Origin of the sequence: uncultured Virgibacillus sp. (genome assembly GCF_947495635.1) — a bacterium.
Lineage (GTDB): Bacteria > Bacillota > Bacilli > Bacillales > Amphibacillaceae > Virgibacillus > Virgibacillus salarius.
Window position 1 is genome coordinate 1 of the sequence record NZ_CANMAB010000020.1, and the last position, 48,630, is coordinate 48,630.

Annotated in this window: 46 protein-coding genes, 1 riboswitch and 1 other annotated feature; of the genes, 15 read left to right on the top strand and 31 right to left on the bottom strand. The window is 37.5% G+C overall.

What is annotated here, in order from left to right:
* Positions 1-202 precede the first annotated feature (202 nt).
* Positions 203-805, bottom strand: coding sequence for a hypothetical protein (locus Q1A47_RS06555; RefSeq protein ID WP_299631180.1), 603 nt, complete (start codon positions 803-805; stop codon positions 203-205).
* Between the two features lie 300 nt (positions 806-1,105).
* Here Q1A47_RS06555 and Q1A47_RS06560 point away from each other — a divergent pair, with 300 nt between their 5' ends.
* On the top strand, positions 1,106-1,297 hold the full coding sequence (locus tag Q1A47_RS06560) for a hypothetical protein (protein ID WP_299631181.1): 192 nt from the start codon (positions 1,106-1,108) through the stop codon (positions 1,295-1,297).
* 16 nt (positions 1,298-1,313) lie between these two features.
* Here Q1A47_RS06560 and helD read toward each other — a convergent pair whose 3' ends face one another.
* Positions 1,314-3,608 (bottom strand): RNA polymerase recycling motor HelD, encoded by a 2,295-nt coding sequence (gene helD / locus Q1A47_RS06565; protein WP_121604385.1) that lies wholly within the window; start codon positions 3,606-3,608, stop codon positions 1,314-1,316.
* Positions 3,609-3,910: 302 nt separating this feature from the next.
* On the opposite strand from helD, the gene Q1A47_RS06570 reads away from it, so the two are divergent.
* Both Q1A47_RS06570 and Q1A47_RS06575 read left to right on the top strand, forming a co-directional pair.
* A complete protein-coding gene (locus Q1A47_RS06570; protein ID WP_026683058.1) occupies positions 3,911-4,573 on the top strand; it encodes an RNA polymerase sigma factor in 663 nt (220 codons plus the stop codon).
* A 74-nt stretch (positions 4,574-4,647) separates the two neighbouring features.
* Positions 4,648-5,229: an ATP-dependent Clp protease proteolytic subunit gene (locus Q1A47_RS06575; RefSeq protein WP_121604384.1), complete on the top strand. Its 582-nt coding sequence runs from the start codon at positions 4,648-4,650 to the stop codon at positions 5,227-5,229.
* 370 nt (positions 5,230-5,599) lie between these two features.
* Here Q1A47_RS06575 and Q1A47_RS06580 read toward each other — a convergent pair whose 3' ends face one another.
* The 4 genes from Q1A47_RS06580 to Q1A47_RS06595 form a co-directional block, all read right to left on the bottom strand.
* Positions 5,600-7,585 (bottom strand): heavy metal translocating P-type ATPase, encoded by a 1,986-nt coding sequence (locus Q1A47_RS06580; protein WP_246484519.1) that lies wholly within the window; start codon positions 7,583-7,585, stop codon positions 5,600-5,602.
* Between the two features lie 217 nt (positions 7,586-7,802).
* Complete coding sequence (locus Q1A47_RS06585; protein WP_166529834.1) at positions 7,803-9,314, bottom strand: FAD-dependent monooxygenase; 1,512 nt, start codon at positions 9,312-9,314, stop codon at positions 7,803-7,805.
* A 622-nt stretch (positions 9,315-9,936) separates the two neighbouring features.
* Complete coding sequence (locus Q1A47_RS06590) at positions 9,937-10,188, bottom strand: hypothetical protein (protein ID WP_026683054.1); 252 nt, start codon at positions 10,186-10,188, stop codon at positions 9,937-9,939.
* Between the two features lie 81 nt (positions 10,189-10,269).
* Positions 10,270-10,887, bottom strand: a complete 618-nt coding sequence (locus Q1A47_RS06595; RefSeq protein ID WP_166529835.1) for an NUDIX hydrolase — start codon at positions 10,885-10,887, stop codon at positions 10,270-10,272.
* A 190-nt stretch (positions 10,888-11,077) separates the two neighbouring features.
* Here Q1A47_RS06595 and Q1A47_RS06600 point away from each other — a divergent pair, with 190 nt between their 5' ends.
* Complete coding sequence (locus tag Q1A47_RS06600; RefSeq protein WP_026680076.1) at positions 11,078-11,401, top strand: four-helix bundle copper-binding protein; 324 nt, start codon at positions 11,078-11,080, stop codon at positions 11,399-11,401.
* A 311-nt stretch (positions 11,402-11,712) separates the two neighbouring features.
* On the opposite strand, the gene Q1A47_RS06605 is transcribed toward Q1A47_RS06600, so the two are convergent.
* Positions 11,713-12,387, bottom strand: a complete 675-nt coding sequence (locus tag Q1A47_RS06605; protein ID WP_026680075.1) for a response regulator transcription factor — start codon at positions 12,385-12,387, stop codon at positions 11,713-11,715.
* The gene (locus tag Q1A47_RS06610) at positions 12,362-13,768 is read right to left on the bottom strand and encodes an ATP-binding protein (RefSeq protein ID WP_166529836.1); all 1,407 of its coding nucleotides are present in this window, start codon (positions 13,766-13,768) and stop codon (positions 12,362-12,364) included. The genes Q1A47_RS06605 and Q1A47_RS06610 overlap by 26 nt, the downstream gene beginning before the upstream one ends.
* Before the next feature lie 274 nt (positions 13,769-14,042).
* On the opposite strand from Q1A47_RS06610, the gene Q1A47_RS06615 reads away from it, so the two are divergent.
* Positions 14,043-14,627, top strand: a complete 585-nt coding sequence (locus Q1A47_RS06615; protein ID WP_026680073.1) for a YdhK family protein — start codon at positions 14,043-14,045, stop codon at positions 14,625-14,627.
* An 86-nt stretch (positions 14,628-14,713) separates the two neighbouring features.
* On the opposite strand, the gene Q1A47_RS06620 is transcribed toward Q1A47_RS06615, so the two are convergent.
* From Q1A47_RS06620 to Q1A47_RS06645, 6 genes are all read right to left on the bottom strand, one after another.
* The gene (locus Q1A47_RS06620; protein WP_026680072.1) at positions 14,714-14,923 is read right to left on the bottom strand and encodes a hypothetical protein; all 210 of its coding nucleotides are present in this window, start codon (positions 14,921-14,923) and stop codon (positions 14,714-14,716) included.
* Positions 14,924-15,044: 121 nt separating this feature from the next.
* Complete coding sequence (locus tag Q1A47_RS06625; protein ID WP_026680071.1) at positions 15,045-16,277, bottom strand: MFS transporter; 1,233 nt, start codon at positions 16,275-16,277, stop codon at positions 15,045-15,047.
* 142 nt (positions 16,278-16,419) lie between these two features.
* Positions 16,420-16,710, bottom strand: a binding site (T-box leader).
* Positions 16,711-16,902: 192 nt separating this feature from the next.
* Positions 16,903-18,258, bottom strand: a complete 1,356-nt coding sequence (locus Q1A47_RS06630; protein ID WP_166529837.1) for a TrkH family potassium uptake protein — start codon at positions 18,256-18,258, stop codon at positions 16,903-16,905.
* A 3-nt stretch (positions 18,259-18,261) separates the two neighbouring features.
* Complete coding sequence (locus Q1A47_RS06635) at positions 18,262-18,924, bottom strand: TrkA family potassium uptake protein (protein WP_166529838.1); 663 nt, start codon at positions 18,922-18,924, stop codon at positions 18,262-18,264.
* Positions 18,925-19,154: 230 nt separating this feature from the next.
* Positions 19,155-19,299, bottom strand: a riboswitch (cyclic di-AMP (ydaO/yuaA leader).
* Positions 19,300-19,460: 161 nt separating this feature from the next.
* Positions 19,461-21,578: a heavy metal translocating P-type ATPase gene (locus Q1A47_RS06640; RefSeq protein WP_121605837.1), complete on the bottom strand. Its 2,118-nt coding sequence runs from the start codon at positions 21,576-21,578 to the stop codon at positions 19,461-19,463.
* Complete coding sequence (locus Q1A47_RS06645; RefSeq protein ID WP_121604379.1) at positions 21,547-21,933, bottom strand: metalloregulator ArsR/SmtB family transcription factor; 387 nt, start codon at positions 21,931-21,933, stop codon at positions 21,547-21,549. Before Q1A47_RS06645 ends, Q1A47_RS06640 begins: the two co-directional genes overlap by 32 nt.
* 156 nt (positions 21,934-22,089) lie before the next feature.
* Here Q1A47_RS06645 and Q1A47_RS06650 point away from each other — a divergent pair, with 156 nt between their 5' ends.
* Positions 22,090-22,335: a hypothetical protein gene (locus Q1A47_RS06650; RefSeq protein WP_026680066.1), complete on the top strand. Its 246-nt coding sequence runs from the start codon at positions 22,090-22,092 to the stop codon at positions 22,333-22,335.
* A 96-nt stretch (positions 22,336-22,431) separates the two neighbouring features.
* Here the strand turns inward: Q1A47_RS06650 and qoxD are convergent, their stop codons facing one another.
* From qoxD to qoxA, 4 genes are read right to left on the bottom strand one after another with little or no spacing between them, the layout of a single operon-like run.
* Positions 22,432-22,716, bottom strand: a complete 285-nt coding sequence (gene qoxD, locus Q1A47_RS06655) for a cytochrome aa3 quinol oxidase subunit IV (protein WP_026680065.1) — start codon at positions 22,714-22,716, stop codon at positions 22,432-22,434.
* Positions 22,717-23,313, bottom strand: coding sequence for a cytochrome aa3 quinol oxidase subunit III (qoxC, locus tag Q1A47_RS06660; protein ID WP_166529839.1), 597 nt, complete (start codon positions 23,311-23,313; stop codon positions 22,717-22,719). It abuts the gene before it with no gap.
* The gene (gene qoxB / locus Q1A47_RS06665; protein ID WP_026680063.1) at positions 23,306-25,258 is read right to left on the bottom strand and encodes a cytochrome aa3 quinol oxidase subunit I; all 1,953 of its coding nucleotides are present in this window, start codon (positions 25,256-25,258) and stop codon (positions 23,306-23,308) included. The genes qoxC and qoxB overlap by 8 nt, the downstream gene beginning before the upstream one ends.
* 39 nt (positions 25,259-25,297) lie before the next feature.
* On the bottom strand, positions 25,298-26,272 hold the full coding sequence (gene qoxA / locus Q1A47_RS06670; protein ID WP_034678523.1) for a cytochrome aa3 quinol oxidase subunit II: 975 nt from the start codon (positions 26,270-26,272) through the stop codon (positions 25,298-25,300).
* A gap of 331 nt (positions 26,273-26,603) precedes the next feature.
* Between qoxA and Q1A47_RS06675 the strand changes: the two genes are divergently transcribed.
* The 3 genes from Q1A47_RS06675 to Q1A47_RS06685 are packed head-to-tail and all read left to right on the top strand — an operon-like array spanning position 26,604 to position 29,055.
* The gene (locus tag Q1A47_RS06675; RefSeq protein WP_026680062.1) at positions 26,604-27,413 is read left to right on the top strand and encodes a helix-turn-helix transcriptional regulator; all 810 of its coding nucleotides are present in this window, start codon (positions 26,604-26,606) and stop codon (positions 27,411-27,413) included.
* Between the two features lie 43 nt (positions 27,414-27,456).
* Positions 27,457-28,599 (top strand): hypothetical protein, encoded by a 1,143-nt coding sequence (locus Q1A47_RS06680; RefSeq protein WP_226983604.1) that lies wholly within the window; start codon positions 27,457-27,459, stop codon positions 28,597-28,599.
* Positions 28,600-28,620: 21 nt separating this feature from the next.
* A complete protein-coding gene (locus Q1A47_RS06685) occupies positions 28,621-29,055 on the top strand; it encodes a VOC family protein (RefSeq protein WP_026680060.1) in 435 nt (144 codons plus the stop codon).
* A 76-nt stretch (positions 29,056-29,131) separates the two neighbouring features.
* Here the strand turns inward: Q1A47_RS06685 and Q1A47_RS06690 are convergent, their stop codons facing one another.
* Entirely contained in the window at positions 29,132-29,998 is an 867-nt protein-coding gene (locus Q1A47_RS06690; RefSeq protein WP_026680059.1) for an aminoglycoside 6-adenylyltransferase, read from the bottom strand.
* A gap of 139 nt (positions 29,999-30,137) precedes the next feature.
* Between Q1A47_RS06690 and Q1A47_RS06695 the strand changes: the two genes are divergently transcribed.
* The 3 genes from Q1A47_RS06695 to Q1A47_RS06705 are packed head-to-tail and all read left to right on the top strand — an operon-like array spanning position 30,138 to position 33,503.
* A complete protein-coding gene (locus tag Q1A47_RS06695; protein ID WP_166529840.1) occupies positions 30,138-31,079 on the top strand; it encodes a MoxR family ATPase in 942 nt (313 codons plus the stop codon).
* A 2-nt stretch (positions 31,080-31,081) separates the two neighbouring features.
* Entirely contained in the window at positions 31,082-32,281 is a 1,200-nt protein-coding gene (locus Q1A47_RS06700; RefSeq protein ID WP_026680057.1) for a DUF58 domain-containing protein, read from the top strand.
* Positions 32,282-32,294: 13 nt separating this feature from the next.
* Positions 32,295-33,503, top strand: coding sequence for a DUF4129 domain-containing protein (locus Q1A47_RS06705; protein ID WP_166529841.1), 1,209 nt, complete (start codon positions 32,295-32,297; stop codon positions 33,501-33,503).
* Positions 33,504-33,946: 443 nt separating this feature from the next.
* On the opposite strand, the gene Q1A47_RS06710 is transcribed toward Q1A47_RS06705, so the two are convergent.
* From Q1A47_RS06710 to Q1A47_RS06720, 3 genes are all read right to left on the bottom strand, one after another.
* Positions 33,947-35,002, bottom strand: a complete 1,056-nt coding sequence (locus Q1A47_RS06710) for a saccharopine dehydrogenase family protein (RefSeq protein WP_166529842.1) — start codon at positions 35,000-35,002, stop codon at positions 33,947-33,949.
* Between the two features lie 31 nt (positions 35,003-35,033).
* On the bottom strand, positions 35,034-35,942 hold the full coding sequence (locus Q1A47_RS06715; protein ID WP_026680054.1) for a DMT family transporter: 909 nt from the start codon (positions 35,940-35,942) through the stop codon (positions 35,034-35,036).
* A gap of 149 nt (positions 35,943-36,091) precedes the next feature.
* Positions 36,092-36,553 carry a MarR family winged helix-turn-helix transcriptional regulator gene (locus tag Q1A47_RS06720; RefSeq protein WP_026680053.1) on the bottom strand — a complete coding sequence of 154 codons (462 nt, stop codon included), beginning with the start codon at positions 36,551-36,553 and terminating at the stop codon, positions 36,092-36,094.
* Positions 36,554-37,037: 484 nt separating this feature from the next.
* Between Q1A47_RS06720 and Q1A47_RS06725 the strand changes: the two genes are divergently transcribed.
* Positions 37,038-38,582: an ABC-F family ATP-binding cassette domain-containing protein gene (locus Q1A47_RS06725; RefSeq protein WP_026680052.1), complete on the top strand. Its 1,545-nt coding sequence runs from the start codon at positions 37,038-37,040 to the stop codon at positions 38,580-38,582.
* A gap of 313 nt (positions 38,583-38,895) precedes the next feature.
* Here the strand turns inward: Q1A47_RS06725 and Q1A47_RS06730 are convergent, their stop codons facing one another.
* Together Q1A47_RS06730 and Q1A47_RS06735 are read right to left on the bottom strand one after the other, a co-directional pair.
* Entirely contained in the window at positions 38,896-39,435 is a 540-nt protein-coding gene (locus tag Q1A47_RS06730; RefSeq protein ID WP_166529843.1) for a short-chain dehydrogenase, read from the bottom strand.
* 19 nt (positions 39,436-39,454) lie between these two features.
* Positions 39,455-40,222, bottom strand: coding sequence for a GNAT family N-acetyltransferase (locus tag Q1A47_RS06735; protein WP_026680050.1), 768 nt, complete (start codon positions 40,220-40,222; stop codon positions 39,455-39,457).
* An 85-nt stretch (positions 40,223-40,307) separates the two neighbouring features.
* Here Q1A47_RS06735 and Q1A47_RS06740 point away from each other — a divergent pair, with 85 nt between their 5' ends.
* A complete protein-coding gene (locus tag Q1A47_RS06740) occupies positions 40,308-40,511 on the top strand; it encodes a hypothetical protein (protein WP_162986345.1) in 204 nt (67 codons plus the stop codon).
* Positions 40,512-40,595: 84 nt separating this feature from the next.
* Positions 40,596-40,748, top strand: coding sequence for a hypothetical protein (locus Q1A47_RS06745; protein WP_162986344.1), 153 nt, complete (start codon positions 40,596-40,598; stop codon positions 40,746-40,748).
* Between the two features lie 175 nt (positions 40,749-40,923).
* Here the strand turns inward: Q1A47_RS06745 and Q1A47_RS06750 are convergent, their stop codons facing one another.
* From Q1A47_RS06750 to Q1A47_RS06780, 7 genes are all read right to left on the bottom strand, one after another.
* Entirely contained in the window at positions 40,924-42,357 is a 1,434-nt protein-coding gene (locus Q1A47_RS06750) for an NAD(P)/FAD-dependent oxidoreductase (protein WP_166529844.1), read from the bottom strand.
* Positions 42,358-43,569, bottom strand: a complete 1,212-nt coding sequence (locus Q1A47_RS06755; RefSeq protein ID WP_026680048.1) for a dihydrolipoamide acetyltransferase family protein — start codon at positions 43,567-43,569, stop codon at positions 42,358-42,360.
* Between the two features lie 11 nt (positions 43,570-43,580).
* Positions 43,581-44,600, bottom strand: coding sequence for an alpha-ketoacid dehydrogenase subunit beta (locus Q1A47_RS06760; RefSeq protein WP_026680047.1), 1,020 nt, complete (start codon positions 44,598-44,600; stop codon positions 43,581-43,583).
* Between the two features lie 2 nt (positions 44,601-44,602).
* Positions 44,603-45,664, bottom strand: coding sequence for a pyruvate dehydrogenase (acetyl-transferring) E1 component subunit alpha (gene pdhA, locus Q1A47_RS06765; protein WP_299631204.1), 1,062 nt, complete (start codon positions 45,662-45,664; stop codon positions 44,603-44,605).
* 56 nt (positions 45,665-45,720) lie between these two features.
* Positions 45,721-46,860 carry a Glu/Leu/Phe/Val dehydrogenase gene (locus Q1A47_RS06770; RefSeq protein WP_026680045.1) on the bottom strand — a complete coding sequence of 380 codons (1,140 nt, stop codon included), beginning with the start codon at positions 46,858-46,860 and terminating at the stop codon, positions 45,721-45,723.
* A 29-nt stretch (positions 46,861-46,889) separates the two neighbouring features.
* Positions 46,890-47,282: a thioesterase family protein gene (locus Q1A47_RS06775; protein WP_121604373.1), complete on the bottom strand. Its 393-nt coding sequence runs from the start codon at positions 47,280-47,282 to the stop codon at positions 46,890-46,892.
* A 386-nt stretch (positions 47,283-47,668) separates the two neighbouring features.
* Complete coding sequence (locus tag Q1A47_RS06780; RefSeq protein WP_034678521.1) at positions 47,669-48,319, bottom strand: GntR family transcriptional regulator; 651 nt, start codon at positions 48,317-48,319, stop codon at positions 47,669-47,671.
* Positions 48,320-48,630: the final 311 nt, after the last annotated feature.

Consider the following 48,630-nt stretch of genomic DNA (forward strand, 5'->3'; position numbering starts at 1 on the left):
TGCCAATATACATCTAACATTCAAAATAACTACTTGGCTTAACGCAGTCATTGCACTGATTTTATACTTTCTTAACTTATAAAAAAGGATGAAGGTTTATACCCTTTCATCCGCAGTCCGTTGAGATACTTTTCCCGTTCTTTTTATTCAAGGAGCGAAAAGCAATATAGAATCTTCACCTTCCGCGAAGCAACACGTCAGCTTAACGTCTTTGCATATGTACTGAACGATTCTCCTTTTTCCAAATTGCAAATATACGTGTACAGGCTTTTAAGTAATACATCATTTTACCTGTATATAAAATAATATTCGTAGAATGATAGATCGCAAGCGTTTTACAAATTGCCTTTCCCCCTACTGTAAAAGCAGCGATAATACTTGTTAATACAACAGATATAATAATAAACCATATGGAACCTTCGGAAGTTTGAACCAGTTTAGCCAGTTGGAATACGACAGCCGTAGAAGCTGCCCCACTAACGATTCCTGAAATATCACCGACAACATCATTAAAAAGACTTGAAAATAAAGGGGCTTTCTTTGCAATAAATGCTGCTTCCTTTGCTTCCTTTGCTCCCTTGACTTTCTTAGCAGCCATAGCATGAAAATGATTCTCTTGTGAAGTTGCTGCAGCTAAGCCAATCGTATCGCCAATAATTCCTATCATAATAAAGACAAACACAATGAGTAGACTAAGAAATAATCCTGAACCTTCTTGAAATAATGTTGAAATCAACGCAAACAAAAAAGCCATTCCAAATGTTAAAAAGCTAATATTACTACTCCATTGCAGTGATTCACGCATAAGCCTGAACATCTCAAATTTGCTCCTTTTTCTAATAAATTGCGGCAAAGGGGGCGCTCTTCCGGCTACCACCCCGGAAGAGCAATTTGAAATACCTGAACTACCAATCATTAATTTGTCTCTAAGACAAATTAATTAACCTAAGAAACAAATATTTTATACAACTAATAATGTTGCATATATGAAACTTATACTATTTTCAGAAAAAAAGCAAGCGTTTTAGCTCCTTTATTAAGAAAAAATCTTTCCACCTCTTTAAATAGAAACTTCAATTAGTGAATTTTGTTTACCCCCCACTAATTGGTAGTACCACAAGGATATGACCTAAAAGCCCTAGAACCAACCGGACATTTACTGGCAGTTGATGGCATACTTACCAATATTGATTTCACTATATTGCTTGATGTGGGGGGCTTACTGCCAGTTATATGTGGGGAAAATTTCGTATTCCTCGGATTGCAGTTCGGAGTATCTTCATTTTTTATCTTTTAGACTAAGGCAACAACTCTTATCCATTGGCCACTACATACGTATCCGTTTTAGCTTCATGGATAAACAAACACGGCTCAGCCGCTGTTACCATAACTAGCTCATGCATCGCACGTGTACAGGCTGTGTAAAATACTGTTCGGTCTGATTCCGTATAGTGATTCGTTGATGCATCTGGGATAATAACCGCATCAAATTCAATCCCCTTCGCTAGATAAACAGGTATAATAAGTATTCCTTTCTTAAAGGAATATGTCTCCTCATCCACTCGAGTAACAGAAATAGATGGGCTGAGTAAGTTATAGATAGCCACACATTCATTTTTTGTTTTACAAATAAAAGCAATCGTTTCGTACCCAATTTTTAAAAGTTCATTTACTGAGGTAAGTAGGACCTCTTTTTCTGTCTTGTTAAGATACAGCAGCTTAGGTTTATTTCCTTGCCTTTCAAATGGTTCAATTACTTCTTTTCCTGGAGCAAAACACGTTGTAAATTCAACAATCTGCTTGGTAGAACGATAACTTTTTGTTAATGTTATCCGTTCAGTATTATCCTCGCCCATTGCTTGTAGCGGATTATCCCTTGATGTATGGACATTAATTGCTTGATTGATATCCCCTAATAAAGTCATCCTCGTATAAGGGAACATATGCTTTATATAAGCAAATTGAAACTCGGAAAGGTCCTGTGCTTCATCCACGAATAAATGGCGAACAGCACGGTCTGTCTCATCACCAAGGAGTTGACTTTTGAAGTAAGCGTATGGAGCAGCATCCTCCCAAGTCAAAAAGTTTTTTGATAAATTACTTGCCGTTTGGGAGGAAAATGACGTCCAGTCTTCTGGTAGCTCATCTGACTCCCAGCACGTGTAGAACCTCTTATAAGTAGCTAAAACGTTTACGAAGGCTAACTGTTTTATTTGCCTTTTTAATGAATCGAACATCTTGGCTACTACAACCTTCCTTAATATTAACTCTTCATCAACTGCACTATCCCCATCCTGCTCCTGAGCTTCATAATACGCTTTCACATATGCGGCTTTATCTAGCAGTCCTATTTTCTCTTCAACCCAATCTTTATTCAGTTCTTCTTTTTGAAATTGATAAAGCTCTTTCAATAGCCACTTAACGGTTAACTCTATTCGATTTGGCAAGGATATATTTGGATCCATCGTATAGAAATATTCCTTCACCTTCTCCTTCGGTATTAAAATACGTTTACGAAATGAAATATTTTTAAATTGTACTCCTTCCGCATGAAGGTCAGCTATATATGCGTCAAGTAGATGCTTATATGCTATTGTTGATTTATATTTAATATTGTTTAATCGAAAATGACGGTTAGCATCTTCTTGATAAGTGAGCAAATATTCCATTTGTGCAAAAGGAGATTCAATACTCATTGCCTCCCCAACCTTATCTTGTAAATAATCAAAAAAAGTTAATTGCTTCACATTAGTCTCTCCTAGTTCAGGAAGCACATTATTTATATAGCTCGTAAATAGTGGATTAGGTGAAAATAAAACCACATTCTCAGGGGTTAATTCACTACGATAACGATACATTAAGTATGCAATACGCTGTAGCGCTGCTGATGTTTTACCACTTCCAGCTACTCCCTGTACAAGTAAAAGCTTGCTCTTTTCATTGCGAATAATTTTATTTTGTTCTTTCTGTATAGTAGCAACTATACTTTTCATTGTAGAGCTAGCATTATTTCCCAACGCCTCCTGAAGCAGCTGATCTCCAATAGTCAATCCGGTATCGAACATTCCCTTTATTTCACCATTTCGTATAATAAATTGCCTTTTTAATGATATATTCCCCATCACCATACCATCCAACGTTTGATAGGCAGCTTTACCTAAGGTGTAATCATAATATAGGCTTGATATGGGTGCGCGCCAATCATAGATTAAGAAATCTTTCTCCTCTCTGTCCATAAGAGAGGAAATACCAATATATAGCTGTTCTGCTGTCTTTTCATCATCTTCTTTAAAGTCAATTCTTCCAAAATATGGGCTATTTTTTAATTGTTTTAGCGTTTGAAGTTCTTTAGCCATGCTTCCATGAATTTTTTCCTTTTGAGCTAATAGCTCAGCTTGTTGTTTGATGCTAGCTTCTGTTTCAATTACATCATCTGGTTCATCCAAGTTAACTGTCACATCGTCCCAAAATGTTTTACGAAGGTCGATAACACTATCTTTCAATTCCGAAGTCTTTGAAAGTAGTTTTTCTTCCTTTTTATAAATTTCTTCCATCACCTTTTCTACTCTTTGTTGCTCAACCACCCAATCACCATGTTTCGAACTCATTTAACCAACCCCATTCAACTATTTTACTCATTTGTGTTGACTTCACAAAAAATAATTGATACAATATAATTGGATAAAAATATTATATCAATTATTTTTTTGCATAGCCTGTTAAGCATATCATGTTCTATTCATAGATGCAACAGGTGTTTTTGAATTACGTATTTCCCCATATTATCCTATTCATTGTAATACTACATAGATAGTATTCTTTTTTTTATTTTTTTAAACTATCCGTATCCTTTTATGCCGTTTTTTCGTTAATACATGTGAAAGGGGAGATTGAAAAAGGAGTGTTTTCCATGGATAACGATTTTCAACAAGCTTGGAATAAGTGTGTAGCTTCTATTTGGAAGGCTTGTTTGCACTTCACACAGAACACCCATGATGCAGAAGATCTCATGCAAACAACTTGGGTAAAATCCTATGTGAATTGGAAGAAACATCAACCTACATCACTAAAAAAAGCTTATTTTTCTACAATTGCCAGAAACACATGGATTGATGAGCTACGTAAAAAAAAGCTACCAATAATCCCATACGAGGATTACGAAAAACAAATTGCCGATTCGACAAGTGATATACTTTCGCAAAATCTTGTGCATCTATTAAATCAGTTAGTATCCAAATTGACTATAAACCAACAAATCTTTTTCTTACTCGCAGATGTTTGTAAATGCAGTCTCAAAGAAATTGCTCAATTGACAAATGTAAGCATTGGAGCCGTTAAGGCAAATCTTTTTCGAGCACGACAAAAAGTAAAGGATGAGGTTCGAAAAAGTTTAGATTTTGATTCACCAATAGATGAAGATCAGGTGCTACGTATCCAATTATACACCTATGCATTACAAAACGATGATGTTCAACTACTAGCAAACTTACTGACAGATAACGCTTCTGTTCGCGCCTTATATGCTCAACGACAACATACACCAAATACCATGGAAAGTAAAATGGCTGCTTAACATATTTCTGAATAAGGAACAGCCTTTACCTCATTCAATTACTCCTCTTAAACGATAAAGGCAGGTGTTAACGTATGAACGTACCAATTCCTTATGTTGTAGAACAATCAGATCACGGAGAACGGAGCTATGATATTTATTCACGGTTATTAAAAGATCGTATTGTATTTATCGGTTCTGAAATTGATGATACACTCGCTAACGCAGTAACTGCACAATTACTATTTTTAGCATCTCAAGATCCAAAAAAAGATATTTCAATGTACATTAACAGCCCAGGCGGTTCTGTATCAGCCGGTTTTTCGATTTTAGATACGATGAACCATATTAAACCTGATGTTCAAACTATTTGTACAGGTATGGCAGCATCTTTTGGCGCCGTGCTACTTATAGGAGGAACAAAAGGGAAAAGAATTGCACTCCCTCACTCAGAGGTTATGATACACCAACCGCACGGTGGGATGAAGGGCCAAGCCAGTGATATGAATATCTATGCTAATCGCATTATTAAGCAACGGCGAGAAATCAATCAATTAATTGCCGATCGTTCCGGCCAGCCATATGAAAAAATAGCACATGATACAGAACGTGATTTCTTCATGAGCGCTAAGGAAGCAAAAGAATACGGTATTGTCGATACTATATTAGGAGCTTAATTTGGAAAACACTTTTCGATGGGGAACACATTCCTATGAAACGGTATTACGGATCATTATATATTAACATTACTCAAAAGGGTGCGAGTGAACGAAGCTCCAAACGATATGAATCGGAAGATACGAAGTTATTTCCAGAAAGTCGTTCGAACCTTTATCGTTCATTTTTTTGAAATGGTGATGATTCTCATCCTATGGAAAACACGTTAATAACGTAGAGGCATACGGGGTGACTCCTGCGAAAATACAACACGAGTCATCCCTCTGCTATTTCCTTTTACGATGAAAGAATAACATGATTACTAGGCTTTATATATACTAGTTTTTTTATCCCTCAGCTTGGGAGGAACCTTAAGCCGCTTTATTACATTTATGCTTTTAATAATTTCGCATTAATTGCTACGATTATAGTACTTAAACTCATTAGCACTGCACCAACCGCTGGACTAAGAACAATTCCAATCGGCGCGAGCACGCCAGCAGCTAGCGGAATAGAAAATATATTATAACCTGTTGCCCACCATAGATTTTGCACCATTTTTCGGTACGTTTTCCGTGATAAATCCACTAGTTCTACCACATCATTTGGATTACTTTTTACAAGAACAACATCAGCAGTCTCCATAGCTACGTCTGTTCCTGCACCAATTGCAATTCCTAAATCCGCAGTTGCTAATGCAGGTGCATCGTTGACACCATCTCCAGTCATAGCAACTTTCCAACCCTTTTCCTTAATTTTTTTCACTTGATTCGCTTTATCATCTGGCAATACTTCAGCATAAACCTCTTCTATTCCTAATTGTTTAGCAACCCAATCTGCCACCTTCTGATTATCTCCAGTTAGCATAATAGAATGAATACCCTGTTTCTTCAACGATCTAACCGCCTCTTTTGCTGTATCCCTTACCATATCAGCAAGCGCAATCATACCGATTAATTCCTCTTCAACCAGCACAAATACTACGGTCTTACCTTCTTCCGACATTTTACTAAACAGCTTCCGATCAAATGTTAGATAATTATCAAGTACATATTTGGGACTGACAACGTTAATCGTTTTGCCATCTACTTTTCCCTGAATCCCTTTGCCAGTAATCGATTCAAAATCATTTACCTTGTTTAATGAGATAGCTTTATCTTTGGCTGCTCCAATAATTCCGGCTGCAATTGGATGCTCTGAATTCTGCTCAACACTCGCAGCATAAGCAAGTACCTCATCTTTTTGATACCCTTTATCTGCAATAATATCTGTAACGCCAAATTCTCCCTTGGTTAACGTACCAGTCTTATCAAAGACAACCGCATTTAAATTCCTTGCACCTTCAAAGTTAGCTTGATTACGAATGAGTAGCCCCTTTTTTGCAGAGATGGATGTTGAAACTGCAACGACTAAAGGTGCAGCTAGCCCTAAAGCATGTGGACAAGTAATAACCATAACCGTAACCATTCGCTCAATGGCTATATCATAAGAGTACCCAAGCAGCAGCCAAATAACTAATGTAGCTAACCCTGCAAATAAGGCAAGATAAAATAACCATTTGGCAGCTCGATTAGTGAGATCCTGCGTTTTCGATTTTGATTCCTGCGCTTCTTTCACCATCGTAACAACTTGAGATAAAAATGACGCTTCTCCCGTCTTCTCCACTTGAATAGTTAGCGACCCTTCTTTATTTACAGAACCACCTATTACTTCGTCACCTTTTACTTTTTCAACGGGTACTGACTCACCAGTAAGCATGGATTCATCTACTGCAGATTTTCCATCAAGGATGGTACCGTCTACGGGTATCTTTTCTCCAGGCTTAACAAGTACACGATCACGACTTGCCAATTCAGACAATGGTACATCTTCTATTTCATCATTTTCATCTAGTTTATGTGCTTCATTAGGCATTAACTTGACTAATTGCTCAAGAGCATTGGACGCGCCCATCACCGAACGCATTTCTACCCAATGACCAAGTAGCATGATATCAATTAATGTTGCTAACTCCCAAAAGAAGTCTTTACCTTCCCAACCAAAGACCGTTAGAGAGCTATACCCGTAAGCAACTAAAATGGCTAAGCCAATAAGCATCATCATTCCAGGATTACGATCTTTTAATTCACGGATGCCACCTGTGATAAACGGCCAACCGCCATAGAAGAAAATAACTGTTGCTAGCGCAAATAGAATATATTGATCAGATGGAAATCGCCAATTCACACCAATAAATCCCTGAATCATTGGAGATAACACTAGAATTGGAATAGTGATAATCAATGATATAAAAAATCGTTTCTTAAAATCATTTACCATGTCACCGTGGTCATGATGACCGTGATGGCTGTGCTCTTCATGATGATGCTTGTGCATGTGCTTATCTTGATTGCTTTCTCGATCTACATGTGTATGATGATGCTCATGATTATGGTGTTGATGTTTTTGTTTCATAAAATACCCTCCTCACTCTTATCATTTGCTTAGTTATTATTTCCAATACAAATATACTATACCCCCCTATAGTAATTGTAAAACCATAAAAATAATCCCGCTAAAAAAGCGGGATAACCATGTTTCAAATTATCTTTTGTTACTGCTTGACATGGACCGGAGTAATACCCCAGTTATCAAGGTATTCCTGTAATTGTTGTATATCCTGATAGGAATGAACGAGACCAATATGACCATCCGGACGAAGCAAATACATCGCTTCTTTCTGTAATCCTTTTTGCTCCGCAATTGAATCAAAACTAAAAGTATGAAGAGGTAATCCACGCTTCTTACAAAAATTCAATAATTGAGCAGAAGCTGACCCGTATACGTGAACCTGCCAATCCATGGTTTGTAATGTTTGATAGTTATCTCCAGTAAATGGAAGCCGTTGTCCTGACTCTACTCCCATATACTTGCCACTACTTAGTGGACTTTGAGTGTATTCAATTTGCGTTTGTGAAATAATTTTAAATAGCTGCTCTTTAATACGCATGGAATGATCTACAAGGGGTATAAGCCTTGGGACAATTTGTTTTCGTAATAATCGATTGATAAAACTGCCAGAAACCACACTTGTAAAAGCACGATCCGTGGTATTTACCAAGCGTTCGGCAAAAGCCCTCCGCTCTACTTCATACGAATGAAGTAACTCTTCCTTCGCCTTTCCGTGTACGACAGAAGCAAGCTTCCAGCCGAGATTAACCGCATCGCCAATTCCAGTATTCATTCCCTGACCACCAGCAGGAGAGTGAATATGTGCAGCATCACCGACAAGAAATGCTCTACACTTAGTAAAATGACTAGCGACCCTATGATGAACGTTATATGTAGAAAACCAATTAACCTGTTTTATGTCCAACTGATAAGCCTCTTCCATGAAGGATACTAGCTTATCAACATCGTCACGACTATTAACAAGCTGTTTTGGAAATATACCAATCGCCCTCGTTGTATTCTTACTACGAACAGGTAAAAGTACAACAAATTCCTCTCCTCTAAAACAAAGCGATATTCGTTGCGAGTCTATCGGTCTACCTGTAGCTTTAATATCCATGACGTAAAATAGCTGTTCGTAAGTTCCCCCAGGAAAATCTGCGTTGATTTGATGCCGAACTGCACTTCCAGCACCGTCACAACCACAGATATAAGCAAATTCTTCTTCCAAAGCATGACCAGCCTGAAGCATTTTTGCTTTTACACATTTTTGATCTTCTTGAAAAGAAAGAAGCTCTGTGTTCCAGTCGACAGTTATACCAAATTCGTTTAGTTTTTCAAGAAGTAGTTTTTCATGCTCATCCTGCGGAAAACTGTATGGAGATGTAAATGGGCTTAACCCTGTTCCTAAACTACCAACATGCATACGAGCTCTTTTTTTCCCATCCACATGTAGCTGCATTTCCTTTATTTTAATACTTTCATTAATGATTGCACCGGAAATGCCAAGCTGATTGTAAAACTCTAACGTTCTAGGCATCACGGCCATTGCCCTAGAAGAAGTACCTGGTCCATCTGCTTTGTCAATAATTTTAATTGGAACCCCAAACTTAGTCATACTTAAAGCCAATACAAGTCCTGTTGGCCCCGCACCGACAATCAAAACAGGATTCATCTTCGTCTTCCTCCCTTAAAATAGCACCTTATAATCTAGTCATACCTTCACATCCATGTCACCTTGTACCGCTAATAATCAATATAGCTAACGATACATTGAAACTTCAATCAGTGGGGGTTTTGCTGTCCTCAACTGCTTGTTCGTACCACAAGGGTATGACCTAAAGCCTTTGAACCAATCGGACATTTACTGGTAGTCGATCCCCCACTTATCCATATTGGTTTCACTTTATTGCTTGAAGTGGGGCTTACTGCCAATTATATGTGGGATAACCGTCTACATGCTTTAAATCAGGAAGCTCCCATATCGACTCATAACCCTTCCTAAACTTAATGCAGAAGAATTATCTAGAACGTATTCCAATCCAATAAAGTCTAAATCTCTTGGTGCAATAGGCATAAGCCTCTGTACGAATTAAACCTGTTATACCATTCTTAACAGCTAAAAATTGCATTGGAACAAAAATTGCTGATACTAATAAATTTTTGCCAATCTTTTTCCAAAGACCTTGTAGCACAGCAGGAGGTCGTTCAACAAACGATTCAAGCGTTTTCCCTTCCAGCTTCTCTACGACTACGAATTCTCTATTAAACGATTTCCCCTTATGAACAACCCTTGGTCAGGAAGTTAGATTATTTAATGTATTATTTATACGTTCTAAGGAAAATACGTTTCTTGGATCAATCCCAAATATTCTTTTACATTTCCACCCAAAATCATTACTCTGCTCATCTACCATTCTCGTAATACGTACAACCACTGCCTGACGCTTCGTTTGCACAAACGAAACATCACTTGCCTGATCTTCGTAGCTAGGCGTTAATTTAGTAATATATTGAATTGGCTCATGAAATAAGTATTGTAAGTACATCAATTTTCCTTTCTATACAATCCTATTTCGATAGCTGTACTAATTTTTCCTGCTTTGATGCAGAGACATGATTTTAACTACCTACTCTACTATCGCTTGTTTTGTAGGATTACGACTAAATTCAAATAGGGTTTTAACTTGATCTACGGTATTTCGACCGACAGAAAGAACTGGCAGCTGATCCTCTGCGAAAAAGTCTATCCCTTTCGTTTCAATACCAGTACTCTCCTCTCCACCAACAATTTCACAACGAATAAATAGTTTATAATAGTGATAGGGTTGTGGCGGATGAGAGTGCTTATTCATATCTAACAACGCAAGCAATTTTGTTGGCACGACATGATACCCTGATTCTTCCCATATTTCCTTCACAATGTTCTCATTAGGTGATAACCCCACTTCGCAAAAGCCTCCAGGCAGTGACCATTTATCATCCATTTTTTCTCTAACCATTAATATTTTTTCTTCTTTAAATACTGCACCCCTCACATCAAGTTTAGGTGTTTGATATCCTTTTTCATATGCAAATAAGTTCGATAATTGCTGCATCTCTATTTCCGAATAACTCTCTATTATTTCTTTACTTATTTGCTGTAGCTCTTCATAGCGCTCTCGATCATATATATCCTTCGTGAAAGTTAAACCAGCTTGGGATATAGATTGTAATCTTCTTGCCCAATCTAACCATTGGTAACTCATCGGAACCTCTCTCCTCTATTCATCCATTTCCTTTTCTACAGTTTATCAAAATAACAAATCCTTGAAAGGAATTTGTTTATTATATAAGAAGTTGGGCAACGTAAGTGTTAGTGATGAAATAACATGATGAACTTAGCTAGAGAATTTACTGCGATCCATTCTCTAATTTCATCTTTAGGAGGTAAAAATAATGGGGCATGAACAGCATCAGGAGCTTATTCGCGCATTACATGAATGCATGACAGCATGCAATCATTGCTATGACGCCTGCTTGCAGGAGGAAGATATCAAAATGATGACCAACTGTATACGTTTAGATCGAGAATGCGCAGATATTTGCAGCTATCTGGAGCAAGCAATCTGCAGAGGGACACCATTTTCTGCTGCGTTAACCTCTGTCTGTGCAGAAATTTGCGAAGCCTGTGGAAACGAATGCAAAAAGCATGCACACGATCATTGTCAGAGATGTGCAGATGCATGCTTTGCATGTGCGGATGCTTGTAAATCAGCTTAAAGAAGAATGCTAATTTAAAGACAAGAGGCTGGGACAAAACACAACTTCTTTACTCAAAATACGAATTAATCAATAGGAGTATTATCGCTGCACCGTGAAAATATACGCGCTTTCCGCGGCACGGCCTCAGCTAACTTGGTAAAGAAAAACACGTGACCAAGTGGATCTTCGGACACGTGCTTATATCAGGTGCTAAATGAATGATTCTAATCAAAAAACGGACGATAATTAATTCTTTTGTCTCAGTCTCCTACTTCGCTCATTTATCACTTCAAAGTTATATGCTTAGTCCAACTCCTATTTACATCTACTTAATCTTGAACCACCCATTTATAACCTACCCCCCAAACAGTCTGCAAATAGTCATCTATGGAAAACCCAGCCTGTCTTATTTTTTCACGCATATTGCGCACATGAGAATCAACGGTCCTTCCTTCCGTATCGGAATGATAACCCCAAATTAATTCAATAAATTGCTCCCGTGTAAATACCTTATTAGGGTGTTTCATTAAGTGACCAATCATAAAAAATTCTTTGGGCGTCAGCTTAATCACCTGATTACCATAGCTTAATTCAAACCGTTCCTCTTCCCAGCGTAGACCATCAACCTCTATTACATTTTTTGGTACTGTACGACGTAATAACGCTTCTATTCTAGCTAATAACTCCTGTGCATTAAAGGGCTTTGTTACATAATCATCAGCTCCTAAACGAAGCCCTCTAACAATATCCTCTTGCTGATCTCGTGCAGTTATCATGATAATCGGTATATCAGAAAATTTTCTGATAGATTGGCAAAGCTCCCAACCATCTACCTCAGGCATCATGATGTCCAACAGAATAATATCAAAATTTTCTTTTTCTAAATGCTCTAGTGCCTTTGTAGCATCTTGCGCCTTTGTACAGATATATTTGTGTGGCTTCAAGTACAACGCTAATAAATCCAACATCCTTTGTTCATCATCTATTAAAAGTACATTCTTCAATAACCTCACCCTTTGGTACTTTAATGATTACCTTTGTTCCAACGTCTTGTTCACTGTATATTTGGATGATACCATCATGAGCCTCAACAATTTCTTTGGCAATGGCAAGACCTAATCCACTACCACCATTTTTTCGAGAACGGGATTTTTCAACACGATATAAGCGATCAAACACATAAGGCAAATCCGTTTTCGGTATGCCTTCACCTTGATCACGAACGATAATCTCAATATACCTATCACTGTCCTTTACTTCTAGTTTAATTTCCCCACCTTTTACCGAATACTTGTTGGCATTATCTAAAATATTTAATAGAACTTGCTGAAAGCGATTTGGATCTATGTAGCATGAAATATGATTAGGACAACGTACAAACAGCGCGACATCTTTTTTCTCTAGCACAGGTGTTATTAAGTCGACAATAGATGTTACAAGCTGCTTTAAAAAGACTTTCTCACGCCTTATAGGAAAAGAATGTTGATCCATTTTCGCTAATTCAAATAAATGTTTGATTAAAATAGATAGGTTTTCCGTCTCTTCACGAATAATACTAATATATTCTTTTAAATCAGCATCTGTTAACGCCTGACTATAAACTATATCCGCATACCCTTTCATATACGTTAGTGGTGTCCGTAATTCATGAGAGATGCTTGCTAGGAATTCATTTCTTTCATTCTTCAACCGGTCTAAATCATTGGATAAGCTTGTGATCGCCTGTGCTAATTCACCCAGTTCATCCCTTCTTTCTGTATGTAATCCAATAAAATGATTCCCTTCACTTAGCTGTTCTGTAGCACGCTTTATTTTCATCAATGGCAGTGTAATAAATCGAGAAAGAATAAAAATGGTAATAATCGTTAAAACCACCGTAATGATACCAATAAATAAAAATTGATTACTTAAATGATCTAAGACCCGCTTGACTTGATTGGTATGAGCGAACATAAAAACATGCCCGCGATGCTCTTTATTTATCGTGATGGGACTATCCGTAGCAATAAACTGTCTATCCTTCCATCTTTCTTCAATGACAACACCTTCTGAAGGTATGGAATCATAGTTCGTACGCTCAATAACCTCTGTCATTTCCGACTGAACTGGATCTGAATGAACTAGAATCTTTCCTGCTTCATCAGTAATGATAACGACAAACTCAGATGCAGATTCCATTAACCCAACGTGTTCAAGCGTTGTTGCCTCAAAGTTGTCCTCTAACACTTCACTATGTGTATTACCTCGTGCAAGTAAATTATTGATTATTTCTTCAATACGCTCACCGGCTAAATTCATGTAGAGAATAAAATAGAGCAAGCCTTCTATTATTAAAATGACGAAAAAGAAAAGCATACCTATTTTTAGAGAAAGCTTATTAACCATATTAACCGCCTTTCGAAATCGGTAATAACTGTATCTGTTATACAGTCTCTGTATACTTATTATAATCTATAAATTTTTTCATTATATTACCTCCCCCATATATTAAACACTTCTATTCAGTGTATTAAAAAATTATTGATTTTCTGTGCAGACGAGCTATGCAGCTAATATTTTACATTTTTTGTATATAATATGTCATATAAACTGCAAAAAATCTGCAAATTTACTGGGTAAATTAATAGAGACATATCACTAACAAGAAGGAGGTAGTCTCATGAACAAGCGGAAATGGGGATTGGCAATTGGTATATTTATTGTAGCAATGACACTATCAGCATGTGGAAGTACACAGGAAAATAACGATAGTCTTACTGAAAACGCGGATCCAGAAACGGAATCGGGATCAAGTGAGCACGATCAAATGGAACATTCTAGCTCTGTATACGTACCAAAAGGCTTACAAACAGCTAAAAACCCAACATATGAGGTTGGCAGCAAAGCAATAATTGAAACAGATCATATGGAAGGAATGAAAGGTGCTGAAGCAACCATTTCTGGTGCATATGATACTACTGTATATACCATCACCTATACCCCGACTAATGGCGGAAAAAAAGTAGAGAACCATAAATGGGTGATACATGAGGAGCTAATGAACCCTGGAGCTAAGCGGCTGGAATCTGGATCAGAAGTAAAAGTAGAAGCTTCTCATATGAAAGGAATGGATGGAGCTACTGCCACCATCGATTCAGCTAAAGATACAACTGTATACATGGTTGATTATATATCTAACACAAGTGGTGAAGAAGTTAAAAACCATAAATGGGTAACTGAGGATGAGCTTTCTCCCGCCAGCTAAAGAATCACGTACCTATTAAATAAAATTACCATATGTAAAATAAGATTCAGCAGATAAACAGCTGAATCTTATTTGTTATATTGTTATTAGTTAAACCAAGCCTTATCTAATTGTTGATAATAATCATCCAGTTCCTTCTTTAACCGATAATAGATGATTCTTTCCGAGATATTCAAGACTTCTTCATTACCGTTTGCTTTATCGACTTTAAGCTGATATGGCGTAATTTCTCTTAATAACCGGATAAATCGATAATAATCTGTTGTATCAAAAACGAACTTCATTTGTTTCTCCATTACCATACTCCTTATTTATCAACCAATTCTTTCTTCTATAGTAAAAGGAACATATGGAACTGTTGTGTAATTCATATGGAATTTATGTGGAGATTCTAAAATTTCATTTCATTTCTTTAAACTAACTAATTGCATCCTTATCTAGCTTATAAAATTGTCTTTTTGAGGATTTTAAAACAACAGAGCAAATTATTAACCCAAGTACTAATAAAACGATAGATCCAGTTATCATCACTGGTCGAATTGCAATTAACTCTGCTATCAAACCAAAAGCTCCTGTCAAAAAAATAATAAAAAAAGCTTCTACTATACCAAATATACTACTAAATCTACCCATTAAATCAACTGGTACATTATTTTGATAAAAGGTCATGAAACCTGTGTTAGCAAAAGATAGTGCAAACATGATGACGAAAAAACCTATAGCAGCCATACCATAATTAGTTGAAAAAGCAAAGATAAGATAACCGATGGCAGTGACCAAAACTCCTAAACCTATTAAATAATAATTTTTCACCCAGTTTGCTATTACACTATTCACGATTGAACCAATAATAAATCCGACACCAGCTATACTTACAAGTAAACCATATTCACTCTCACTAAAAGACAACGCATCTGTCGCCAAAGCAGCTTCTAATGAGTCAATAGCAGTCATCAAAACAGTAACCCCACTAAACAGCAAATAAACAGTAACAATGTACATCGATGTCTTACTAAAAGTCACAACTGTTTTCCAATCTGATTTAATCATTTGCCATGATACACTAGCTACCTCTGAGTTATTTTTCGCATCAACATTAGGTAATATTAATAAGATTACTGCTGATAGTAGAAGAAAAACACCATTTAAATGAATAGCTAAAAAAGGTGAACCCAGCAGGAATAGCAATCCAGCTATCGACGGTCCAAGTAAAAATCCACAAGACGAGGTAAAATTTCTTAATGCATTAAAGCGTTGTCGATTCTTTTTAGGAATTAACTTCGTAAAGTAAACCATTGATGTATGACCGAAAATAGAATCTGCAATATTAATGACAAAAACGATTCCATACATAATCCAGAGCTTGGATATAAAGGGAAGTATTAAAATCAATATCCCTCTACATATATCTAAATTAATCATTAGCTTCCGTTTGTTCAGACGATCAATATAACTACCTGCCCAAAAACTTGAAAAAATAGAAGCAATCGGTTTTAGCATATATAGAATTGAAACGGCCAATGGTGAACCTGTCCATTCAAGCACAATTAAATTAAGTGCAATTAAATATATCCAGCCACCAAGATTCGATATACCTATACCTAACAATAGTAATAAAGGATTCCTCCATTCACGCAACGCAACCACCATTTTGAATCCCCCCAGTTTTATTTAAAACAAAAGAAAAGTGGCAGTGCCTCCGCTAGCTTAAAACTTTAAAGAAATTCTAAAATACAGGCACTGTAACTAAACTCTGATGTAAATAAAAAATCTCACCTCCCAAGACAGTCATCTTGGGGGCGAGATTTGGAATCCAAAATCGCGGTGCCACCCCATTTTATTCCTGTGTCGCCACAGAAATCTTATCAAGTACGGCAGCTAAACAATATAGCATGCTGCTTATACTCTATCTCTATAACGGGAGATCCCGTCACACGATCCTTTCCTATAATAAAAAAATAGGAAATTCCCATGCGCAGCTCGGAGCCTTGTTTCAATGGACTCGATACTCCTTCGTTTTCAGCTAAGCGAAAGGTCTCTGTTTAAGCTCTTATCCATCTACTCTTCTCATCATTGCCTTTACATAAAATATTTCTATTATCTTACTGAATTATAGAGGCTTTGTAAATACTTCACGTTAAGAAAATGAATGACTTACAAATTCCTGTCCTTTCATTTTCCTTTCACAAAAAGTGAGTAGCGTTCTCTTCAATTCAAGAAAAACCTTGGTTACTAAATAGAAAAGGATTTTGATTTTCTAACTCTCTTAATAAGCTTAGCCGGTAAACACATCTTCTGCTGGGTAACGAATGGATGATTTCTTTCTTTGTCTAGCGAATACAAATGCCAGCGTTAATGGTCCGATTCGACCAATAAACATCATTATGATAATGACACATTTTCCAAATGATGTTAAATCACCTGTCAACCCCATCGACAAACCTACCGTACCAAAAGCGGAAATGACTTCAAATACAATTACTAGGAACGGTGCTTTCTCCGTAATGCTTAATATAAAAACAGCGACAAAGATTACTAATATACTAATAATCATTATCGATAAAGCACGTAAAATAACATGTGGCTTAATGGTTCGATCAAAAGCCGTTGTCTCATTCTTACCTCTTAAGTAGGACAACGTTGCTAAAATCATTACGATAAAGGTGGTTACCTTAATACCACTGCCTGTTGAACCACTACCAGCTCCAATAAACATGAGCATCATTAACACTAAAATAGATGGTACAGTCATTTCAGCAATATCCAGTGAATTAAAACCTGCCGTTCTTGGAGTAACTGCTTGAAAATAAGATCCCCATAGCTTATCCATTAACGGTAGATTACCAATTGTAGCTGGGTTGGAATACTCTAACACAAATAAAGTAAATAATGCTACGATATTGATGCTCAATGTTCCAACAATCATTAGCTTCGAATGTAAGGATAATTTCTGAAAACCCTTCTTATCCCATATATCCACTAGCACCGTAAATCCAAGTCCTCCTGTGATAAATAGTCCTGTTATAACAACATTAATAATAGGGTCCCCCACAAATGAAGAAAGACTATCAGACCATAAAGAAAAACCTGCATTATTAAAGGCGGATATGCTATGAAAAAGGCTTTGATGTAAACCTTGCTCCCAGCCGAATTCTGGAACCCAACGAATCGTTAGCAAGAGAAAGGCGATAGCCTCAATAGAGATAGAAAATATAAATAATAGCTTCACTAATCGAAGCAGTCCTCCTAGCGATGTTTCATTTAAGCTTAATGATTCCTGTGTTAGCTTTCGTTGATGAAGTCCGACTTTTTTTCGAAGCATCATTAATATTAAAACAGAAAATGTCATTAATCCTAAGCCACCAATTTGCATGAGCGTCATAATAACCAGCTCTCCAAAAATGGTAAAAGCATTTCCGGTATCCACAACGACTAAACCTGTCACAGTAATAGCTGATGTAGCAGTAAACAAGGCATCTAACCAGGATATCGGAACTTCAGTTGCTATTGGCGTTTTTAAAAGTACCGTGCCAATGATGATAAATACCAAGAATCCCAACGCCAGAATTTGCGGTGGACTTAAATGAATAATACTACCTCGCAGCGGATGTAACGAAATGATTTTCCTCATCTTCTACATACCTCTATTTTCAAATCGTTTAATATCATTCTTATGTCCCATTACAACCAATATATCACCTTGATATATGAAATCGTTTGGTAGTGGTGATATATTTACTTCATCTCTTCGCTTTACTGCTAAAATTGTGCAGCCATATTTTTTCCTGACATCAAGCTGTACAAGTGTATTATTACTAATTTTTTTAGTAGCTACTAATTCCACAATACTATATTCCTTCGACAGTTCAATATAATCAATTATTTTTTCAGAATCAAGTTGGTGAGCAATCCGCATGGCCATCTCTTTTTCAGGCTGTATAATACGGTCTGCTCCAATCTTTTCTAATACTTTAAAATGTTGTATATTTTGCGCTTTAACCCACACCTGCTTAATCCCCATTTCCTTCAATAACAATGTACATAAAATGCTTGGTTGAATATGCTCGCCTATGGCTACAATCGCAAAATCAAAATTTCGAAGACCAAGTGATTTTAACATTCTTTCATCTGTTGCGTTAGCCACTGCAGCATGAGAAGAAAATTCCTTAAGCGAATCGACAATAGACTCATTTGCATCAATAGCTAATACCTCATGTCCTAATTGATATAATTCTTTGCATACGTTGCTGCCAAATCTCCCTAGACCAATGACTGCAAATTGTTTCCTTTTCAACATTCATCCTTCTTTCTCTATATCCTTTATGTAAAACCCATTCGCTGTCACCTCAAAAGGATGTTCAAAGCTTGATTAAATCAGTTTGTTACTTCATAAGTGCTGAAGAAGCACAAAGCATATACAACATAGATTCTATTTATCATCGCTGTTTGAACATACAATACGTTATCAACGAAAAAAAGACCATTACAAACAGAATGGTCTAAAGGATGACCCTTGGACCTTTCTCCCCAGATTTAACAAAACGCTTACGAGGTTAGCTGTCGGATTAGGGACTGAGAGTATCCCTTCTTAACTAGTAAGATTCACCCCAAGACAGGAATTTATCCTATCAAAAATGGTTCCCCCGCTCAAAGGATTCAGCGAATAAAAGGCATTAGGATATATTAATTTTCCACCTAATATAAATCATAATAGATATGTTATAATCTACGCCGATTATAAGGTGTTGTCAATAGAATTTTTGAATGTCATCGCAATAAAAATTACCGATCATTTAAACTTGAACAACTCAAGAAATCATATAGATGGATTTATTATTTTGCATTCATTAACCGTAATGAATTTAACACAACAATAAGCGTCGCTCCCATATCCGCAAATATCGCAATCCACAGAGTCAACCAGCCTGGAATAACTAAAAGCAATGCAACTAATTTTAAAACGAAAGCGAAGATTATATTTTGTTTAATTATCTTCAACGTTTTTTTGCTTAACGCCATTGTATAGGGAAGCTTATCTAAATCATCCGACATCAACGCAATATCTGCTGTTTCCAATGCTGTATCTGTTCCTGCCCCGCCCATAGCAATACCGATATTAGCTGCTGCTAATGCGGGAGCGTCATTAACACCATCACCTACCATTGCAACACTTCCATATTGCTCACGAACCTGCTTAATCGCTACTAGTTTATCTTGAGGCATAAGTTCTGCTTTTGTCTCTGTTATACCAATTTGTTGAGCAATAGCTTTTCCGGTAGCTTGATTATCACCTGTTAGCATTACCGTACACTTGCCTAATTGAACAAGTCTTTCAATGATGGAAGGACTGTCTTTTCGTATTTGGTCGGCAACAGCGATTAATCCTTCAATCCTCGCTGGTGTTCCAAGTAGCATAACTGTTTTTCCTTCTGATTGGAGTTGTTGGATTTTTTGTTCTGTCTCAACTGGTAGCTTTATCATATCTTTAAATAAAGCTGGACTACCTATTATATATTGCTTACCTTGGACTACTGCTCTTGCCCCTTTTCCAGTAAACGATCGAAAATCAGTTGCATCCCATGTTTCTACCCTTTCTTCCTTCGCCTTACGTATAATCGCTGAAGCAAGCGGATGCTGCGAATATGATTCAATCGCCGCTGCAAATGCAAGCACATCACCATCAGTCATGGCTCCAATTGATACTACTTCTGTTACGACAGGTTTCCCTTCTGTAAGTGTACCAGTCTTATCAAAAGCAATTACTTGGAGTTTACCGGCCTCTTCTAGATGAATACCGCCTTTTATTAAAACACCTTTACGGGCTGCATTACCGATTGCTGTTACAATTGCTACTGGTGTTGATATAACTAATGCACATGGACAACCTACAACAAGGACTGCTAAACCACTGTATATCCATTCTGACCATACCCCTCCAAATAATAATGGAGGTACAATAGCAATTAGCAATGCAATAATAAGAATTACTGGAGTGTAATACCTCGCAAATCGGTCAACAAACTGTTGGGACGGAGCACGCTCTGCTTGTGCCTCCTCCACCAAATGAATAATCTTGGCAATTGTTGTATCTTCTGCAAATTTTGTTACGCGAATTTCCAGCGACCCTTCTTCATTTAATGTACCTGCGAATACTTCCTCTCCAACTGATTTATATACGGGTATCGATTCACCCGTTATAGCAGCTTGATTAATGGATGATTCTCCCGATACTACTTCCCCATCCATAGCAATCTTTTGTCCTGGTTTAATAACCATAATATCACCAATCTGCACATCCTCAACATCTATTTCAATCAAGGAGCCTCCACGTTTAATAGTAGCACGGTTAGGAGCAATATCCATTAGTGATTGAATGGATTTCCTTGCTTTATCCATTGAATATCCTTCTAGCGCTTCACTTAAAGCGAAAAGAAAGACAACAACGGCACCTTCTGCCCACTCCCCAATTATGGCTGCACCAATAATAGCGACTGTCATTAATGTCTTCATATCAAATTGCAGCTTGACAAGATTTTTAAATCCAATTATGAATAAATGATAACCACCGGTTAAAATCGCTACAGCGAACATTCCAACAGTTAAAGGGTTGTTTTCTCCTAGCTGGAAGAACAGTGTATATCCGATAATTGTAAAAAGCAGAGAAAGCATAGAGGCTATATTGTCACGTTTTTTCCAGAACGGCCGTTTGGGTTTCGTTCGTTGTCGCTCTGGGTATAATTTAATCCCATCGAACGCCCCTGCTTTTTCTAATTGCGCAATAGAAGCTGCTCCTTGTACCGTAATTTTGGATGCACCAAAATTAAGCTGCACATCATCTACACTATCAATAGCACGAATATTCTTTTCGAACTTTGCGGCACAATTCGTGCAGGATAAGCCTTCTAAACGATAGACCTGTTTATTCTCCACTTCCAACACCTTCTTTTGCATGCACAGTAGCAATTGTTACTAATTGATGAATATGTTCATCCTCCAACGAATAAAAAACCAACTTTCCTTCTTTCCGATATTTTGCTAATCCCATATTCCGTAATAGCCTTAAATGATGAGAGGCTGTTGCCTTAGTACAGCCTATGATATGAGCAACATCACAAACACATAATTCTTTTTCTAGTGTAAGTGCATACGCAATTTTTAAACGTGTTGCATCAGCAAGTGCTTTAAAAATCTGCTCCACGCCTTCTACTTTATTTATTTTTGGCTGCATTCGATTTACCTTATCCTCATCAAAACAAAACGTTTCACATGTATCATTAGTGGAATTTACACGTTTTTCCGTAACCATTAAGAACACCTCATTCAAATAATCATTTGATTGTTTGACTATAGTGTATGGAAACAATACCTGTTTTGTCAATTATACTTTTTAACAATTTTTCATAAAGTATTTGACAACTTTGTGAACAAGGTGAATAATATAAGTATAAGGAGGATGAGCGAGATGGAAATAAATGAAAAAATGCTAAATGCCGTTAAGTACGTAGGGGCAACTGTATTATTCATTGGAATTGCACTATTTGCATATGGATTTTTCGTAAGCGGATACAGTGTGGTTACCGGCATTGGCATTGGCACAATCATGGGGGCAGTGTTTATCTTTCTAATGGGTATATTCTTCGTAGCAACAGAAGAAGTAATAAAGAAACGAACAAAGAAGATCGAGATTAGTAAATCCTACCATAAATAAAAGGAGTGTCTATCATGACACTCCTTTTATAGTTATAACTGATTTTTTAGGCACCTGATCTACCCTAATATGCTCAGGTATCAATAGCCGTTATTCTTATACATAACCCCAAATCATTGCCAATAGCGTACCAAATACCGTAAGTACAGCAATGATAATACCGTAGTACACACTTGTATAAATCGCACCTTTATCTTCAGATTCACCAGCGTGCATAAATACGACTAATTGCAATGCTGCTTGGGCAAATGCGGTAATAAGCAGGATCGTCAACCCAAGAGCAAATGACATATCCAAGATATATACTAACAGCGCGACGCTAGTCAAAATCAACGAGAAAACAAAGCCCATCACATGCTTAATCGGGAATAATTCTTTCATTTACATCATTCCTTTCAAATAAACGAAGCTGAATATAAAAATCCAAACAACGTCTAGGAAATGCCAGTAAAGAGAGAAAATAAATGATTTATTAGCTGTTTCTGGAGTCAGTCCTCGTTTAATCACTTGAATCATTATCATAATTCCCCAAAACAACCCAAATGTTACGTGCGCGCCGTGTGTACCTAATGTCGTTAATAAAATAGATGTGAATGCACTAGTCTGTATACCAGCACCTTCATGGACATAATGAATAAACTCATACACTTCAAAGCTCAAGAAAGCAGCACCAAGTACTAATGTAATGATGAAAAATGTCATCATTGCCTTCTGTCTACCGAGACGCATAGCATGAACACCTAAACCAATTGTAAAACTACTAGTTAATAATAGAAGCGTTTCTGCAAGAACTGGGGAGATTTCAAATATCTCGGCACCTGTTGGTCCAGCTCCTGTACTACCTTCCAACGTAAAATAGGAAGCAAATAGTGTTCCAAACAACATGATTTCTGCTCCAATAAATATCCAGAAACCTAATATATTCATACGTCCTTGCTCTGTACTATATTCAAGCGGTTGCGTGTTATCCTTATTCATTTCTAGCACCCCGCAATTCCGATTCAGTTCTTTCAATTTCCGCAACGGAAATATGATGCCCATGATCTTTCTCAAATGAGCGATGAAGCATACATGCAAATATACCAATCAATGAAACTACCGCTGTAATCCACATGCTAAATACAAAGGCAAATCCAAAGATGAAGAAAAACACACTCATAACAAATGGTACACCACTATTATTAGGCATATGAATTTCTTTATATCCACCTTTAAATAATGTATGACCATTTTTCTTGGAATCCCAGAATGCCTGACTAGAATTTACTTGTGGTGTAATGGCAAAGTTGTACTCAGGTACTGGATTATGTGTTGCCCATTCTAATGAACGTGCATTCCATGGATCATCGCCAATATCTCTTGATGCATAACGTGTACTATAGTAAATATTGTATACAATGAGGATAAACCCAACTGCAAGACCTAAAGCTCCAATGAATGAGAGCATATTCCAAAATCCGAAGCCAGTAGATTCAGAGTACGTGTACATACGACGAGCTTGCCCATCTAATCCAGAAATAAACATTGGGAAGAAGGCAAGGCAAGTTCCGCCAGCAATAAAACCAAACGCCCATCTACCAATTCGTTCATTTAACATAAACCCAAACATCTTCGGCCACCAGTACGTAAGACCAGCAATCATCGCAAAGACAACACCAGGTATAATTACTAAGTGGAAGTGTGCTACTAAAAACATCGTATTATGATATTGATAATCAGCAGCTGACATTCCAAGCATTACACCGGTCACACCACCTATGGTAAAGATCGGAATAAACCCTAACGAATACAACATAGGTACAGTAAACTGAATTTTTCCTTTCCACATGGTTAACAACCAGTTAAAGATCTTAATTCCAGTCGGGATCGCAATAGCCATAGTAGTAATGGAGAAGATACTATTAACCATTGCTCCTTGACCCATTGTAAAGAAATGGTGTACCCATACGACAAAGGAAAGTAAGGAAATAATGACCATGGAAGCGACCATGGAATTGTAACCATATAAATTCCTTCGAGAGAAAGTAGAGATTACCTCACTATAAATACCGAAAGCTGGCAGAATCAAAATATAAACCTCTGGATGTCCCCAAACCCAAAACAGGTTAGCCCAGAGCATATCCATTCCGCCATCTGTCGTTGTAAAGAAATTCGTTGCAAACAAACGATCCATAGTTCCCATCGCTAATGCAACGGTAAGAACTGGGAAGGCAAATACAATAATGACGTTTGTAATTAACCCTGACCATGTAAACATCGGCATTTTCATAAGCGTCATACCAGGTGCACGCATTTTAAGGATCGTCACAATAAAGTTAATACCTGTTATTAACGTACCAAGCCCGGATATTTGCAGAGCTAGCATGTAATAATTTGTCCCGACAGACGGACTTAGCTCATCTCCAGCAAGTGGAAAATAAGACGTCCAACCTGAGCTTGGTGATCCACCAATGACAAAGGAAAGGTTAAATAACATTGCACCCATAAAGTACAGCCAAAAACTAACTGCATTTAATCGAGGAAAAGCAACATCCCTTGCACCAATCTGTAACGGTATAACAAAGTTCATTAATGCAATGATAAATGCCATTGCCATAAAGATAATCATAACGATGCCATGTGTGGTGAATATTTCATTATAATGCTGCGCGTCCAGCAGTGCGTTCTCTGGAACAGCTGTCTGTGCTCGCATCATTAATGCATCTACCCCACCTCTAAATAGCATTAGCAAGGCGGATATTAAATACATAATTCCAATTTTTTTATGGTCAACGGTTGTAATCCATTCCCGCCATAGATACCCCCATTTTTTAAAATAGGTAAGACCAACTACGATTGCTATTGAAGTGAGGACAATAGCAACCATAGCAGCATATATCGCAGGACTTGGATGTGGGATCATAAAACGTTCAAAAAAGTCCATTTTTCTTACTCCTTTCCGGATAACCCGATGTACTAAATCTTAATGATGATCTTCTGTGTGCTCATTTGTCTCATCTGCATGACCGGAATCCGAATTGTGTTGTTCATGTTCATCCTGCTCTACACTAGAATCACCTTCATGTTCACTATGATCATCTTCCGAGGTAGAACCATGATTATGTCCACCATGATGACCTTCTGGCGGAGGCATAAATTCTAGGTGAGTTCCAGTAAATGTTAATTGACCCAGGTGCCCTGGCTCCAGCAATTCATCAAATTTATCTTCAGTAAGTGGGTCTGCAGTTTGTTTAACTTCATCAACCCATTCATCAAATTCTTTTTGAGGCATTGCTTCTACACTAAATGTATTCTCAGCGAATCCTTCACCACTAAAGTTTGCATTTCTACCCATATATTCACCTGGTACATCTGCACCTAAATGAAGGGTAGTAATCATATCAGACATAGCATATTTTTGACCACCAAGTTGTGGTATCCAAAAACTAGTTATCGGCCCATATGAATAGAGTCTAAATTCAAGCGGTCTATCTGTTGGTACATATAGATAATTTACTGTTTCAATGTCCTGTTCAGGATAACTAAAATGCCATTTCCAATCGGATGAAGATGCATATACAACTAAAGGTTCATCATTCTCGTATCCTTCTGGAGTTGCTTCCACTTTGTAGTTACTCTGGACGGAGATAATGGATAAAACAATTACAATTAGTACTGGAATCCCTACTATTAGTGATTCAACAATAATATTTCCTTTAATATACGGTGGTTCATATGAATCTGGTTGTTTAGATGCACGATATTTAAATAGTATATATACTAGCATTGCAAATACTACAATTACGATCACAGCCATAATTGCTATTGATATCCAAATGACATTGGCTTGTGTTTGCGCCTGTGGCCCTTTTGGATCCAAAACTAACAATGGCTCACAACCTGTTAGCACCGCTAATAATGTGAATAGCGATGCTAGTATCGCCCATTTAATCTTCATAAAGAGATACCCTCCCCTGCATGTTGTTGATATGAAATGTATTGAAATATTTTTGTTACATACTTCACAAAATCCATTCATCTATCTTAATACCATATACGGTGAAAAACAATAGAATGTGCTGGTTGTCAGAAAATGTTCACGGAGTTTGGTACAAAAAAATGAACATTAATTGAATAAAATATGTCAATACGTAAAAGGAAATATTAAGTTACCTTCTCTTTCCTAGCTAAGCTAGCATGGAACTATATAGAGATACGGTATATAATAGAGCAAAATCGAATCATGAAGTTGTCCTATCTGCGAATTATTCCTTAGAGAGGGAAATAACATGCGAAATTATTATCCTTTACAACCACCAATCTTTGAAAAGAGCCTAGGAAACCCAAACTATCAATATCAAGAATATTTACCTAGTAAGCTTTTATCTGATTATGTTGTATGTTACTGGTCTGTCCATTACCATCCGTTAGATACCTATCCATTACATCGAATTGTTCCAGACGGCTGTATCGATATTATATTCGACCTTCAATCAACTTCCTTAGCAAAGGGCTCCTTTGCTGTCGGCTTAATGACCACATTTGAAACAATGAAACTCAGGCAAAAACAAAACCTGTTAGGAATTCGTTTTTATGCAGATACGGCACGCCGATTTATTATGTATCCTCCCGCCGAATTAATGGATACCCAAGTACTTCTTGAGGATATATGGGGGCAGGAGGCTTCGCTTTTGCAGGAAGATTTGCTATTGTCGAAAAACCTTCCAGAGAAAATTAACAAAATTGAAATGAAGTTAGTAAAGCTTTTATCAAAAAATACACATCGCACAGATTTATTACTAGAAACAAGTATGCAATACTTGTTTACAAATCTGGGTATCTTCCCCATACGCACACTAGCAGAAAAGACCCATTTTAGTGAAAGAACGATTAGAAGGGTCTTCAAGAAGGAATTAGGTGTCAGTCCTAAAGCATTTTCTAATATTATTCGATTTCAAAGTTCATTAAAAGAACTACATGATAATCCCTCATCGTTATCTAACATAGCAGCAAATTATGGTTATTACGATCAATCGCATTATATTCATCAATTCAAACGTCATTACGGCCAGTCACCGAAGCAGATTCTATTAAAATAAAGGAAGACTTCAATCCTTGGGGATTTTATTTATTCCCCAAGGATTGGTAGTACCACAAGGGTATGCCCTAAAGGCTCTAGAACCAATCGGACATTTACTGGCAATTGATTCCACACTTAGCCTTATTGGTTTCACTTTATTCCCTGAAGTAGGGGGCTTACTGCCAGTTATATGCGGGGTAAAACTTAGATTCGATTGTCCGTTTTTTACAATAACGTACATTCATTCTTATGCTATTATGTGTTTACCACAATATAAAGGAGTGAACACGATGACAAAAAAAATGGATATAAGTTCTTTCAAGCTCGCTCAACATTTTATGAAAAATCATGCAAGACCACTTGAACGAGCACTTTATGAATACGAGTTTGAAGCTACTAATTATAAAAAAGCACTCCAAGAATTAATTGCTTTTCAAAATCCAGATGGAGGTTTTGGTCATGGACTGGAACCAGATCTTCGCTGTAATGAATCCTCTGCATTAGCAACGACATATGCACTTGGAATACTTGGGGAATTACCTGCATTCGAGGAAAAAAAGAATGTTGTTTGCCAAGCACTTGACTACTTTATCACTTCTTATCAAGATGATCATACGGGATGGGATATAATTCCAGTCGAGGCAGAGCGATCCCCACGTGCAATCTGGTGGCAATATGGTGTATTCTCCGACAATTGGGGTAATCCAAATGCAGATATTGTAGGTTTCTTCATACAATATCGGGACCTAGTAACTTACGAAAAACTTGATATGCTCATTGATTATGCAATTCAGCATTTATTAGAGACCTGTGATTTAGCAGAGATGCATGAACTTTTCTGTTACCTTCGCTTATACGAACAGCTTAAGCTAAATACGAAGAAACGTACAAAAATCGAGGATAGGCTACAGCGCTTTATTAATAATTGTGTCATTGCAGATCCTGCAAAGAGAGAAGGATATGTGGCAGGACCATTACAAATTATTGATTCGCCCAAATCAACACATTATCGTAAATTCGCCAATATACTTCCAATGGAACTAGATCATCTAATAGGTCAACAGGCAACCGATGGCGCATGGGCACCTAACTGGGAATGGCACCAATATGAAAACGATTGGCCCATAGCAGAAAAAGAATGGAAAGGCATACTCACATTACAAGCATTACGAATATTAAGGAATTTTAAGTATCTTCCTATATAATTTGTTCTGGAGGTAGGAAATATGAAACCATCTATAACTGTTCTTACATTGGGCGTAGATGATCTAGAACGCTCACTTCAATTCTATCGGGACGGCCTTGGACTACCTACAGAAGGCATTGTTGGTAGTGAGTTTGAGCATGGGGCAGTTGCTTTTTTTGAATTGCAGGCAGGAATAAAGCTCGCTATCTGGAAACGAACGGATATTGCACACGAAGCCAAGATAGAACTAGGTGAACCGAGTTCAACAGAATGTACAATTGGACATAATACTAAAAGTCGTGAAGAGGTTGATGAAGTTATGGAACAAGCTAAAAATGCAGGTGCTATCATAACAGACCCTGCTCACGATACATTTTGGGGTGGTTATTCTGGTCACTTTCAAGATCCTGATGGGCACCTTTGGGAAATTGTTTGGAATCCAGCATGGGAATTGGAATATAACCGATATGAGTAAATTTATGGCAGAGCTAAGAGCTGTCCAATGACAGCTCTATACCTAAACATGAAATTATTCCTTTCCGTGTGCATTCTTAAATTTCAGTGGCATCATTAGGCAATTTCTTTACATGTTGTAGAAATTCGAGCACTTGTTGTGCTTCTTGACGAGGATATGTAAAATCATATACGTTTGCCACCAGCTGTGATGTTTTTTCAAACAACTCACACATCACAAACAATGCTCGCCAGCATGAATCATTGTTCCCTTCAGGATATGTTTGTAATAACTGATACCACGTATCTTCCTGCAAGTATCGCTTTAAATATTTACCGTTTTTTCCAACACTTATCTTAAAGTTTGTTTCTATTCCGACATGCCACTCTAACATTTTACGTAGCATCGATCGAACAAGATTCATATGATCCATCGCATAAAGCATTTCGCAACGCCATAACCCTTTTGCCACATAAGTTGTTACCCACCAAAATTCGTTGCAACAGTCAGCGAAGAATGCAGCTGTTGGTGGCTTTACCCAATAATCCTGATCGGTTGGAAATGGTAGTTCTGAGATACGATTATCTTTATCTAACACTATCTTCGTTAACGAATCTTCATTTAGATAAATTTCCATCTCCTCAATGGGTACTAATGTAAGATCAATTCGATTACCATCGGTAAATAACATTAAATAGGAAAATCGATTTCCCAATTCTGGAGGAAACAGCTTCATATCTTCAGGTGTTTGCATAATTATCCGTTCACCAAACACATCAATCCAACCTGTGTCTTTCATAAAAGATTGTATGTCATTTACTAAAAAAGCAATATCATAATCCATAAATGGATCGACTGGTGCATTCGCATTTGTACGCGAACCATTCATTCCTACAGCACGTATACGATTATCCGCTTTAGCAACAGCTAATACTAGATTCATTATTTGATCCACAGAACGCAACTTATCTCCTCCATTCTAAAATACTTTAAGTATAACATCTTTCGTTTAAATAGTTAGAAAATATGGAAAAAAGAAGTTTAGTAGTGGTATAATAGTCTCAGTTTAATTTTTTGGATTCTATCACTCGGAGGTACATAATATGATCGAAAAAGTAAACAGAGCAAAAGAAATACTAAACCAAGTTATTATCGGACAAGAAAAAGTCGTTCATCTTATCTTTGTTTCATTATTGGCAAAGGGACACATCTTGCTGGAGAGTACGCCTGGTTCTGGTAAAACAAAACTTGCTAAGTCCTTTTCCAAAATAAGTAATGTGGATTTCAAGCGTGTTCAATTTACCCCAGATGTTTTGCCTAGCGACATTACTGGTATCCAATTCTTTAATCCAAAGTCACAGTCATTTGAAATGAGGATTGGCCCCATCCAGACTAATGTATTACTAGTGGATGAAATTAATCGTGCCACTCCTCGTACGCAATCAAGTCTATTGGAAGTCATGGAAGAACAACAAACAACCATTGAGGGAGAAACCATTCATATAAATTCTCCTTTTCTCGTAATTGCAACACAGAATCCAATTGAATCGAATCAAGGTACTTTCCCGTTACCCGAGGCCCAATTAGATCGTTTTTTAATGAAGATTCCTTTACAATACCCAACAGCAGATCAGGAGAAAAGCATTTTGTCTACAAATCAGTTGAATGACCCAATTGCCAATATTCAACCGTTGTTACAAGCAGAAGAAATAATTAAGATGCAACGGGAAATTATGCACGTAGAAGTATCAGATGTCGTGAAGGATTACTTATTAGAGATTATTCAGGAAACGAGAACCCACCCTGATAGTATACTAGGTGCAAGCACACGTGGAGCACTAGCCTTTATGCGAGCAGCCCAAGCACATGCTTATTTACAAGCTCGAAATTTTGTTAATCCTCAGGATATAAAAGAGTTGGCACCATATATACTTTCACATCGAATGATGCTTACACTAGAAGGATCGATTAAAAAATCTAGCCAAGATGTTCTGTACGAAATCTTAGGACAGGTTAACGTACCTGTGGAATTGGAGTCTCACTAATTATGCAATGGCAAATAAACACTACTGATAACAAAGTGAAAATACGAGGACTGTTAATTATTTTAACTCTCATACTGGTTATCCTAAGTGTTTGGATAAAACAGCCTTTTATCTTCATGTTCGCTGGAATGATCTTATTGCTTATCTTTCTCGGATTGATCTATGATAGGAATATTGCAAAGGGACTTATCATAGAGAATCCTAAAAGAACACTCCGCTTAACAGAGGGAGAAGAAGCCACTATTGAAATTGTACTAAAAAACAAGTCTTTCCTTCCCTATTTTAACGGTACATTCGAGATGCAAACAAACCAAAAGGTAGCTGGAACAAACAAGGAAATAGCAGCAGAAAGAATGAGACGCATTTCCTTTCGTGTGCCCTTTGTATTAAAAGGGAAAAGTTCTGTTAAGCTAGCTATACCGATTAAAGCGATGGAACGTGGTGTCACAGGTGTTTCTAATGTTGGTATCGTATTTCCTCACCTCCTGAATTTTGAAGCTATACACTTGACGTACCTTCAAAAATATCAAACAGAGATTATTATCTATCCAACCCCATTGCCCGTACATGGAATGGAAAGCTTTAAACAGATGACATTCGGAAACCAGGCGACCTTATTGTCGCCATTTGAGGATCTCCTTCACCCGCTCGGCACTAGGGATTATATACCGTCAGATTCCTTTTCTCGAGTACATTGGAAGGCATCAGCCAAAAGAAACAAATTACAAACTAAAATATATGAACGCAACCGTAATATTTCATGGACCATTTTTGTCAATATTTCCTTGACTTCGCAAATTGGCAATCGCTATACCAGTGGAGATCTAGAGTCCATCATTTCAAAAGCAGCTTTCCTTTGCCAAAGTATTACCGAGCAAGGGTATCCTTTCTCCATTTATATTAATTTGAAACAGTATGGGAATAAACCCTACCATGTTGAGTTAAATCAAGGTAATAATCAGCTAAAAAAAGTATGGGAAATGCTTGCCCGTGTAGATGGAGTAACTTCTAATATAATGAAAATGGAGGAAGTGCTGCATCAGGCTACAACAAAAATGGCAGATTCAAATTTAATTGTCTTCGTTGGTGAAATCACATCAGCTAGTGAATTACTCATTCGAAAATGGAATACACAAGGCAAGAGGTGTTATTTTATTGCAGGATCAGAGGAGAGTAACACCCTCCAACAAATTCCCAAATGAGGGGTTTTAAAACATGTGGATAAAAACTAAAATGACAAAATACTATCAGTTATTCTATGAAGGAATTCTTTTGTACTTTATTTTAGTCCCTTTTTTTGTACAGTCTGCTTTTCCCGTCCCTTCATGGAGTCTCATTATTGCGGTAGTACTGCTCATCATCATTCAGACTACACTTAGTAAATTTATGAACAATCAAATCTTCTTTATTGTTTCAATCAGTATAAACTGGGCAATATTAGTGTTGATATTTTCGTATCCTATTTTAATTAGCCTTGCTTTTTCGCTATATATGACGTGGAGATTTTTCAAACATCAACAAGTCCCTGATGCACAAAACCAGATTCATATAATCACATGGTTAGCTTTCTTTTTTCTGATTGATTCCGTTTGGTTTTTTGACACTACTCACTTCTGGATGGCAGCTGTACTATTATTCATTCTAATTGCTGGGTATGTTTCAAGTCATATTCAAGCCAGTCAGCAGCAGTCCCTCAGTTCCTTACAATATATCGTCGGAATTTTCATTGCAATTTCAATCATCAGCGTTACCTTGTTCTTTATGTTTTATGGAGTAGTACCAGTAATTAGCTTCCTTTGGTTTGGTATAAGCCAAGTAATTGTTTTCATCGGTACTATCTTCGCAAATGGTATAGACATAGCCGGATTCGACCCTGAATTCTTTCAAAACAACAAAAAAGAAAATTACGAAGAAATGGTAGCAAAAATGGCAGAAGAGGATAATCCGTTCGAAGCATTAAAAAATTTAGCAGCTGACGGAGGGCAATCATCTTACCCTTGGCTTTGGCTAATCGGCGTAACTTTGGGAGCAATTTTAGTTATTTCCCTGTTTTTATACTATCGTAAGAAACCTGTTTTTACGTACAAACAGGAAAATATACCGCCGTTTACCTCCACTCCTTTAGATAGTAAAGAGAAAAATGCAAATAAAAAGAAAGGTCGATTTCTGACGCCATTTCGTACAAATTCACTTGATCAAGTTCGTCAGCAGATACTAAAATTTGAAAAAAAAGCACAGAAAAAAGGTATTGGAAGAAAGCCGACCGAAACAATCGAAGAATGGTTTCAACGTTTAGGCGTACAGCATGCACCACTTTATCTTTATCAAGCCGTACGGTATGGCGGTAATCATTTAACAGATAAAGAAAGAAAAACATTTGAAGCGCATTTACAGAAGCTTCAATCAGATCTGGCTTTAGACTAATCTTTGTCAACAATCTGTTTTGCAGCTCCTATAGGAACAAAAATCGACAGAAACGAGTATAAAAGTGCCCAAACACAGCGAAGCGGTTCCGGAAATATACTTCGCATTCCTCTGGCGGCTGTCAGCCCTCCCCTTGCTAGGCAATACATCGCAAGCAGAAAAAAGCGCTCGTCTTTTCTAGGAGTCTACATATAGTTCCGGGCTAGTACATTGTGTTTTGGAATGGACCATTTTAGTTATGTCCCGTTCCCTTTTCAAAAAAAGCTGTTAAAATACTAGATTTGAATTGGTTATACACAAGCACTATTATTTTCTACAGTAAGCTCATGCTAAGGACGACATCTTCTGCTTGCAAAATATTATTTTTCTGTTGCTTTCTACTTCTGATATGACTGGTTATAGCTATTGGTAGCCTTTAAATTAACTATTATTTCTATATTCAGTTAACGAACATGGGGTGCTATGACATCTGGATAGAATGAATCTATGTCAAAAAGCTCTTCCAGATGATAGATTCCATTCAATCCTTTCATAGTGTATAGTTTTTCTGTAAGCTTAGCTGCTATCTTAGCAGTTAACAAAGCTTCTTGCCGACCTTGAATGCTACACTCCGCTTTCACTCTTTTACCACTAACCTCTCCAAATGCATCGATTTTCAATGCATATAACTCCTTTCCCCATCTGATTTTACTGAAAAGCCATACCATCACTTTTCGTATAGATTGATATTTTATTAAACGAAATATTCCTACTCGTTTAAGTAACATGATTACATACGTTATAACTTTGGAATCAAAGCATAGTCGAGTAGATACAGTGGGTATCTGCAAGGTATGAGGAAGGGAATTTTGATCTGAAAAATAAAAACGATATCCCTTTCTTTCTCCAAGCTCCTTACCAAAATATGTAGTTTTCCCACTGCTAAATGTGTCCACATTGACCTTTTCCCAATTTGAATAAACCTGAAATCTTGTATTCAGATTATCTATTGTCCATTCAATCGCTGCCCTACCATGTCGATCTCCCAATCCTAGCATGACATATATATCCATTTCCTCTGTATTATCTAGGTAGCTTTTTGTATGACGAGCTAATAGATTTGTAAGTCCTGGGGCTAAACCAACGCTTAACACTGCAGCTGTTTTATGATTCATTGCTTCTGTTTGTAGTTCTTCGATACGCGATAGGAATGAATGATTTGCAGAAATATCAATATAATCTACGTTATTTGCAAAGCAAGCCTGTATGAAACCTGTATCTTTTTGATCAAGGCACATTACTACTATCCTTACTGTTTCAAATAAATCTGATGGTAACGACTTTGTTATATCTAATTCAAGAGGTATCACCGAGCCATTTGTTGTACTGCAAAATTCTCTTGCTTTACTAAAGCTTCTTCCAGCGGCGATTACTTTGTCAGGATATAAATTCTCCAGCTGTTGGCAAATCAATCTTCCTACATGGCCATACCCACCTACGACAAGTATATGGTCCTTCATATTGTTTCTTCCTTTCTCTTTTATAAAATGGCTAGATATGAATTACAATGAGTACTGTTCCAAGGAACATCATTGTTATGGTTATCCAAGTATACTTGGTAACTGAATCAATCCCTCTAAAAATTACTGTGGTTAGGAATATAGTTAGTATTGGTTCAGCAGCCGCAATAACACTTACATATGAAACCTGCATTCTTTGAGTTGCTAGGAAGAAGAACAACGGACCTATACTTGTTAATACACCAGAAATAAGGTAGTAAGGATTAATTACCCTAACATTTTTCTTTATATTAGTAATAAACTCTCCACGAATGGATTGATAACAAATAACGAAAACTAAAGAAGCCAGTGTCCCCACCCATACACCAAAAAAAGCATCATTCATTTCGATTAAACCTTGTTTTCTAATTCCTTGGCCAACTCCGAAGATCAAGGCAGAGAATACCGCTAATCCAAATCCCATATACGAATACCTTTTTGGATCGCGTTGGTGTTTCGATGCTTCTATCCTATTCAATCGAAACCCCTCATTTAATACTCCCGCAAGTAATAGAACCATACCAATTCCCGGTAATAATGTAATCTCTTCATTAAGAAAAATGAGAGCAAATATAGTTGTAAAAATAGGAGTAGAATTTCGAATAGCAGAAGCCTTCGATGGACCAATATAGGAAATACTTGAAAACAATGTTAGCCTACCTATTCCAGTAGTACACAATCCCGCAAGTAAAAAGAAGAAGAAAGCTTCCCATGAAAAATGAAAGTCCCACCCCCTTAACCCCATTACAATGAAACAAAGAACACCTAATAAAATTACATTTATCAGAACTGTTATAAACAAGCCGTTATCACTATGAGGAGCTCGCTTTATTCCTTTCTTTACAACTACATTGTTAACAGCAAACATAAAGGCTGATAAAATAGCAAAAATAACACCCATAGTATACTCCTCCTTTAAAAATAAGATTGAATTAAAAGACACACCATGTAGTCTTAAAATGGACCCGCAAGTTTTTTAGTTTAGCTTCTAAACTAAATGTTTAAAAAAATTGCAATCAGCAGTTTTTGATTGCCACTGATTGCTCGTGACTATTCACCATCATTTTCTTCGTTTAATATACTCGTAAATGTTTTTACACATTTTTCAAAAATGGCGATTTCGTCTGAACTTAATTGTTCTCTCAGCTTTCGATAAAAATTCTGATGCAGTCTCCTATGTGCCTGATATGCTACTACTCCCTTTTCTGTTAATGAAATCTCTACAGCCCTTGAATCCTCAGGGTGTGGGGTTCGACACACAATCCCCTTCTTCTCTAAACGCCCTACAACCTGTGTAATTGCACCTTTTGTCACTCCCAGTCGATCAGCCAATTGACTCATTAGTATATTTCTGTCTTCTCCAATTGCATCTACTGCATGAATCTCACTTGGAGTCAAAGTACCCGCATCACTGAAGGTTCGAGGATTACGTTCCAGGCGTCGAAGTTGAAAGATTAACTTACCAATACTATGGCTACTATCCTCTAATTGCTTATAATTATTATTCTTCATACCAATTAGTATAGATACTAAACTAAATAAATGCAACTATTACCCATAATTATATTTTTAAAGGTCATGTTAATAATCACAAAGTGAGAACCTAGTTTTTGTCTAGCCTATCTAACCTAAAACCCTAAACCAACGTCTCCCATAATACTACAACTAGGCTTGCGTTTGAGAACCAATCGTGGTAATCTGGATGTACTATGATTAAAGGAGTGAAGGTTATTTATGTTTTTATCTGCTGTGCTTCAACTTGCTATTGCCTAAATACGGGATACGTATGCCCATTTTTAGCAAGCCAATCGCAAGTTACAAGCAGCGGATAAACACCTGAACTCATTGGATAACCATGGTGTATACTTTTTAAGTATTTACCATTTATACACTGGGCAGGGCGTCCATACGCTCTGTCCAGTTTTTGTTTCTTATGGTATATCCCTCCTTGTACTTGCTGGCTTTTAGATAAAATTAACAAGGAGCGAAAGGTATTATGAGTTTATTAGATGTAAATGCTTTGACACATGGTTACGGAGATAAAATAGTATTAAAAGATGTATCATTTCGCCTGTTAAAAGGGGAACATATCGGGTTAGTTGGACCAAATGGCGCAGGCAAATCTACCCTCTTTCAACTGTTAACTGGAGAATTAATTGCTGATGAGGGAACCATCGAATGGCATCCTAAAGCACATATCGGTAATCTCGAGCAACATATTCATTTAACTTCTGGAACTAGTATTCGTCTATTTCTACAAGGAGCATTTCAAACATTATTTGATGCAGAGAAGGAAATGGAAGACCTTAGTGAACAAATGGCGAATCCTCATACTGATAATTTGGATAACATATTGAAACGGTATAGTGAACTACAAACCTTGCTCGATCAACATGATTTTTATACCATTCCAGCTTCTATCGAAGAAGTTGCTGCAGGACTCGGACTAACCCAATTAGGACTAGATAGAGATGTGAGTATGTTAAGTGGTGGACAGCGTACTAAATTATTACTTGCTAAGCTGCTTTTACAGAAGCCCGATGTACTTTTGCTTGATGAGCCAACAAACTATTTAGATACTGCACATATCGATTGGTTAACCAATTATTTACAAGCGTATCCCTATGCATTTATCCTAATCACACATGATACTCATTTTATGAATGAGGTCGTTCAGGTGATCTATCATTTAGAACATAAAAACTTAACAAGATACACAGGAAACTATCAACAATTTTCAGCGGCCTATGCATTAAGAAGGCGACAAATTCATTTACAATATGAAAAACAACAAGCAGAGATTCAAAAGCTTGAAACATATGTACAAAAAAATAAAGCACGCGCATCGACTGCCAAGATGGCAAAAAGTCGGGAAAAAAAGCTACAAAAAATGGAACGTCTGGATAAACCGACAAATAATCCCAAACCAATGTTTTCATTTACCGTATCTCACCAACCAGTCAATAAATTACTGCAAACTGAAAATCTACAAATCGGCTATGATAAACCATTGTTTTCCAATGTAAATTTAAAATTGGAGCGTGGTGAAAAAGTAGCGCTTGTTGGACATAATGGAATTGGAAAAACAACCACATTAAAAACATTACTTGGTGAGTTAACAGCACTAGATGGTTCCATTACCATCGGCGAGAGGGTTTTACCAGCATATTTCGAGCAGGAAATGCCGTCCATTGCCAAAACTACTGCATTAGAAACAATTTGGTCAGCTTTTCCACACTTAACACAAAAGGAAGTACGACAAAACCTTGCAAGATGCGGACTCAAAACCGAACATATCTTCCAACCACTCTCTTCACTTAGTGGAGGTGAACAAACAAAGGTCCGTTTATGTAAATTAATGTTAGCAAAGAGTAATTTCCTCATTTTGGATGAACCAACGAATCATTTAGATGTTGTAACAAAGCAAGCACTTCAGGAAGCACTAGAAAACTATACGGGAAGTGTTATTCTTGTATCCCATGAACCTACATTTTATGAAAATTGGATAACACAAGTATGGAACATGGAGCAGTGGAGATAACACATTTGTAATGATTTGCTATTAAGGAAACATCACTTGCATGAGAGCTAAGCTGACTAATGACCGTTGACATGTTATGTATTGACAATTAAAAACAAAAACTCCCAGCTAAGAACAGAAGCAGAGACAAAAGAATGAAGAAACAATAAAAAGCGAAAAGATAATTAGTTTAAATTAATTATCTTTTCGCTTTTTGATTAAAATCATTCATTTAGCACCCGAAATAAGCGAGACTCCGGCGGGAATAGCAGGCGTCCGAAGATCCACGTGGTAACATGTTTTTCTTCACCAAGTTACTCCCCACTACTTATGGTCATTTGTCACTAGGCTCTACCTGTCCAACAATATGTAACATTGTATTTCTTTCCTGCTGAATACCTTCGATAACACCTTGGCTTATCTCTTGATTTGTCAGCCATCTTGAATAGTTGCTTACGACCTTAAAGCCCAATTGTATTTGGCGATACTGACAATTTGCTGGCACATATAAATAATCCTTTATTCGTTCACTATCTGCACTACTATTAATGATATGAAAGAGCTGCCAATCCGATAATTGATCAGTAACTACTTTAATGATTGATTCTTTGGCATCTGACCTTACCCAAGCAACGACTTGTTGTATCGGACCGAGCATCAAAATTGCTGTTTTAAGTTGTTCCTCTAGTTTCTGTATTTGCCGATAATTAACATAGATCGGATATATATGTTTCTGCTGTTTAGTAGAATGCTTTATACGTTTTACTTTTTCTTCCTCTCTAGCAATCACAGAAACATAGTTTGACTGATTAGCATACCAGCTCACTACATCTGCTAGCATCCCTGTTCCGCCTACTACCAAAACATGTTTCATGGAATGATTTCCCTCCAGGTTATTCATCTTTTTTTAGATCAACCTTTTGTACTTCATATTGGAATCCGAGATAACGATAATTTTGGCGAATATACATTTCTCTCGGAGTATCCTCACCATCAGCAACTAATATAATGGTTTTATTAGGGAATTGATCCATTACAAACTTTTGTAATCGCTGAGCAATTCCCTTTTTACGAAATGCCTGGTGCACGTGTAACCCATCGATTTCAGCAGTATCTTCTTTTATGATTACTTCCAACGAACCGACAGCTGTACCCTGATAATATGACATAATTTGCATAAACGTTTCATCTTGAAAATGCCGTCGATATAGAGCAGGTTTTGCCTTTGCAAATTCTTCACCGAATTCTAAATCCTGTTCATATTGTACCTGTAAATAGTCATCGAAGTTTACTTCCGATACGATTCGTATCGTAATATCGGGATGATTATCTGTAATAGGAAATTGTTCTGGTTGAATAGCATATAACTCTAAATAACCATACTCAAAAGATTGATGATGAAAAAACTGAATTAATTCTTCTGATGGCTTACGATTTTCAGGAAAATAAAACTTAACATGCTTCTGTCCATTTTTCTGGTGAAATTCCTTCAAATACGTTGCTGCCTCTATAAACTCTTGTAGCGTGGGCATTCGATGAAATTGAAGATAATTACTATCATATTGAATTAACATCTCTGGGTTATGATAATGCGAATACAATTCAGTTCCCACTACCAGGTGACTTTCCGTATAAATATCATTAAAGCTTATTTTTCGCATCTCTTTTCTCCTAACAATCCCTATTTTTCCTTACGTTAAAAAAAGTGAAACTTCAATCAGTGGGGTTTTGTTTATCCCCCACGGATTGTTCGTACCACAAGAGTATGACCTAAAGGCCTTTGAACTAATCGGACATTTACTGGCAGCAATCGATCCCCAACTTACCCATATTGGTTTCACTTTATTCCTTGAAGTGGGGGTCTTACTGCCAGTTGTATGCGAGATAAATCACAATATCTATTATACAAAAATAATCATACAGTTTGATAAAATTATTGACTACCTATAGAATCAAGTTAACTTGAGACTCCTATTCATTTAGCTATCTTAAAGTGAAACTTCAATCAGGGAGGGTTTATTTATCCTCCACGGATTGTTCGTACCACAAGAGTATGACCTAAAAGCCTTTGATCCAATCGGACATTTGCTGGCAGCAGTTGATCCCCAACTTACCCATATTGGTTTCACTTTATTCCTTGAAGTGGGGGTCTTACTGCCGGTTGTATGCGGGATAACAAAAGCGTAAGTACCCAATTAGAAACGTAGCGACTAGAGCGAGTCAACGGAGATAAAGGAATCACGGTGTTATAATTTCCTATACAATAAAAAACCGACTCCCTGCAAAAGCCAGAGCCAGCCAATTTTTATCTTGTTTATTTCATTATAATCTAGCTATCTTATAACTAGAGAACCCTTTTGCTTTATTTACTTTTTTCTAGCTGGCTTTCTACAGGTTTCATATGAATAGCGCTATCCGACAATCCCTCCATTGCTTCAAGCAATATCTCATTATAACTAGGATGAGGATATAAGGGGAATCTTAAGTCTTCATCTCTTCCAGCCATTTCTAAAGCGATGATTCCAGAACCGATTAATTCTATTGCATTCGCACCGATTGTATGAACGCCTAGTAGTAGATCCGAATTATTATCTTTTATAACCTTTGCTACGCCACTTTTTTGATTCGAAATCATTGTATAACTATTTCCACTATAGCTAAATTGACTTGTTTTTACTTGAAACCCCTGTTCTTTCGCTTCTTCTTCTGTTAACCCAACTGTAGCTATCGGAGGAACACTGCGAACAATGGTAGGCATCATCGTTAGATCAACCTCACTTGGCTTCCCAGCAATAATTTCCGCTGCAACCTTACCTTGTTTCATTGCCTTTGTCGCTGAAAATGTTCCACCAGTAACATCACCAATAGCAAATATCGATGGAACCGAAGTCCTCAATTGTTTATCTACTTGTATAAATCCATGATCCGAACATTTAACCCCCAGTCTATTAAGCTCCAGTGAAGTAGTTGCTGGCTGCAATGCTGTTGCCATATAAAGATGTGTACCTGAAAGAGATATCTCCTTTTGATTATTCTTCAGTAATCCCACCTGGACATAATTCGAATCCGAGCTTACCTTTTCTAATTGATATCCCCTATAGACTTTTATTTTGTCCTTCTTTAGAACTCGCCTTAATTCACGATTAATCGTATGGTCAAATGAAAAATCCTTGTTATCAAGCACCATCGAAACAGCAGATCCTAGCTTATGAAAACTGCATGCTACCTCTAAAGCATAAGCATCACTACCATAAACAATCAGCTCCTCTGGCACTTCATTCAATTCATATACAGTATGACCAACCAAAATCCGATCGTTTTCACCTATTGTGGATGGCATTACAGCAGTACTGCCAGTAGCTATGATTGCCTGATTAAAATCAAACAGTTCAAAACGATGCCCTAATTCCACACCAATTCGATTATCGTTAATGAAATTTGCCCTTCCACGAATAATTTCTACTTTATTTGCCTGACATAAATTCTCAACCCCGGATCTCAATCGCTGGATGATCTGATCTTTATACGAAATTAATTGAGCAAAGTCTACAGCTGGTGTTCCTACACATATGCCAAATGATTGGAAGTCTGCTACAGAAGCCACTTGCTGGGCAGCATGGCTGAAAACTTTTGAAGGTATACACCCTCTATTTAAACAAGTACCACCAAGCTGGTCCTGTTCAATTACGGTTACCTGGATTCCTAGCTGGGCTGCACGAATAGCTGCATTATAACCTCCTGGTCCTCCACCTATGATTATTAATTCGCGGTGCTCTGCAAATTCTCCTACTACCAATTAGATCAACTCCAATAATAACTTGTTTGGGTTTTCAACTAATTCAATAAATCGATTTGTAAAGGCAATCGATTGAGCCCCATCGATAACCCGATGATCAAATGACACGGATATATTCATTATCGAACGAATTGCTATTTCATCATCATCCAAGACAATGGGCATTCTTTTTGTCTTATAAAATGTCATTATGCTAGTCTGTGGATGATTAATAATTGGGGTAGCTCCTGTACCACCAAGTGGGCCCACATTATTAACAGTAAAGGTACCATGCTTCATGTCGCCTGCTGTTAATTTCCCTTCTCTTGCTTTTATGGTTAATTCCTTCATCTGCTTGTTAATCGTTCGAATGGATTTCTGATCTACATCATAAATGACCGGAACTAATAACCCTGCTTCTGTGTTTGTAGCTATCCCCATATGGTAATCGGTTAAAAGTCGGATAACCTCATTTTCCTCATCTAATCTTGCATTAAATAGCTGATGCTCTTTTAAACAAATAACCGTTGCTTTAACCAGAAATGCAGCGAGGGAAATACTATCTCCTGATAGCTTTAACGTCTTTCTAAGCTCATTAAGGTTCGTCACATCTACTTCATCAAAATGGGTAACATGTGGAATTGTCAGCAAGGAATGGCTGACTTTAGTCGCAATTTGCTTTCGGATGCCTTTGAAAGGAATCGTTGTGCCCTCAGCATCCTCCCTTATACCGGTATGTGATTCCCCTTGATTATCGTTGCAAGCATTTGACTGGTTGCTGAATCGATAGACATCTTCCTCTAAGACGCGCCCAGCTGGACCACTTCCCTTAATCTGTTCAATATCAATACCTAGCTCCCTAGCAATCTTTCTCGTATAAGGAGCTGCTAATATTCGATTATAGGGATTACGGAATGAATTTTGACTATCTAAAGCTGATGCTGCCCCTTCATCCACCAATACTTGCTGTTCAGCTTTCGTTGTGATTACAGCATCTTTGCCTGTATCAATTTCCATTATTACGGTGCCAACCGTTACAATATCTCCAGTTGCATAATAGATTGATTTAATCTTTCCTGCTGAAGGTGCAGGAATCTCAGCAACCATTTTATCTGTCTGTAACTCTACAAGCGGCTGATCTACCTCTACTTCATCACCTACATCAACAAAGTAATGAATAATTTCACCCTCATTCATTCCTTCACCAATATCCGTAAATTTTATTTGAACCACCAGCTCACCTCCTAAAACTCGTAAACTTGTTTTATGGCTTTCGACACACGTTCCTTTGTTGGCAAATAATCATTTTCCAAGGCGAATAACGGAACTGGCACATCGAAGCCAGTTACCTTTTCAATCGGAGCCTTGAGAAAGAGAAAAGAAGTATCATTGATAATAGATATAATCTCGCTTCCAACGCCACCTGTCTCATGGCCTTCATGTACAATAACAACTCTACCGGTTTTCTGAACCGAGCCGGCAATAATCTCTTTGTCTAGCGGGTATAATGTCCGGAGATCGATGACATCACAGGATATCTGATACTGTTTCATTTCCTCTACAGCAGCCTCTACAATTGGGAGCATGGCACCCCAGGCAAGAATAGTAACATCTTCCCCTGCTTGCAAAGTTTTTCCCTTTCCAAGCTCAATCCGATAAGCATTCATAGGTACCTCTTCCCGTTGACCTCGATATAGACGCATCGGCTCCAGGAATAACACAGGATCAGGATCTTCAACTGCTGCAATAAGCAATCCCTTGGCATCATAAGCATTAGAAGGGCAAACAACTTTTATACCTGGCAAATGTGTAAAGAGAGCTTCTACACTATCAGAATGAATTTCCGGTGATCTTACCCCTGCACCATATGGTGCGCGTATCACCATTGGTATATGATAATGTCCTAACGTACGTGTACGAGTCCTAGTGACATGGGTGGCGATTTGTTCCAAAGCAGGATAAATAAACCCTAAAAACTGGATTTCAACTACTGGTTTTAGCCCATTCAAGGCCATACCAACTGCTGTTCCTACAAAACCTGCCTCACTTAATGGTGTATCAATAACACGGTGGTCTCCAAACTTCTGCTGCAACCCATCTGTTGCACGGAACACTCCACCATTCTTTCCGATATCCTCCCCAAGTAAAAGTATGTCATTATCCAGTTCTAGCATTGTTTGTAACCCGTTATTTATTGCCTGAATAACTGTAAGTGAATTTGTTTTAACCCCTGACCTCTTCTCTAACTCCTTTGACATCACCATGATTAGTTTTGCCTCCCTGTCGAGATAATGCTTTCCTTTTGTTTTTCGATCGTCCATGTTGGTTTTTCAAAAACATAGTCAAACATATCCGCTGCATTCGGCTTTTGATAAGATTCCATTCTCTGGATAGCCTCATCAATTTCTGCTTTGATTTCGTTAGTAATTGTAGCTGCCCAATCACCATCCCATATATTGTAATGCTTCATATATTTCTCTAATCGCAATACGGGATCTATCTCTTCTCGGACACGGTTTATCTCTTCCTGATCTCTATATTTGGAAGGGTCATCCGCTGTTGTATGCGCGCCGAATCTTACTGTAACAGCTTCGATTAACGTCGGCCCTTCTCCTAAACGGGCTCTTTCTAGTGCTTCTTTCACAGCAAAATGAACCGCAAAAATATCCATCCCGTCAACACGTTTACCAGGAATATCATACGCTTCTGCTTTTTGGGCAATTGTCTGGGAATTCATTTGTTTGTTCACTGGTAACGAAATCGCAAACCCATTATTTTGGTTAAAGAATACAACAGGTGCTTTAAATACACTAGCTATATTAATGCCTTCATGAAAGTCCCCTTCGGATGTTGCTCCATCACCAAAATAAGCTATCGCTGCATTTTTTGTTCCTTTATATGTCTCAGCCATTGCTGCACCAGCAGCATGGGGTAAATGTGTAGCGATTGGTATGGAAGCGGCCATAATATGTTTTTCCCTAGAGGGCAAACAACCTTCAATACGACCATTCCAATGCAGTAACATCCTATCTAAATCTGCACCGAATGTTAATGATGCACCATGATCTCGATATGTTGGAAACATCCAATCTTTATCAGCTAAAGCTAATGCACTTCCCACCTGAGCTGCTTCTTGCCCCGCGAATGGTACATATGTGCCTATCCGTCCTTGCCTCTGTAAGGCTACCCCCTTTTGGTCATATGTACGAATTCGTAGCATGTGATAATAAAATGACTTAACCTGGTCTACAGTTATCTCCGTTTCATATGCATGATCCAGCAATTCGCCATTTTTATTCATAATTTGAAATGGATACCGTTCTTTCATCTCAACCCCACCTTTTAATAAGATTAAGAAAACATAACTATCTGTTATGAAAAGAATTATCTTTTAAAGTCCCATTTCGGTCTTTGATTTCGTACATAGAAATTATTTCTTTTATGCTGTTCCTGCAATTGTCTTTGACACTTTTTATTAGCAGCTTCTATTGTTGTAATATTTTCTAGTCTCGCTTGCTTATATATATCTAAGACGGAATTATAGATAGATTTTGTTTTTACTAATACACGCTCTTTATTTGATCCATATAGTTCATCAGCTACCTGGATTAGACCACCTGCGTTAACTATAAAATCAGGTGCGTACATAATCTCTCTTTCTCGTAGTCTCTCCGCATCTAACTTACTAGCTAATTGATTATTTGCAGAACCGACTACAGCCTTGACATTTAGTTGGGGAATCGTCCTTTCATTTAGTATTCCTCCCATTGCACAAGGCACAAAAATATCTGCATCTACCGTGTAAATATCTCTGCTATCGACTGCAATTACTGAAGCTCCAGCTACCTTGGCTTTTTCCTTGATATCATCTATCCGTTTTTCATTGATATCTGTAACGTAAAGCTCTGTGCCTAATTGTAATAAATGTTCAGCTATTCTTGTACCAACTTTTCCTAAGCCTTGGATAGCATACCTTTTACCACTTAGATCATCATTGCGATATAAAAACTGACAAGTAGCTTTTAAAGCATAGATCATCCCTTGAGCTGTAGGAATTGATGTATCCCCACTACCGCCAAATTCTTCCGGGATCCCATTAATAAAATTTGTCTCCTTAGAAGCGTGGACAAAGTCATCCATCGTCGTTCCCATATCAGTCCCAGTATAGAATCTACCATTTAATGAATTGACAAACTGACCAAAGGAACGAAACATAGCTGGAGACTTATCCTTTTGTGGATCACCAATTATTACTGCCTTTCCCCCTCCAAAATCAACGTCACTGGCGGCACACTTTGCTGTCATCCCTTCAGATAGACGAAGGACATCTTCTAACGCCTCACTTACATCCGTGTATGGATACATACGAGTACCACCTAATGCAGGCCCAAGCGTTGTATTATGAATAGCAATAATAGCTTGTAAATTAGTTGAAGGATCATTACAAAATATGACTTGCTCATGACTCGAAATTTTTTGAAACATATCGACCTCTTTTGCATTGAATTGCTCAAGTTGTTTCATTTTAATCCCCCCATTATCTAATTCCTTATTTACGTGGCAGCTGATAATTTTTCGTTAATAACTGCTTTAGGTAGAATGGCTTGTTGAACCTCCCCCTTTCCTATAAAGCCATGTTGATTTTTGACAGTCACATCTGCTGTAACCCCTCGCTTACTAATTTGGGTAACAATCGCAGTTACTTGAATAACTGTCCCTAGACCTGATGGGGCAAGATGCTGTACTGAAACCGCTGCCCCCATTCCCTCTTCATGTTCTTCTAAATAAGGTATTATTAACTTTCTAGCTGCCCATTCCATATGGTATACCATGGAAGCGGTTGAGTATGCAGGGTGGACTAGCTCCCCACCAAACTGCGCAAACATTTCCCGAGTTACTTCTACAGTTAACGTCGCTGTATCTCCTACTTGTAGCCCATCTTTCATCAATTCCACCCTTCCCTTAAGCATTCGTTGTATGCGCTTACATATTTTCCGAGAAAGAACTTCTGTTACACCCACTACATAGATTTTCCATATATATCTAAATATTTTATATATTTTGGATGTTACAATATTGAATCATTTTAGTCAACAGCAAACTGTTAACTAAAATGAAGAAATAAAGTGAAACTTCAATACATGGGGTTCTGTTTATCCCCCACGGATGGTTAGTACCACTAAGGGTATGACCTAAAGACCCTTGAACCAATTGGACATTTACTGGCAGTTGTTCCCCCTCTTTCCTATATTCGTTTCAATGTTACTTAAAGGTCGGGGTACTACTGCCAGTTATATGCGGGATAAACCCTAAATTGGTGAAGCATGTTAGATTATTGATGATTAATATGCATTAACACACCTTCCAAACCCTTGTTAATATGCTGTTTCATTAAAGCAATCGCATCATCCTCATTACCCTTCAACAAAAGCTCGATTAGACGTTCATGTTCCTTCACAAAGGATGGATAGAAATCGCCTTTAACCATACTAATACGCATATAATGGATTTTTGTCCTGATTGCTTCTAACAACGCCAATAGCTGACTGTTTTTGGAAGCGTGAATAATAATATCATGAAACTGTTGATCTAGCTGTCCTAATTCAATGACTTTATCCCGCTCATACGCCTTAATGGTGTCATGTAAATTTTTCTGCAATTGTTCCTCTTCCGCTTCTGTAATATGTTCAATCGCCAGACGGATCGCTAAGGCCTCTAAGCTTTCTCTGCATTGAAATATATCTACAACATCTTTAACAGTTGGTTTATACACTCTCACATAACCATCGTTATATGTAAGTAGCCCATCTTGAATAAGCATTCTAATCGCTTCTCTAACAGGACCTCGGCTGATTCCTAACTTTTTGGCCAACCTTGCTTCAACCACACGTTCGTACGGTTTATATTCCCCCTTCACAATTTCCTCTTTTAAAATATGATACGCCTGTAAATGTAATGATTCTGGTTTCACTATACGAGTCATCGTTACCTCCCTATGCAGTAGCAGTTATCAATAAGTTCTGAATATATAGATTTCATTATAGCAAAATACCAGTAATGTGTTTATAGTAAATAGAATAATATTTAGAAAAACGGAGCAAAATTCGCTCAGTCCTTATCACTACATGCTCAGATTTACGCTTCCTCTAGAAGCTATTATGGAATAATAGCTACTGCTTGACCACCACTCCGGCTGCCCACTTCCCTTTCCGTGGGGTTTGTCCTTCCGCTAACTTTTTTAGCAAAACCCGCTCAAAAAAGTGGATCTTCAGGTCAAACATTTCCCACAGGAGT

What these genes read in the sequence shown, in the direction of transcription:
- Q1A47_RS06590 (WP_026683054.1), bottom strand. Translation starts at nt 10,188, where the DNA reads ATGTACTTACAATACTTATTTCATGAGCCAATTCAATATATTACTAAA.
- Q1A47_RS06585 (WP_166529834.1), bottom strand. Translation starts at nt 9,314, where the DNA reads ATGAATCCTGTTTTGATTGTCGGTGCGGGGCCAACAGGACTTGTATTG.
- Q1A47_RS06610 (WP_166529836.1), bottom strand. Translation starts at nt 13,768, where the DNA reads ATGGTTAATAAGCTTTCTCTAAAAATAGGTATGCTTTTCTTTTTCGTC.
- Q1A47_RS06710 (WP_166529842.1), bottom strand. Translation starts at nt 35,002, where the DNA reads ATGAAGGACCATATACTTGTCGTAGGTGGGTATGGCCATGTAGGAAGA.
- Q1A47_RS06595 (WP_166529835.1), bottom strand. Translation starts at nt 10,887, where the DNA reads ATGAGTTACCAATGGTTAGATTGGGCAAGAAGATTACAATCTATATCC.
- pdhA (WP_299631204.1), bottom strand. Translation starts at nt 45,664, where the DNA reads ATGAAAGAACGGTATCCATTTCAAATTATGAATAAAAATGGCGAATTG.
- Q1A47_RS06650 (WP_026680066.1), top strand. Translation starts at nt 22,090, where the DNA reads ATGGAAATAAATGAAAAAATGCTAAATGCCGTTAAGTACGTAGGGGCA.
- Q1A47_RS06695 (WP_166529840.1), top strand. Translation starts at nt 30,138, where the DNA reads ATGATCGAAAAAGTAAACAGAGCAAAAGAAATACTAAACCAAGTTATT.
- Q1A47_RS06600 (WP_026680076.1), top strand. Translation starts at nt 11,078, where the DNA reads ATGGGGCATGAACAGCATCAGGAGCTTATTCGCGCATTACATGAATGC.
- Q1A47_RS06700 (WP_026680057.1), top strand. Translation starts at nt 31,082, where the DNA reads ATGCAATGGCAAATAAACACTACTGATAACAAAGTGAAAATACGAGGA.
- qoxB (WP_026680063.1), bottom strand. Translation starts at nt 25,258, where the DNA reads ATGGACTTTTTTGAACGTTTTATGATCCCACATCCAAGTCCTGCGATA.
- qoxD (WP_026680065.1), bottom strand. Translation starts at nt 22,716, where the DNA reads ATGAAAGAATTATTCCCGATTAAGCATGTGATGGGCTTTGTTTTCTCG.
- Q1A47_RS06735 (WP_026680050.1), bottom strand. Translation starts at nt 40,222, where the DNA reads ATGCGAAAAATAAGCTTTAATGATATTTATACGGAAAGTCACCTGGTA.
- Q1A47_RS06720 (WP_026680053.1), bottom strand. Translation starts at nt 36,553, where the DNA reads ATGAAGAATAATAATTATAAGCAATTAGAGGATAGTAGCCATAGTATT.
- Q1A47_RS06685 (WP_026680060.1), top strand. Translation starts at nt 28,621, where the DNA reads ATGAAACCATCTATAACTGTTCTTACATTGGGCGTAGATGATCTAGAA.
- Q1A47_RS06775 (WP_121604373.1), bottom strand. Translation starts at nt 47,282, where the DNA reads ATGAAAGATGGGCTACAAGTAGGAGATACAGCGACGTTAACTGTAGAA.
- Q1A47_RS06615 (WP_026680073.1), top strand. Translation starts at nt 14,043, where the DNA reads ATGAACAAGCGGAAATGGGGATTGGCAATTGGTATATTTATTGTAGCA.
- Q1A47_RS06635 (WP_166529838.1), bottom strand. Translation starts at nt 18,924, where the DNA reads ATGTTGAAAAGGAAACAATTTGCAGTCATTGGTCTAGGGAGATTTGGC.
- Q1A47_RS06645 (WP_121604379.1), bottom strand. Translation starts at nt 21,933, where the DNA reads ATGGTTACGGAAAAACGTGTAAATTCCACTAATGATACATGTGAAACG.
- Q1A47_RS06675 (WP_026680062.1), top strand. Translation starts at nt 26,604, where the DNA reads ATGCGAAATTATTATCCTTTACAACCACCAATCTTTGAAAAGAGCCTA.
- Q1A47_RS06715 (WP_026680054.1), bottom strand. Translation starts at nt 35,942, where the DNA reads ATGGGTGTTATTTTTGCTATTTTATCAGCCTTTATGTTTGCTGTTAAC.
- Q1A47_RS06630 (WP_166529837.1), bottom strand. Translation starts at nt 18,258, where the DNA reads ATGAGGAAAATCATTTCGTTACATCCGCTGCGAGGTAGTATTATTCAT.
- Q1A47_RS06570 (WP_026683058.1), top strand. Translation starts at nt 3,911, where the DNA reads ATGGATAACGATTTTCAACAAGCTTGGAATAAGTGTGTAGCTTCTATT.
- qoxA (WP_034678523.1), bottom strand. Translation starts at nt 26,272, where the DNA reads ATGAAGATTAAATGGGCGATACTAGCATCGCTATTCACATTATTAGCG.
- helD (WP_121604385.1), bottom strand. Translation starts at nt 3,608, where the DNA reads ATGAGTTCGAAACATGGTGATTGGGTGGTTGAGCAACAAAGAGTAGAA.
- Q1A47_RS06555 (WP_299631180.1), bottom strand. Translation starts at nt 805, where the DNA reads ATGCGTGAATCACTGCAATGGAGTAGTAATATTAGCTTTTTAACATTT.
- qoxC (WP_166529839.1), bottom strand. Translation starts at nt 23,313, where the DNA reads ATGAATAAGGATAACACGCAACCGCTTGAATATAGTACAGAGCAAGGA.
- Q1A47_RS06640 (WP_121605837.1), bottom strand. Translation starts at nt 21,578, where the DNA reads ATGCAAAAGAAGGTGTTGGAAGTGGAGAATAAACAGGTCTATCGTTTA.
- Q1A47_RS06725 (WP_026680052.1), top strand. Translation starts at nt 37,038, where the DNA reads ATGAGTTTATTAGATGTAAATGCTTTGACACATGGTTACGGAGATAAA.
- Q1A47_RS06760 (WP_026680047.1), bottom strand. Translation starts at nt 44,600, where the DNA reads ATGGTGATGTCAAAGGAGTTAGAGAAGAGGTCAGGGGTTAAAACAAAT.
- Q1A47_RS06730 (WP_166529843.1), bottom strand. Translation starts at nt 39,435, where the DNA reads ATGAAACATGTTTTGGTAGTAGGCGGAACAGGGATGCTAGCAGATGTA.
- Q1A47_RS06625 (WP_026680071.1), bottom strand. Translation starts at nt 16,277, where the DNA reads ATGGTGGTTGCGTTGCGTGAATGGAGGAATCCTTTATTACTATTGTTA.
- Q1A47_RS06770 (WP_026680045.1), bottom strand. Translation starts at nt 46,860, where the DNA reads ATGAAACAACTTGAGCAATTCAATGCAAAAGAGGTCGATATGTTTCAA.
- Q1A47_RS06780 (WP_034678521.1), bottom strand. Translation starts at nt 48,319, where the DNA reads ATGACTCGTATAGTGAAACCAGAATCATTACATTTACAGGCGTATCAT.
- Q1A47_RS06575 (WP_121604384.1), top strand. Translation starts at nt 4,648, where the DNA reads ATGAACGTACCAATTCCTTATGTTGTAGAACAATCAGATCACGGAGAA.
- Q1A47_RS06620 (WP_026680072.1), bottom strand. Translation starts at nt 14,923, where the DNA reads ATGGAGAAACAAATGAAGTTCGTTTTTGATACAACAGATTATTATCGA.
- Q1A47_RS06580 (WP_246484519.1), bottom strand. Translation starts at nt 7,585, where the DNA reads ATGCACAAGCATCATCATGAAGAGCACAGCCATCACGGTCATCATGAC.
- Q1A47_RS06705 (WP_166529841.1), top strand. Translation starts at nt 32,295, where the DNA reads ATGTGGATAAAAACTAAAATGACAAAATACTATCAGTTATTCTATGAA.